Raw genomic sequence first — 49,668 nt, forward strand, 5'->3', positions numbered from 1 at the left:
AGTCCCTCTGTTGCAGCCGTAGGGAATCACGGCAAAAACCCAAAAGCCAGAGGGCTTTTTCAGCAGCCTGCTAGAGCATTTATTCTCCAGGTGGAGGCGCGAAAGGGACGAGCGTGCTGAAGGCACAGGTTGTCCTGCGGGGGGCCAGCCTGAATTTTGGGTGAACGACTCGAGCGCCCCTTGAGTTCAAGCAGGGTGAGTTTTCGAGTTTTCGATGAGATTAGGCGCAAGCAGATAGTTCGTGGTGGTCGGAAGTTGTCGCTTGGTGCTCCAAAATCGCATCATGAAGCACCGGCAACCATACGACCTTGTCAGGTCGTGCCGATGGTCCAAGCACCCTCTCGTTCTGTGTTATTTGCGATGAGAACGGCATCGAACATCGTCGTACCATGGTGAAGCATCCCTGGACGAACGGCCAGGTCGAGCTCATGAGGCGGACCATCAAGGACGCCACCGTCAAGCGCTTTCACTATGACGATTACGAACAGTTGCGCCGGCACCTCGACGACTTCATCGCCGCCTACAATTTCGGCCGCAGATACCCTCAAAGGCCTCACGTCCTATGAGTTCACCTGTGCGGCCTGGACAAAGGACCCGGGACGATTCAGGCCGAGCAAGATCCAGAAAATGTCGGGACTGATCACCTGCCCTCTGCATATTATTGAGGAGCGTCCGCTACAACACGATCACCTTCGCGCCAATCTTCACCCGTTCGTAAAGATCGATGACGTCGTCATTGGTCATCCGAAAACATCCCGAGGAGGAGGATCGGCCGACGCTTTCCGGTTCGTTCGAGCCGTGGATACGGTAGAGCGTGCTGCCGAGATAAATGGCGCGCGCGCCAAGCGGATTGTCAGGACCGCCGGCCATATGGGCCGGAAGCTCCGGGCGCCTGGCGCGCATGTCGGCCGGCGGCCGCCAGTCGGGCCAGGGGCGCTTGCCGCTCACCACTTCCGTCCCATGCCAGCCGTAGCCTTCGCGACCGACACCAACGCTGTAGCGCAACGCCTTGCCGTCCGGGACGATGTAGTAAAGCGCGTAATGGCCCGTATCGATGATGATCGTCCCGGGCACTTCCCGGGTCGGGTAGTCCACCAGGTGCCTCGGCACGAACGCGCCCGCATCCGGGTAGCCACGCACTCCCGGCGCATGACGCGGCGGGTAGGCTGGCGGCGACATCAGGAATTCGATATAGCCGCTGTCGATCCAGACCTTGCCGGACTTGCGGTCGAGGGCAGGCGGCGACGGCTGCTCCGCAGTCGCGTGGCCGGCCGTCAGCGTCAAGAGAAGGATGGGAAGCAGCAGCCACAGGCTCAGCCTCCCCAGCGGCAAATCCGGCATGTTCAGTCTCCTCGGACGTTCTGGGCGTTCAAATCAGACCATTGGCCACCAGGGCATTGGCGACCTCCTGGAACAGCCGGTCGGGAACCGGCGCTCCGATCGGCGTCTTGCCGAGCTCGGCGGCGAGCCTCGCGTCGGCCATGAAGGGGATCCCCCGGCCTCTCGCCTCGGCCCTCATCGACGCGGCCGCCGCAGCGAAGCCGCGACAGACGACGATCGGCACCGGCGTTTCGCCGCGGACATAGCGGATGCCGACCGAGACCGCGCCGTCCTCGCCGATCAGGAGCACGGCGCTCGAAAGCCCCGTCCTCGTGGTGCCAAGGAGACGGGCCAGCTTGCGGCGCTCCTGCCTGATCATGGGGTCGCCTTCGGCGTCCTTGTGTTCGCGCTTGCTTTCCGAGCGGGTCATCCGCATTTCGCGCATGAACAGCCAGCGCTGCAGGAAGATATCGACCACGCCCATGACGACGAAAGCCGCGATCGCGATGGCGGCGGTGGTTTTCAGCATCGAGAGCGAGGTCGCGTGCAGGCAGGCAAAGCCGCATGTCGGCGCCTGGAACAGCGCTCCGAGCCCCGCATAGAAGACGATGGAGAAGGCGACGGAGAGCGCTGCGATCTTGAACAGCGCCTTGCCGAAGTCGACGACGCTTTTCAGCGACACGATCCGCTTCAGCCCGGATGCCGGATTGATGCGGTTGAAATCCGGCTCGAGCGGCTTGGCCGAGAAGACGAAGCCCTTGGTGATCGCGACATTGGTGGCGAGAATGGCGATGACCGTGATCCCGAGGATCGGCAGCACCGTCGTCCAAAGCGCATCGGCGGCAATGGTGCTCAGCCGGTACCAGACATCGGCGAAGGGGCGCGCGTGGATCTGCGACGCCTCATCGAGGAGCAGGCCGATCTTCACCTGCAGATGCGGCGCCACATAGAAGAGAAAGAGAGTGGAGAACAGGACGACGATGCCCGAGACCATGTCCGGGCTGTGCAGCACCTGGCCCTTCCGCCGCGCATCCCGGATCTTCTTGTCCGAGGCGGGAAGCGTCTTCTCCTCGCTGGTTTCGCTCATGTGACGCCGTCATCCCTGGAGGACGCCAGAAGACCGATCTGCTGGGCACGCCTGGCGACGTCCGGGATCGAGCGCAGCTTCGCGGCCTTCGCCAGGATCTGGTTCTTTTGCTTCGAGGACATGTCGGGGACCGGGACGGAGCGCGCCTTCTCCGTCTCGCCGGCCATGGTCAGGACGATCAGGTAGTTGACGAAATGCCGCCTCTCGGCGAGCGGCGAGCCGACGACGCCGGTCATATGCGTCACCGCTCCGCTCAGATTGTTCGAAAGCGCCTCGGCGAGCGCGAGATTGGTCGTGGTGTCGAGGTTCGCGGGCTGCAGCGACAGGGCCTTCGAAAAGGCGCCCTCCGCCGCGCCGCCGTTGCCGCTGAAGACGAGCGCCGTGCCGAGCCGGTTATAGGCCGCGACCGAATTCAGCGCCTCGGCGGCCGGGGCCAGGCTTCGCGCCGCCGCCTCCGCCTCGCCCTTCTGCAACTGGGCGGTCCCGAGCCCAAGCAATGCATTCGGGTCCTTGGGGTCTATCGCCAATGCGGCGCGAAAGGCTTCCTCGGCCCCCTCGGCGTCGCCGGCCTTCAGCCGCGCATTGCCGAGCCGCACGCGCATCGACGCGTCGTTCGGCGCGTTGACCGCGGCTCGCTCGTAAAGCGCCAGTGCCGTCGCGCTCTCACCCTTCGCTTCGATGCTTTCGGCGATGCTCAACAGCTTCGTCTGGGCGTTCGCCGACTTGTCCTTCTCCTTGTCGGCGGAAACGGTGGTGCAGGCAGAAAGCGCGATGAGCGCCACAAGAGCGCCGATCCCCCGCCCGAGGACATGCCGGCGACGGCCGCACTTCAGGAACGACACCCTCTTCATTCTACCCCCGTCTCGTTGGCCGCGTTGCGGCGCCGGCGCCCTTCGTCGCCATAGCCGTCGACATAGTCCTTCGCGGCCCGGGCAACCGGAGCCGCCATCGCCGGGCCCATGTCGCGGCCTCTGATCAGATGCCGCTGATCCGCCGCCATGAGCTGCAGGTTGAGATTGTTGGCGCAACCGGGCGGTAGATAGAGCGGCTGCTCGGCGGTATCGGGCGTGATGCATGCATCCGGCACCAGCACCTGGGCGGCGCCGGTGTCGTAGCCCTTGCGAACGAGCCCGCCTTGCGCCGGCGGAGCGCCGTGCATCGAGAGATAGCTGTAATTGGCGGAATAGGGCTGCGGATGGGAGCCGCTGCAACCCGCCGAGGCGATGACCAGCGCGACGATCGACGCGGCCCGGATCCTTGCCGATCCCGAAGAAAGATCATTCCACATAGAAGCCGTATCCCTTGTTGACCGCCGGCTTCGCCTTCCTGCGCGGCGAGGTGATGGCGCCGGCGGGGCTGTCCAGCGGCGTTTTCATGCTTCGCTCGGAGGTGGGCGAGACGAGGTACGGGGTGATCAGGATGACGAGTTCCGTCTCGTTGCGCTGGAACCGCTTCGACTTGAACAATTCGCCGAGGATCGGCACGTCGCCGACCACGGGCGTCTTGTTCAGCGTCTGCGATTCCTGCCGCTGGAACAGGCCGGCGATCGCAAAGGTCTGGCCGCTGCCGACCTCGACGGTCGTATCCGCCCGGCGGATGCGCAGCGACGGCACCACCAGCCCGCCGATCGAGACGACGCTGTCCTGCGAGACGCTGCTGACCTCGGGCCGCACCTGCAGCGCGATGCGGTTGTTCGGCAGCAGCGTCGGCGTGAACTGGAGCGAGACACCGAACTGCTTGTATTCGATGCCGATCTGGTCGTCGCCGACCGGCACAGGCACGGGGATCTCGCCGCCCGCGAGGAAGCTCGCGGTCTGGCCGGTGACGGCGGTGATATTGGGCTCGGCGAGGATCGTCAGGATGCCGTTCGCCTGCAGCGCGTCGAGCAGCACATTGACGTTCACATGGTCGCCGCGCGCGCCGATGGTGATGCCGGTATCGTCCTCATTGCTGGCGCCGCCGGTGCGGACGATGCCGAAGGAGAAGGAGCCGCTGTTGACGAAGACGCTCCAGTCGATGCCGAAGCGCGTCAGCTCGTTGCGGGCGACTTCGGCGAAGCGGACGCGGATATTGACCTGGTTCGGCCCGGCGATCGTCGTGTTGTTGAGCGGCGGCTTGTCCGGGGTCGAATAGCTCTGGAGCACATTCTCCATGTCCATCGCCTCGCCGACGTTGCGCGCCTGGCCGGTGCCGACATATTGCCCGCCGAAAAGGCTGATATCGACCCGGGTGGTCGGCTGCAGCGCCAGCGCCGACTGTTCCGCCGCCCTGGGGTTGCCGCTGACGCGGACCTGCACCGTGCCGCGCGTCATCTGGTCGGCGCTGAGCGCGATCAGGTTGGTGTCGCCGGTCTTCGTCGCGTAGATATAGACGACGCCGGGCGAGACGACGCGCACGTCGGCGATCGCGGTGTCGGCGAGAAACACCGATTCGACCGGTTCGTCGAAACGCAGGATCGTGCCTTCCCCGACGGTGAGTTCCAGGACCTGGCCGTTAATGGCGTCGACCTTCACCTGCGCATCAGCCGACCGCAGCGAAGCGTGGACCGCCAGCGCAGCCGTCAAGATAAACAGAAAGACTTTCCCCGCCTGGACAAAGCGAAGGCTTCGAAAAACTAGCATCCCACTCCCTATTCGTTCCCCTCACCCCGCGCCCCCGCGCAGGCGAAAAATGGCTGTTCCCGTTGTCGATTTCCGCAGCGCTCATCCGCGCCCGGCTCCTGCAATTTCCGGCGCTCCGCCGACCGGAAGCGCGATGTAGCCGAGGCATTGGACGCTGAACTCCGCAGAGATTTCCTGATAGGAGAGAACCGCGACATTGACGTCGTGGCGCATCAGGAGATTCCGGACCGGCCGGCGGATGTCCCCGGACGTCAGGATCGCAATGCGCGACCCGGCCTCCGCCTTTTCCCGGCGCTTCCTGAGTTCCTCGACAATGGGCGCCGCGAGACGCTCCGGAACGCCGAGACCGGTATTGTTCTCGACCGCCGACCTCAGCTCGTCTTCAAAAGGCCTCGTCAGGAGATAGGCCGAAACGATCCGGTTGCCGTCGGCAAGGCGGAAGCAGATCTGTCGTCCGAGGCCCGCCCGCACGCCGTCGGCGAGCGCCTGCAGGCTCTGGGCGTGCGGCGCGCGCTCGGCAATGGTCTGGAGGATGATGCGCATATTGGTGATCGGGACATCTTCCTCGATCAGCCGGCGAAGCACGTCGGCGAGCTTCTGCACCGACACCACGTCCAGGACATCCTTGATGAGATCGCCGAAGCTCTCTTCCAGCCGCCCGAGGAGCGCGCGCACTTCGTGGGCGTCGATGAAGTCCGGCGCATAGCGGCGCAGGACGCGCTCGAGGAGCGTCGCCACCACATCGGCCGGCTCGCAATAGCCGACGCCGGCGGCGTCGAGGGCGGCCGCATGGGACCGTTCGATCCAGACGAGCTTCAGGCCCATGAGGTCCGGCTGCCTCACATAGGGTATCGCCATGATGTCGAGATCGACGGTTTCGTCCCAGACCATGAGGTGATCGACGAGCAGCGCGCCCTCGACGACGGGGACACCCTCGAAGTCGATGCGGAACTCGGCCGGCGCCAGCCGCGCATCGGCGCGCCAGCCGATCGCGGGAACGCGAAGGCCGAGATCGGCGAGGATCGCTTCGGCCAGCCCCTCCGCCCGCTCGGCGAACAGCGGCTGCGGCAGGCGTTCGGCGAGCGCCTCGCCCATCGTCAGCACGATCCTCTCCGCCGCTCCGGCATGCGTCGAGGAAGCACCGGGGAGATTGCCCGCTATATGGTCGACCACGCGTCCGCCGGCGGAGACCGGACGGGGCACATCGCGCCGGGGCGAAGCCGTCCCGGCGACGTCCTCGGCGGCCTTGCGATTGCGGGCTCTATAGGCGAGCAGGCCGGCGAGAGCGGCGAGCGCCCAGAAGACGACGAGCGGAAAGCCGGGAACCAGCCCGAAAGCGAAAAGGATCGCCGCCGCCAGCGCCAGCGCGCGGTCGCTCGCGCCGAGCTGGCCGATGATCTCCGAGCTCAGATCCTGCGGGCGGGCGCCGGAGGGAACGCGCGTCACCACGGCGCCGGCCGCGACCGCCATCATCAGCGCCGGAATCTGGGAAATCAGCCCGTCGCCGACGGTCAGCAGCGAATAGGTATGCGCCGCCTCGCCGACCGTGAGCCCGCGCTTGAGCGACCCGATGGTGAGGCCGCCGATGAGGTTGATCGCGATGATGATCAATCCGGCCACCGCGTCGCCCTTGACGAATTTCATCGCGCCGTCCATGGCGCCGTAGAAATGGCTCTCGCGTTCGAGGTCGTCGCGTCTGCGGCGCGCCTCCTGCTGGTCGATGTCGCCGCTGCGGGCTTCGTTGTCGATGCTCATCTGCTTGCCCGGCATCGCATCGAGCGCGAAGCGTGCCCCGACCTCGGCGACCCGCTCGGCCCCCTTGGTGATGACGACGAACTGGGCGACCGTGATGATCAGGAAGACGATGAGCCCGACGAGCACGTCGCCGCCGACGACGAAGGAGCCGAAGGCCGCGACGATCTGCCCGGCATCCGCCTCGGTCAGGATCAGCCGCGTCGTGGTGATCGCCAGCGCCAGCCGGAAGAGCGTTCCGAGCAGGATGATCGACGGCAGCGAGGAGAGCTGCACCGGGCTCGACACATAGAGCGCGCCGACGAGGATGAGCAGGCTGTAGAAGAAGTTGAAGCCGATCAGCACGTCGACGAGCAGGGTCGGCATCGGGATGATCATCATGGTGATCGCGAGCATCACCACGGCGGCGACGACGATGTCCGAGCGCCGCGATGCCGCCCGCGCGAACTGGTTGACGGTGGCGATCGCGCTCATTCGGCCGCCCTCGCCTGGAGATAGGCCTTGAATGCATCGCGCGCGCGGTCCTCCTGGCCGCGCAGCCAATGCGCCTTGCTCCTCAGCCGCGCAACGGCGGGATCGCCCGCTTCGGAAATGTCCTCAATGCGATCGATTGCGGCGATCGCACGCGTTGCGGCGTCGGTCTCGACGAATGCCTCGGCCAGCGAATGCAGCACCGCGACGTTCTCCGGCGCCATCCTGGCCGCAAGGAGAAGGAATACCAGGCCGCGCTCGTGATGGCCGGCGCGACAGTAGAGCGAACCGAGCGCATGAAGGAATTCGAGGCTGTCCGCGTGCCGCTCGGTCAACTGCTTTGCGCCTGCATGAGACGGTGCTGGAGATCGCGCCGGCTTTCGATCTCGTCGTTGAGCATCGATGCGGTGAGCTTGGCGATGTCCTCGTCGAGATCCAGTCCGGGCAACACCTCCTGGACGATGTAGGTCAGGATCTCCTGCGATCGCGACAGGTCGAACAGGGTGGCGTTCGAAAGCCTTGCCCGTTCGGCGCCGCCGGCGCGCACGTTGCCGGTCGGCGTCTTGCGGCGGGTCTGGCGAAGCGATTGCAGCAGCCGGGCGTCGAACTCCTCGGATTGCGCGCGCTGAGCCGCATCCGGTCGCAACGACAGCGCGCTCGACTGGCCGCGGTTGCGAATGTCGTTCCGGCGGATCTCGGTGCTCATCCTGGCTCACCCCTTCTCGCCGCGCGTCAGAAGCGGAGGACGAATTCTTCACCCTGCCGGGCCGCCGTCAGGCTGCCGTCGCGGATGTCCTTGATGTACCAGCCGTCCTCGAGGGCGGCGCCCCTGTAGAGACGCGCGCCGTCGGCGCTGATCGCGTAGGGCGTCTCGCCGAACCAGACGGCCTGGAGATTGAATTTCGGCGCCGCCTTCGAAACCGCCTCGGCCACCTCGCTCGTCAGCACGTAACTGGTGCCGTAGGACCGGTCGAACCAGGCCTGGACCTCGCCCCAGGCCTTGCGCGCCCGGTCGTCGACGGCGCCGGAAACGGAAAGCCGCGTTCCGTCGGCTGCGATCTTGAGATCGGCCAATCCGGCCTCGTGAAGCCGCGCCGCGAGTGCCTCCGAGACGGCCTGCGGCGAGGGCGCTGCGGAGGGAATGGTTGCGGTCGTCATCGCCGTTACGTCGAGGGAGGCCGTCGAAAACTGGTGGTCGAGGTCCGCCACGCCGGCCTGGACGGCCGCGATGGTGAGAAGCGAGAAGGCCACCACGCCGCCGAGCATCCAGCTGGTGCGCGAGGATTTCTCCGCCTTGCGGGCGGCCGCCGGCCGCGCCAGCCGGGAAAGGCTGAGGGTCGCGCCGCCGAGCGTTACGGTCACGGGCGTCGGCACCTGCAGCCCGTGACCGACCGGAACGGTCGTCTCATCCACCATGAGATCGGCGCCGACCGCCTCGATCATCACCTCGGATCCCGCGAACTGCAGACGCATGTGATGCACGGACACGTCGCGATCGCTCAGCATCAGGTCGCAATCGGCACCGGACCCGATGAGATAGGCGCCTTTCTCCAGGGGGAGCGAGACGCCGCTGTGAACGCCCCTCAAGACGTCGAGCGTCAGGGGCGCGGGAGGATTTCTCAAGACCAGATTGGATGCCATGGAACCATCACCCCGCTCGCCGGATAGCAAAGACGCCGATGCCGCGCTGAAGGCACGGCCCGGTTCAAGTCAGGAACTTTTGAAAGAAGGCGAAGGGCGGCGCCGGCCGCCCTTCGCTTGGGGCTTAGCCGTTCGGACGCTGCTTGGCGGCGTCGAGGGCGACCTTCTTCTCGGTCGTGATCTTGGTGATTTCGGCAGACTTCTCGATAGCCTTGTCGAAGGCCTCGGTCATCGTCTTGATCGAATTGTCCGAAGTCTGCGTACCGCCTACACCGGAAACAGCCATTGTCTTCTCCTTGAGAAATTCGGGCCGGTCAGGGCAAGCCCCGGCGCCGGCATACAGTTCTTTTCGAGTCGACCACCCCAGTTCTGGGGCGGTGCAATGGTTAAGGTTGAAGCCGGAAAATGACAATTTGCAAGGGCATCACATAATATTTCACTATGTAATATTGCGTGAATATAAACGATTAAATTGCGCCGGCGATCGTCACGAAACCGTCATTCTTCGTAACGAACCACCACGTTTCCAATGGTTTTAAGACTATGCTTGTTTAGCATCCGGCGTTGCTTGGATTTTTGCCGAACCTCGAGTTGCGCCGGCCGATTTACTGTTATAGCTTTCGGCCCTCGATGCGAACAGCCGGAACGTTTGACATGAAGAACGTCATGCCTGCGGGGAGATTCTGTATGTTTGCTATCGCTATATTAGCGTCCACATGTCCCGCCGCGGCGGGGACCGCGCGCTGGTACGACAGCCGATACAGCTATGTGTTGATCAACCAGGATGTGCGCGACGCGCTCATGGAGTTCGGCCGCAATCTCTCGATTCCGGTGATCCTGTCCGACAAGATCCGCGGCCAGGTCCGCGGCGAGATCCGCTCTGAAACGGCGGGCGGCTTCCTCGACAGGCTGACGCAGGGAAACGGCCTCATCTGGTACTTCGACGGCTCGGTCCTGCACGTCAATACGAGCGACGAGTTCTCGACCCAGATCATCAATATCGGCAGGGCGAATGGCGGCGCGGTGATCGACGAGATCGAGAGGCTCGGCCTCATGGACGAGCGCTTCTCGGTACGAGCCACCGCCAACGCCCCGGCGCTGCGCGTCTCGGGCCCGCCGCCCTTCATCGCCATGGTTAAGCAGGTCGTCGCATCGGTTCAGCCGCCGCCGGCGACGCAGATGGACGATCCGCGGGTCAGGATCTTCCGCGGCGGCCAACACGACGAGGTCGCGGACGATCTAACCGGCAAGGACCGCAGGACGGCCGCCAATTCCAACACGAACGCCACTTCAGCAGGAGAGTGAAAAGATGACCGGATCGGTAACCGCGACCGCGCAGACCGGCCAGCCACCGGCTGCGGACCCCTCCCAGGCCAAGTTCGAGGAAGCGCTGCAGCAGGCCGTCGCCAGCGGCGGCAGCCAGCTGATCGGCCAGGAAATGATGAAGATCGCCCAGGAAGTGCTGAACGAAGCCTTGTCCGATGAAGAGTAAGCCCCTTCATTGCCAACAGGAGACGCAACCATGACGGTTGTCCCACCAGTCGAGACCGCGACGCTGCCGATGTCCCCTGCCGCGCAGGAGCCGGTCTCGGTCGCGACACAGAACCTGTTCGAGCATTCAGCGCTGAACGCCAACACGCTGCCGCACGGCGCGAGCCCGGCGGATCTCGGGCGAACGATCGTCGACAATCTCCAGGGCTTTGTCGAACGCGCCGGCAAATTCGCCAATGGCAGCACGCTCCTTCCCCAACCCGGCGACGCGCCGACATCGCAGTCCTTTGCGCCGAACGCGGTTGGCGCCGAAACGAGTGTCACGCGGACGCCGGACAGCGCGGCCGGACGCTTGGTCGAGGCATTGGGCCGCATCTTCGATCATGCGATCGAGACGCAGATGGTCGTTCGCGCCCCGACGCAATTCACCAGCGCGACGATGACGCTCACCAAAGGTCAATGACGGTCTTGCGGCGTCCCTCATCACTGGCCTCCTCACCGGCCTCGTCACTGGCGCGCGGGTTGCTGCTCGCATCCATGGTCCTGACGCTCGCCTCCTGCAGCGTCGACCTCTACACCAATCTCGACGAGCGCGAGGCGAATGAAATGGTCGCGACGCTGCTGTCGAGGGGCATTGCGGCGGGCCGCGTCGTGCAGAAGGACGGTAAGCTGACGGTTACGGTCGACGAGGATCAGTTCTCGCAGGCCGTGACCGTGCTCAACATGGCCGGCCTGCCCAAGGAGAAATTCGCGACGCTCGGCACCGTGTTCCAGCAGGAGGGCCTCGTCGCCTCGCCGGTGCAGGAACGCGCGCAGATGATCTATGCGCTGAGCGAGGAGCTTTCCCGCACCGTTTCCGAAATCGACGGCGTCCTGTCGGCCCGCGTCCATGTCGTCCTTCCCGACAACGACCCGCTGCAGCGCAACGCCATTCCCGCTTCCGCCTCGGTCTTCATCCGCCACGAGGCCGATCTCGACGTCAATCCGCTGATCCCGCGGATCAAGACACTGGTCGCCAACAGCATATCGGGGCTGACCTACGAGAAGGTCTCGGTGGTGCCCGTCGCGAGCCAGCGCACCAGCGAGCCGGTCGCCGCGGCCGAGCTCACCTCCTTTCTGGGGATATGGATGTTGCCCGCGAGCGTCGCCAAGGCGCGATTGATCTTCGGCTGCCTTGCGGGCGCCCTCGCCGCCGCGATCGGCTGCCTCGGCTATCTGGCATGGCGGAGGAAGAGCCGGCGGCGAAAGGTCTTTCCGCTGCAACCCTATGGTCCGGCAAAATGACGGAACCCTCGCCGACAGCAAGGGCTGCGGGCGCGGGTCCGCAAGGCGCCGATCCAGAGGGCTTCTGGGCGCTTTTCCGGACGGCTCCTGCGCGGCTCGTCCACCCGCGCCATATCGTTCATGCCTATGACGAGGCGATCTCCATCGAGGCGGCGGCGCGGCTGCAGCAATCGGACCGGGTGCAGCGGCCGCTCGCAAGGCTGCTCCGCGACAAGTACCGGCTTCCGGACGCCGGCGCCTGTGCGCCTCCGCACGCGGCCGACCTCGCACTCCTCGACCTCCCCCGCGAGCGGGTCGATGAAGTTTGCCGCCTCGCCGGCGCCGTGTTCTGGAGCCATGTGCTCGCCGGCGAAATTCGCAGCCGCGCGGTCGCCGAGATGAAGGCGCGGATCGGCGATCTCGTCTTCCAGCGCGCCGTCCACAATCGCGACCTCGCCTCCGGCCGTCAGCCGCCGGGCGACCTCGACGCCCTGATGCGGGCGATCGACGCGGATGGGCGGAAATGCTGGGCGAGCTGGCAGGCCTCCCTGCGGCAGCCGCTCGCGGCTTGGCTGCGGCTGAGGGACGAGGCCGACCAAGACGGCGCGTTTTCACAGGCCGACGATGCGGAGCGCGGCGCCGCGATCGTCAGGCGCGTCGCGGCAGCGAGCGAGGTCGGATGAACGAGATTCCCGCGAGCCCGACCAGGAAAATTCTGCGGCAGGCGGAAGCCGAGCATTGGCTCGAAGGCTTCGCTTTCCTCGAGGCGGCAAAAGCCCAGGCGGAGCGTGAGCTCGCAAAGGTCCGCGACGTCATCGAGGAGAGCAGGCGCGAGGGCTACGAGGCCGGCCGGATCGACGGAGAGCGCCAGGCCGCGGCGCTCCTCGTGAAGACCACGGCCGACGTCAATCGCTATATGGCCGGGCTCGACCGGCAGATTGCCGAACTCAGCCTGGCGGTCGTCGAAAAGCTGCTCGGCCGCTTCGATGAGGCCGAACTCGTCGCCCGCCTGGCGCAGCAGGCACTGCAGTCGTTCCAGCATGAGCGCGACGTGACGATCACCGTCGCTCCCGCGCTTGCCGAGCGCGTCGCCGAACTGGTGAGCCGGCACAACACCAACGACATGCTGAAGATTGCGGTCCTCCCCGATCCGCGGCTCGACGGCAGCAAATGCGTCCTCGCCAACGCCGTGGCGGTCGTCGACGCTGGCCTCGACACCCAGCTCTCGGTGATACGCGACGCGCTTCTCGGCCTTCAGTCCACCCGCTCGGGTTCAGCGGCATGAACGAGCATCTGTTGACCGACCCCGGCGATCTCATCCGCCGCCTGCGCGAGCGGGCGCTCGCAAGCGAAACGCGGCGGGTCCATGGCCGCGTCCGCAGGATAACCGGCATCATCGTCCACGCGACCGCACCGATGGTCAGGATCGGCGAACTCTGCCACCTCAGGGATCCGGTTTCCGGCGCGACCGTGCCGGCGGAGGTCGTCGGCTTCGAGGACGAGGAAGCGGTGCTGACGCCGATCGGCGATCTCGACGGCATGTCGACGCGCGCCGAGGTCATCGCCACCGGCAGGACCCTGCAGATCCCGGTCTCGGACGACCTGCTCGGCCGCGTTCTCAATCCCCTGGGCGAGGCGCTGAACTTCTTTGAAGAGAGTGCCGTCCCGGTCGCCAGCGACACTTACTACCCGACGCACCGGTCGCCGCCGAATGCGCTGCGACGCGACCTGATCAGCGAGCCGCTGCAACTCGGGATCCGGGCGATCGACGGGTTGCTGACGGTGGCGCGCGGCCAGCGCATCGGCATTTTCGGCGAGCCGGGCGTCGGCAAATCCTCGCTGCTTTCCGCCATCGTCCGCGGCACGAAGGCGGACGTCATCGTCATCGGCCTCATCGGAGAGCGCGGCCGCGAGGTGCGGGAGTTCATCGAAGGCCAGCTCGGCGAGGAAGGCCGCCGGCGTTCGGTCGTCGTCGTCGCGACCTCCGACCGGCCGGCGATCGAACGGGTGAAGGCGGCCTATGCCGCGACCGCGATCGCAGAATATTTCCGCGATCAGCGCCGCGATGTTCTCCTGTTGATGGACAGCGTCACGCGGTTTGCCCGTGCGCAGCGGGAAATCGGCCTTGCCGCCGGCGAGCCACCGACCCGCCGCGGCTATCCGCCGTCGCTCTTCGCCGCCCTGCCGCGGCTGCTCGAGCGCGCCGGCCCCGGGCAAGGCGGCTCGATCACCGCCCTCTATACGGTGCTGACCGAAGGCGACGGCACGCTCGATCCGGTCGCCGAAGAGACGAAGGCGATCCTCGACGGCCACATCATGCTGAGTTCCGCCCTCGCCGAGCGCAACTTCTTCCCGGCGATCGACGTCCTGAAAAGTCGCAGCCGGCTGATGGAGACGGTCGCCGGCACGGCGCACCGGGAGCACGCCGCCCACATCCGCACCCTACTCGCCCGCTACGAGGAGATCGAACTCCTGCTCCGGGTCGGCGAATACGAACGCGGCGCCGACGCCCTTGCCGATGAAGCGATCGACAAGCGCGGCGCCATCGAGGCTTTCCTCCGCCAGTCGGGCGCGGAATATTCCTCGCTCGAAGAGACCCTTGGCCGATTGGCGAGGCTGGCCGCATGACCCGGAAAAGCGATTTGCGGCAGCTCGTCGAATTGAGAGCGATGCGGATGCGGCGGGCGCAGGAACAGGCCCAGCGCCAGCACAACCGCCACGACCGTAGCGCCGAGGCGCTGCGCGCCGCAAAGGCCGAGAGCCTCGTCCGCGAGGAACAGCGAAGGCGGGAGGAGGAGGCGCTCTATTCGAGCCTCGCCGAAGGGCCGGCGGATCCTCGCGCGCTCGAACGCTATCGCGGTGCCCTATCCAATCTCGATCATCGCGCCCGCGCGCTGGAGGAGCATGTCCGCGAGGCGGAGCGCCGCGAAAGGCAGGAGGCCCGCAAAAGGGAAGAGCTCGCAGCCGAGTATCGGCGCAAAGAGAAACTGCACGACCGGATCCAGGTCCTCGCCGCGGAGAGGCGACGCGAGGCGGCGAAGCGCGCCGACCTCGTCAACGAGGCCGAGGACGAGGAGGCGATCCGTCCGAAGGGCAGGAAGCGGTAGAAGATGGGTATCTCGACGCAAACGGAGCCCGGCGCCGCAATGCGCTCTCTTGCCGAGGACGCCTCCTGGCTCCCGGAGGTGAAGGCGGACCATGTCGAGCTCACCAATCTGCTCGCCGCGATCCGGGTCGCATTCCGGCTCTCGCTGCCCTCCGCCGATATTCGAGTGGCGCCGGCAAAGAGCGCGGGGGGCGTGCCCGAGCCGGTCGAGCTCGCCTTCTTCATCGGCACCGCGCCCGGACGTTGGCTCCTGCCCGCGGCCGCCCTCGACGGGCTGTCCGCGGCACTCGGCGTGCGGGGGCGCCTTGGCAGCCTCAGCACTCTCCAGCGCAACATCCTCCTCGAGGAAGCTCTCGCCGCTTCGCTGGAAGAGCTCGAGGCGCGTATCGGCGAGCCGCTCCGGATGGGGCCGCCGGATGAGGCGGACTGTCCGATCAGGCTCGCCTGGACGATCGATGGCGGCGATCTTCCGCTCGCTGCCGAGCTTCATCTGAGCGCCCCGGCGGCCTTGAAGGTCGGCAAGGCCTTCAACACGAGGAAACGCATTTCGAACGCCTTCACGGACAATCTCGTCCAGCCGATCGAGCTCCGCGCCGGCACGCAGCACCTGACCCTTGGCGAGCTCAAGAGTCTTCGCCCCGGCGACGTCGTCATGTGCCAGCAATCCTCCGCCGACGCGCCCTTCGCCGTGGTCGGCGGTCACCTCATCGCCGCGCTCGGCCGGAGCGAAGCCGGCCTCGTCTTCGCCTCCGGCTGGCAGCCGCTGAAAGAAAGTTGGGGATATTCCATGTCAAAGCAGGAAACGCCTTCGTCCGAAGAGCTGGAGCCGCTCGCCGAGCTGCCGATCGAGCTCGTCTTCGAGGTCGGCCGTGCCGAATTTCCGCTGAAGGAGATCGCCAGGATGGGCGAAGGGACGGTCCTTCACGCAAGTCCGAGCCTTTTCAGTCCCGTCAACATCCTCGCCAATGGGCGGCTCGTCGGCAAGGGCGAGTTGATCCGGATCGGCGAAGGCCTCGGCGTGCGCGTGGTGCGGCTTTCGACCGATGGGTGAGACGAGCAATCTCATCCCGATCATCATCATCGTCTCGACGATCGGGCTCATCCCGCTCGCGGTGGTGACGATGACCGGGTTCCTGAAGATCTCGATCGTCCTGTTCCTGATCCGCAACGCGCTCGGCATCCAGCAATCGCCGCCCAATCTGGTGCTCTACGGCGTGGCGCTGATCCTGACCGTCTACGTGACGACGCCGCTCGTCGGCGAGATGTACAGGACGCTCTCGAGCGAGCAGGTCGACGTGCAGTCGATGGACAGCATGGTGCGGGCGGCCGACCAGCTCCGGGCGCCCTTGCAGGCGCACCTCACCCGCTACACGGACGACAACGAGCGCCAGTTCTTCCTGCAGGCGACGGAGCGCATCTGGTCCGAGGAAGCGCGCGCCTCGGTCAAGACCGACAGCCTCCTGATCCTCGTTCCGGCCTTCGTCAGCTCGGAGCTGACCCGCGCCTTCGAGATCGGCTTCCTGCTCTACCTGCCGTTCCTGGTCATCGACCTCATCGTCTCGACCGTGCTGATGGCAATGGGGATGATGATGGTCTCGCCGACGCTGATCTCCATCCCGCTGAAGATATTCCTCTTCGTCGCGGTCAACGGCTGGTCGCGGCTGATGCACGGCCTGATCCTGAGCTACGGGTAGTAGGCATGGATCAGACCGCCTTCCTCGCCCAGATGCAGACGGCGATGCTCACCGTGCTGATCGCCTCGGCCCCTGCCCTTGCCATTGCGATCGTCATCGGCATCACTGTCGGCCTCATCCAGGCGCTGACCCAGATCCAGGACCAGACGCTGCCGCAGGCGGTCAAGCTGGTGGCGGTGATGTTGGCGCTCGTCGTGCTCGGGCCGGTGCTTGCCGTGCAGGTCGCCAATTTCGCCAGCAACACGCTCGACATCTTCCCGGCCTTGACGCGCTAGGGTGGCTCAGTGGACGTCCTCGCCGCCAGTCAATCGCTGTTCGATGCCATCTATCCGGTGCTCGCCGGCACCGCGGTCGCCATGGCCCGGGCGCTCGGCATGATCGTCATCACGCCGGCCTTCGTCCGGCTCGGCCTCACCGGACTGATCCGCTCGGGCGTGGCAATCGCCATCGCCCTGCCGCTGATACCGAGCTTCACGGCAACGCTCGCAGAGGGCCAGAGCTTTTCGACCGTGGTGATGACCGGCCTCATCCTGAAGGAAGTCATTCTCGGCGTCATCATCGGCGCGGTCCTCGGCATTCCCTTCTGGGCCGCCGAAGTCGCCGGCGATCTCGTCGACCTGCAGCGGGGCTCGACGTCGGCACAGCTCGTCGATCCGCTGCAGGCGACGGAAACCAGCATCGCCGGGACCTTCTTCGTCCTGGCGCTCGTCGCCCTGTTCTTCAAATCCGGCGGATTTTCCCTTCTCGCCGACACCTATTATCGAAGCTACGAGATCTGGCCCGTCACCAGCTTTGCGCCGGCGCTCGGTTCCGGCGCCGGCGAGGCCGCCCTCGCCATCCTGGATCGGGTCATGCAGATCGGCGTTCTGCTGATCGCGCCGATCGTGCTGGCGCTGCTCATCGCCGACCTGATGCTTGCCTATCTCTCGCGCATGTCGCCGCAGCTCCACGTCTTCGATCTATCGCTGGCGGTCAAGAACCTACTCTTCGCGATCCTGATCGTTCTCTATCTCAACTATCTGCTGCAATACATGGTTGCGGATTTCGCCCTACTGAGAGAGGCGCCCGCGATGCTGCGCGGTCTCCTTGCGCCGGCCGCGCGATAAAGCCGTCGCTGCGACTCCGAAACTGCTCCCCTGTCATCAAACCATCAAGCAGGCCGGCCATAGTGGCTCGCGCGCAATCGCGCAATGTCTTGATTTGAGAGATCATTCTTCGCTTTCCGCGCCTTTCCGCCGGACGTTCAGCGATCGCGTGCCGAATAGAGCCAAGGAGACCCCATGTCCTATCGCATCGATATCGACGGCAGGAACCGCTACGACGCAACCGGGGAGCGCGCCACCGCCGTCTCCGAAGTGCAACGGCGGTTCTTCGTCGAGCAGATCAACCGGGCCGTGCGCGAACGGGCAGAGGCCGGCGGCCCGAAGACGATCGATCCGCTCACGGAAAAGGCGATCGTCGTCGAGAAGGGCGACAGTCTTTGGGCTATCGCCCAGGAGAACCACGTCAGCCTCGACGATCTCAGGGCCGCCAACCGGATCAAGATGACGGCGAACTCGGCGGCGATCGACCCCAATGACGTGGTGATCGTGCCGCTCACCTCGCCCGAAGTCGTCGCGCAAGGCCCCGTCGACGGCAAGGACGTGCCCCAGGGCGAGGCAGCGTTCATCGATGATCTTTATGGCCGCGGCAACAAGCTCGCCCATGCCGACGACCCTTCGAAAGTCGACTATGCCACCGAAGGCCGGGACATGCAGCGCGACGTCGGGGCCTATCTCGACAACCTGCCGAAGGCGGAGCGACAGGCCGCAGCCCTCAGGCTGATGAACAGCGACCGGCTGGACGCCGGCCCCGCCGGCAATGCGGTCAAGGCGGCGATCGAGGAGCGCGGCCTGAAGACCGACGAGGAAGCCGTGATAGCGGACGATATCTACGACCGCGGCAACCGCATCCAATATTCCGACGATCCGAAGATCGATTATCAGGCAAGGACCGGCGAGATCGCCAGTGACGTCAGGCGATATGTCGTGAGACTTCCCGAGAAAAAGCGAGCCGAGACGCTGCAGCGCCTTTACGACCGCGACTGGACGGATGCGGCGCCCGCCCGGACGGCGATCGAGGACACGGCGAAGGCGCTGAATATCGGCTTGCGCCCCTCGACGCATGCCGGCGCCGACACCGAAGCAAAGGCACGCGACATCATCGACACGGCGAACGCCGCCGGCGGACCCGACGAGGCATTCCGCAAGCTCTCTGCGGGCTTTGGCTCGGCGACGCCGGAGGTGCAGCGCGTGCTGCTGCGCTCCGAGGACGCGAAGGCCCTGATCGACCGGGCTGCGAACTTTGCATCGAAGCCGCTCGCCGACTATCAACCGGAACGGGCTTCGAGCGACCAGGGCGACGCCGCGACGACGATGGGCAATCTCGAACGGCTGACCGCCGGCGCCGATCCGCGGTTGGCGGTTGACCTCCTCTCTTCCGCCATGCCGACGATCGAAACGGCAAACAGGAGGAGGCAGGAAAAGGTCGGCGGCAACCTGATCGGCATGAACGGCCAGGCGGACATGATGACGATCATCGACCGCATCGGCGGCAGCCCGGGTGCTGAGCGGATCGTCGCGCGCTTCGCCGCGCTCGGCGGCTATCACCCGAACGCCATCCCCGTGGCGATCAGCAACGGCTCCCGCCTCGACTATCCGATCGCCGTCGCGACCAGGAGTGCGGTCGGCTCCCCCGATTTCGTTGTCGAGAACATCGTTCCAAACGTGAAGCAATATGCCGCCGGCACGGTCAACCAGGAGGTCATCGCCTATTCGGCGCATATGCAGGAGCTGCAGTGGCTGGTCTCCAACCACGGCGGGACGATGACGCCCGAGCAGCTCACCAAAGCGATCGAAGACTACAAGAAGGACAAGGGCCCTCAGTGGGCGGAGACCGAAAGGCGGCTCGAAGACAACATCGCCGCGAGCGGCGAGAACTTGCTGCAGCAACTGACGGCGCTCGGCAACCTGCCGCCGGAACTGGCGGCGCAGCGGCCGGCCGTCGACAATGAGATCGGCAAGGTCCTGTCGGACGAAAAGCCCGCGATGGCCGTCGAGATCGCGATGAAGAAGAACCCCGCGCTGCTCGACAGCCCGGCGGTGCTGAACCTGATGGGCCACCAGGCGCGGCTGACCGACCGCGGCCGCAAGCTCGCCGAGGAGGCGACGACCCAGGTCATCCGCCGCAAGGTCCTGCCCTCCTTCGCCGAGCTGCAGTCCGGCGGCCCGGCGGCGCTCGAGAGGGCCAAGGCCAGCCTGGAGGAGCTCAAAGACGGCAAGCTCTCGCGGATGCTCGGCATTCCCGGGTCAGACATGGATCGGGCGATCGGCGCGGTCGGCAGGTCCCTGCCCGAGCCGGGCGAGACGGTCGAGCAATCCCGGGCAAAGATGGCCACCCTCGACGCCGACCTGAACGAGCTCAAGGGCTCGAGCGGCGTCCGGTCCTTTGCTAACACCACCGGTCCCGGCCAGATGCTGCGCCTGATCGGCGTTGCTGCCACAGGGGCGAGCATCGCCAACTCCGCGACCCTTGCACAGAGCAACCCGACGCTCAGAAACAATCTCAAAGTGGTGATCGACGCGGTCGGGCTCGGACAGCGCACGGTCGAGATCCTCGGCGGCATGGATCGCCTCAGCGCCGACTCCGCGGCCGTCAAGCATTTCGGCAGCAGCAGCCGGCCGGCCGTCAAGTTTCTCGGGGCGCTGAGTGGCGGCTTCGATGCCTGGATGGCCGTCGATTATTTCAGGGCTGGCGACCCGCTGATGGGCAGCCTTTCGGCCGCGGCCGCCGGCGGCACCGTCATGGCCGCACTCGGGACCGGCACGATGTTCGGGCCGGCCGGGCTCGTCATCGTCGGGGCTGCCGTGATCGGCCAGATGATCGTTGCCGACACGCGGGACTCCAACACATACATGACCGAGACCTCGAAGCGCTTCCTCGCCCATTCCGGCCTCGACGAAGCCGCCGCCGGGGCGCTCGTCGACCAGAGCGGCGATGGCCACAGCCCGGTGCCCATCCTCGCCAGATATGCGGAACTGAAGGGCTATCGCCTCGAGCGGCCGGCCGACCGGCAGAAATTCATCGACTGGTTGAACGGCCTTCCGAACGGAGGGCTGGAGAAACTGCGCGACAACCTGCACCGTACACTCGACACGTTCGGCGGCGACCCGGCTAAATTGTCGGCGACCGCCGGCTCGGACGAAAGCTACACGGATTCGCAGCGTTTGAACGAGCGCTACGTCAGCGGCCAGGTCTACATACCGAGTTTGGCCGACAGGATCAGAAACGGCGATGCCGCTCCTGCCTCGGCAAGACAGATCGACGTGGTCCTAGCGGAATTGGGAATTCCGATGGCTTGATGCACCGTTCCTTCGGGATCAAGGGCGCCGCCAGCCGGACGGCACCCTTGAGGCAATATGACGGTCACTGGTGCATTTGCTGCGCCAGCACGACGTCGGGCAGCGTCGCCGGCGCATCGGTCTGGCGACGCCTGCTCACCCAGTTCCAGCCGGCCCAGAGCGCCAGCGCGACAAGGGGAATTGAGGCGACGGTGTAGGTGCCGTTCGGGTAGTCGAGCGCCATCAGCACCAGGACGCCGAACAGGAAGGCGAGCGTCAGCCACGAGGTGACCGGCGCACCCGGCATCTTGAACGACACGTCCTCCACCTCGCCGCGGGCAACGGCGCGGCGAAAGGCCATCTGGCAGACGACGATGAAGCCCCAGGTGCTGAGGATGCCGAGCGAGGCGACGTTGAGGACGATCTCGAAGACATGCGCGGGGACGAGATAGTTGAGGAGGACGCCGACGACGTAGATCGCGAGCGTCACGAGGATGCCGACATGCGGCACGGCCTGGGCATTCATCCTTGCGAGCGACGCCGGAGCGGAGCCGCCCTGCGCCAGCGAGCGCAATACGCGGCCCGTGGAGTAGAGCCCGGAATTGAGGCTCGACAGCGCTGCGGTCAGCACGACGATGTTCATCACCGTACCGATGCCGGGAATGCCGAGCGCGCCGAAGAAGGTCACGAACGGGCTCTCGCCGGCCTTGTAGGCCGTCCAGGGCAGCAGGCAGACGAGCAGCACGACCGAGCCGACATAGAAGAGCGCGATGCGCCAGATCACGCTGTTGATGGCGCGCGGCAGGATGGCCTTGGCGTCCGAGCACTCCCCGGCCGCCGTGCCGACCAGCTCGACGCCGGCGAAGGCGAAGACGACGCCCTGCACGAGCACCAGCGCCGGCAGCAGGCCGTTCGGGAAGAGACCGCCATTCTCGCTGATCAGATGCAGGCCCGTGGCGCTGCCGGCGACATCCATTCCGCTTCCGAGGAAGAACGTGCCGACGGCGAGGAAGAGCAAGATCGCCGCGACCTTGATGAGCGCGAACCAGAACTCCATCTCGGCGAACCACTTGACGCCGACGAGGTTCATCGACCCGACGATCAACAGCGCGCCCAGTGCCGAGACCCATTGCGGCAGGTCGGCAAAGACGTCCCAGTAATGCATGTAGAGGGCGACGGCGGTGATATCGACGATGCCGGTCATCGCCCAGTTGAGGAAATACATCCAGCCGGCGACAAAGGAAGCCTTCTCGCCGAGGAACTCACGGGCATAGGAGACGAAACTGCCGCTGCTCGGCCGGTGCAGCACCAGTTCGCCGAGCGCGCGCAGGATCAGGAAGGAAAAGGCGCCGCAGACGAGATAGACGATCGCCAGCGACGGGCCGGCCGCCTGCAGCCGGGCGCCGGCGCCGAGAAACAGGCCCGTACCGATCGCCCCGCCGATCGCGATCATCTGTACCTGGCGATTGCCGAGCGCCTTGTGATAGTCGGCCTCATGGGACTCCAGCCAGCTTCGCTTGTCGGCGACGGCGGTCCGATCGTCCGGTCGCGGCTTTTCCATGACAGTCATCAGAGCTCTTTCCTCCTGCTGAATTGCCGAGCCGCCCTTCCAGCGCCGCTTCCAGCGCGACAGACATGGCGACCCAGGGGCGCGCCGCTGGAACCAGCGGCGCGCGGGTTGTCCTCGTTTTGTGGATCTGACAGCGCGGCAGCGGCGTTCGATCGCAGGCCGGCGCCGCCCATCAGCGTGGAGCCGATGGGCGATCAGGGGCATCCTTATTCGAGATAGCCCTTCCTTCTGAGCCACGCCTTCAACCCCTCGGTGCTGCGCGGCTCGACGTATGAGGCATAGGCATTTTCATGCATCAGCGTCCCGTCCGAGGGGCGGTACCACAAGGGATCGTCGCCCGGCAGCCGCGCATCCTCTGCCGAAACCTTCTTCTGCGGCATCCACCATTGATTGCCGTCCCAATACATCGTCGTGGCGGAATCCTCGTAGCGCTTGCGCTCGGCGTTGTAGGTCACCGTCGGATAGTCCTTCAGGTCCACCTTCGCCGGATCGGCCGGCAGCTTGAGATATTTCAGGTCGTCCTGCGTCTCCGGCAGCTTGCCGTTCTTGTCCGCCGTCATGTCGCGAATGGTCTCGGACAATTCGGTGGCCTGCTCCGGCGTCATGCGATTGAAGATCTGCCCGAGACGCGCCCGCGTATAGCCCTCGGCTCCATAGGTCCCGCTCAGGACCGAGCCGGCGCTGCGGGTTCCCTCGTCGCCGCCCATCAGATGTTCGTCACCCGGGAAGACCGTCTGCAGGATGCCCATGACCCCCTCGTCGAGAAGATCGTTGTGCTCCGCCAGGGCCTCGGCGACCTTGCGGTCCTTGACGCCGAACATCACCTGGATCGCATCCGCATCCGCCTTGTCATAGGTATGGGCGGCATTATAGGCGCTGCGGCCCTGGACAATGCCGGCGCCGGCGAGCTGCAGCACCGCGGCGACACCCGATATCTTCAACGGCCCGAGCCGGTTCATGAGGCGAACCAGCCCGTTGTTCGCCGCTTTCGCTTCGAGCGCACCGGTCCCGCCGGCGACCGCGAACATCGCATCGCTGACGGTCGCGATGCCGTAGCCGGTTGCCTTGACGCCGTCAGCCTTGTCCCCGACGATCCAGCCCGTGCCCTGCATGATGGCGTTGCTCAAGTCCGCTCCCACATAGAGGGCGTCGATGCCACCGCCGCGGAGGAAGTGCCCCGAGTTCAACACTCCGCTCCACGCCTTCTTCTGGCTTGCCGAGAGGCTGCTGTTGTTGACGCGCTCCTTGAGCGCATCGATCTTCGCTTCCGCAGTCGTCGGCTTTTTGGCATCGTCGCCGAGGAGTATGCTGTCCGGGAGCGGCTTCAGTGCGCCCTTGGCGGCCGAGACCAGCATCATCGTGTGCGGCAGGTAATAGACCATGTCGTCCCCGGTCGTGCCGAGCGAGTCGAGGTTGCGACCGAACAGAACCGCACTGCCGGCACCGGAGAGCCGCTCGACGGCAGTCGTGCCGACCTTGAGCCCCTTCATCTGCTGCATCTGGGTTCTTTCGGCATCGGTCGGCTGCACCCTTCCGGCGACGATGTCCCTGAGGCGGCCCTCGCCGATCTTTTCCTTGACGTTGTCGACGAACTTCTGGAGGTCGGGATTTTTGTCAGGGGCCTTGCCGTCGATGTATTTCATGACGGCATCGACTTCGGCCTTGCTGAACTTGCCGCCGCCATTCTGAATGACCGCTGCCATCCGGTTCTCCGCCAGCGCCGTGTGGATATCGCCGACGCGGCCCTTCAGCGTCTCGGTGACGGCGAAGGTTGCGAGCGCCCGCGCCGAGCGCTCGACCCAGATCGTGCCGGTGGCATTCGGATCGGCGCCCTTCTCCACATTGGCATAGGGATCCGGACCCTCGTTCTTCGGCATGTCCGGCAGGCCCTTCAGCGCCTCGCTGATCGACTTCGATTTCGTCATCATGATGCCGGTACCGAACAGCGAGGGTATCGGCGCATCGGTCTTGAGGCCGTCGACCTTGCTAAGCGGCGTCTCATAGATCTTGAGGGCGAGGTCGATGCTCTCCTGCTGCTCCCAGAGCCGCTGGCGGACCTCGCCTTCCTTCACCAGCTCCTTGGATTTCTGCTTGTTCTCGGGGCTTAAGTTGTCGATCGCCTCCATGTCGCGGGCGAGCTGCGCCGCGCCCGACAGCGGGTCGTCGGACTTGGCACCGTTCCAGCCGGAGAGGCCGTGATAGAGCTCGTTGTAGAGCGTGGTGATCTTCTCGTCTTGGGCCTTCGAGACGTTGCCGAAATTCTCGATGCTGCGGCGGATCGCCCATTGGGCATCGGAGTTCTGCGCGAGATAGTCGTTGTAGCCGAGCTCGCCCTTTGCCTTCAGCTCGTCGCGCTTCTCAGTTCCGAGCTCTGCCGTGCGGGCCGCGATCGCGGTCAACAGCGCCGTGCCGCCGCCCTTGACGTCCTCGCTGCTCAAAATGCTGAAAATCCGCTGATGCGAAAGCACGTTGTTGCCGGGCAGCTCGGTGTTCATCTTGTCGACGAGACGATCGGCGATGTGGTCGACGACCTCCTTGCCAGCACCGGCTTTCTTGCCGTCGCCATAGAGAATGTTCTGCGAGGCGACCGCGAGGTCCTGCAGCGCCTTGATCTTCGACTTGGTGTCGCCCTTGCTTCCCGAGGCGGCGATGCTGTCGATCGACTGGTCGATCATCTTGCGCACGCGGGGATCCGATGCGACCAGCGCGCCGCTCGACTGGTCGAGCAGCTTCTTGATGTCTCCCGCCGCCTTGCCGGAGGTATCGAAACTCGGAAGCGCATGGGCCGGGTCGGTCGTCTCGCTCAGCTTGGCGAGAAACTTCTCTGCCCCCTCGACGCCGCCCTTTCCATAGGCGCTCTCGAGGTCGCGGACGTGACGGTCGACGCGTATCTCCTGCAGCGCTTCCTTGATCCCCGCCTTCAAGGCGGCGCCGTATTTCTCCGGGTCGCCGGCCGTGTAACCCGCATAGATCGAGGCGCGGTTCGTCAGCGCCGTGACCTGCGCCCCCTCTTCGCCGCCGGCGGCAAGGGCAACATCGACGAGCTGCTTCCTGGTCTCCCTGGTGACCGCGTCATAGTCCTTCTTGTCGCCGAGGCTGGCGATGCGTCCGAGCTGATCGTCGGTCTTGCCGTCGGCCTTCCATTCCTTCTCCTTCATGTCGCGCACCTGATTGAGCGCGTCCATGAAGATCGGATCGTCCGGCGCCCGCTCGGCGATCGGCCGGATGAGGTCGCTCACCTCGCCGGCATCGAGCTTCTTGTCATTGTTCTTGTCGGTGCCGAATTTTGGCGTGCCCAGGCTCTCCGAGGCGAGGTCGACTTCCTGGGCGATGGCGACGACGAGATCGTCCTTTGCCCTGTCGCGTTCGCTTTCGCTCTTCGACTTGTCGCTTGCCGTGCGGAGCGCCGTGCGCTGCTTTTCCAGAAGATCCAGCCGTTCCGGGCTCAAGACGATGACGTCGTCCCCCTCTTCGAGCGCCTTGTCCGCCTCCTTCACCGCCGACGGCCGGTTGCCGAAGGCCTTTTTGTCGAGTTCCGGCGTTGCCGCCAACTGGTCGTTGAGCGCCTTGTTGTCCTTCGGGTCGACGCCCGCCTCCTCGTAGATGCGGAACGGCCAGAGCCCCGGTTCCACCTGGCGCTCGACAATGCCCGACGGACCGCCGTTCCACGGCAGCGCCGGCGGCGGATCGTTCTTCTTGCCCTTCTTGGCGGCCTGATCGGCGATCTGCTCGAACGGCTTCGTCGAGTCTGCACGGTCGGTGCGGTTGCGTGCGAAGAAATTGATCACAGACATCAGCTATTCCCTGCTCCGTTCTTTGAACTCGGATCGGCAAGATTGCCGAAGGATGCGGATCGCGAGGGGCGGCAGCGGCCGCCCTTCACGCGTGTGACGATCTGGGGATATTCGGCCTTCCTAGCGCAGGCCGTACGCGGTGCGGGCATGCTCGGCGATGAGCTTGTCCATGCCCTTGTCGTCAAGGTTCTTCTCGTTCGGGCCCTTGTCGTCAGGGGCATTGCCGTCAGCCGGCTCCGATGACCACGAATGCTGCGTCAGGGCGTCGACGATGCTCCTTCTTTCGTCCTCCCCTTCATAGGGTTCGACGAGGACGTCCATGATCTCCTTGAGCCGCGGCGCCTGCAATTCGGGCGAACCGAAGTCGGCGCGCGACTCCATCAGCGCGACGGCCGCGTTGGTGCGTTCTTCGACACTGCCGGAATGCTTGCCGAGATAGGTCTCGACCGCCTGCTTGCGCCCCTCCGGCGTCGAAGCCGGCGCCTTGATCGCGTCGATCGCGGCCGGCGCGCCCTCCGGCTGCATGGTGGGCACGAGCACGAAGTCCGGATTGAGGCTTCCCTCGTGATAGGCGTGGATGAGATCGGGATTGGAGAACTGAACATTGCCGCCGATCATCAGCATCGTGTCGGCGTCGCTCAACGCGTATTGCTTGCCGATCTTGAATTGCGAATCGCCCTTCTCGGGGACGGCGATCTTCACATTCGCCAGCAGTTCCTCCGAATTCTTGAGCCCCTGCTCGCGCGCACGCCGGTCGAGGACCTCCTGCCAGGCCTTTGCCTGCGCCGGCGATACGTCGATTTCCCGCTTGTTGTCAGCGCTTTTCAGCCGAAACCCTTTGCCGACGACCTCCAAAGTGAACGCCATGCTCTACCTCCCCTGCGTGCATCGTCCGTGGCGGAGTTACGCCTTTTTTGAAGGCGATCAATTCATTCAGCGCACTGTTCGCGGAGCTTCCATACGACACGTTGTGCGAGATGAAAAGTCTTTAGGGCAACTATTAGTAGTTGCGAACATTTGAATAGATGCGGCCAGGCTGCGCCGCCCGCTTGAAAAATCGACGTTTTCGTTTCGCAGCGACGCGTGTCGATGGCAGCGCTGTTCTCACCCTTCTATGGCTGTCGATACAGCATCGTGCGGAGCCAGATCGTGAGCACGCCGGCGGTGGCGGGGGCTACGGCGCCGCCAGCGCCACCCTCCGCATCGCGCCACTATTCCAGCATGACGACGGCTTCGACCTCGAAGAGCATGGGGTCGACCGCAAGCTTGGGCACGGGGATCAAGGTCTGCGCCGGCAGGGCCCGGCCGAACATTTCTTTGACGTTCCTGGTCAGCACCTCAAGCTTGGACATATCGTGATCGACCACGAAGATCGTGAGCTTGACGACCTGATCCGGCTTCGCACCGAGCGCATCGAGAGCGGTGCGCAAATTCGCGTAGGCCTGCTTCACCTGGACGGCGAAGTCGGGCGACAAGGCGCCCGTGCCGTCCTGGCCGCCCTGTCCGGAGATATAGGCGAGCCGCGCCTCGCGCGGCACGACCACCGCCGTGCTGTAGCCATTCGGCGTCGGGTCGTAGAGGTTCTTCGGATTGACGATCGTCAGCTTCCGATCGCTCTCATTCGCTGCCGTCGCAGCAGAAACTCCCATAGTCATGATTAGCCCTCCGATAAGCAGATGCCTGATTGCGCGTGACATGATCTTCTTTTGGCTCCGGGGACTGCGCTACCGTCCGTCGCGGCCCCAAGTTGAACTTTACGCATTGCCGCAATTGAATCTTACGGCGTACGATCAAATCGCATCGTACAGCGTACGAGTCAATCGGGCAGGATCGACATTCGTCGCTTTGCCGGCCAAAATCGACGCCTGATCAGTGAGGAAAACGAATGACAACCAAAGGCGGCGGCGCCCGGAGCAAACGGTCCAAACGTAACGGTGCGTCGCCCCAGTCCGTGCGGGAGCCGCGTGGTGAACCCCCGCTGTCTCTCGAACGGATCGTGGCGGGCGCGGTGGAACTGCTCGACGCCGAAGGGCTCGAAGGATTGTCGATGCGTCGGCTGGCCGACCGCCTCGGCGCGGGCGCGATGAGCCTCTATTGGCACGTCGCCAACAAGGAGCAGGTCTTCGACCTGGCGCTCGACTCAGTGCTCGAATATCGCGCATCGCCGCACGTTGAGCCTCGAGACTGGCGGGGAGACGTCGTGCATATGCTCGAGGACTGGCGCGCCAGCATGCTGCGCCATCCCTGGTCGGCCTCCCTCTTGCCGCGCCGGGCGCTCGGCCCGAACATCCTCGCCCGCCTGGAACTGCTGGGCAAGACCTTGTCCAGCGCCGGTGTGGCGCAAGCGGATCTGAACGTCGCGATCTGGTCGCTCTGGAACCATGTGATGGGCGCGACCGTCACCCGGGCGAGCTTCGACCTTTCCAAGGACGACCAGGCGGCCGCACAGCAGCGCCTTGCAGGTCTCAGCGGGCGCTACCCGACGATCGAGAGCTCGCGTCTGCTGCTCGATGACGACTGGGACGGTGCGTTCCGGAAAGGTCTCGACTTCCTGCTCGATGGCCTTTGTCCTTAAAATCGAGGTCGATCAAAGGAGACATGCAGCAGGAAGGAAGATCGCTGGGATCCGTCGAATTGCGCTATAGTTCATTTCTGTGAAATCGGCTCCGGTCAGGGAGACTTGCAGTCGACAGATTGCGAAGAGAGAAAGACGATGGATCTCGTCGAAGCCGTCAATGCCGTGAGGGCATGGCTGCAGACCTTCCTTCTCAACGAGTGGACCCTCTACCAGTCCGCCCTGATCGCCATCGGTTATCTCGCTTCCGGTTTCCTCGCCAGGCGCATCGAGCCGGCTCTGGAGGCGCGCGCCCGGGCGATCAAGGGGAACCCCGATCTGCTGCGCGTGATCATCGCCTTCATGCGCCGGCTCAAGTGGCTCTTCCTGATCGTGTGGCTGTGGATCGCCGACGTCATGCTGTTGCGATTCGGATGGCCGTCCTACCGCTGGCTGGTGGCGACGGCGCTGACGCTCGTTGCCGCCTGGTTCGTCATCTCGGTCCTCACGCGCCTTATCAGGAGCCTCATGCTGGCGCGCCTCGTCGCCGTCGTCGGCTGGGTCTACTTCGCGCTTTACGCGCTCGGACTCGATCGCACGGTTCTCGCGGCGCTCGACAGCATTGCCGTCAATCTCGGCGCCGTCCGTCTTTCGATGCTGCTCGTGCTCAAGGCCATCGTCCTTTCCGCGGCGCTGATCTGGTTCGCCGTTCTCGTCGGCAACATGTCGTCGAACTGGATACAGAAGTCGGCGGAGCTCACCCCTTCGCTGAAAGTCCTCATCAGCAAACTGGTCAAGATCGGGCTCATCGTCGTTGCCGGCGCCATTGCGCTCTCCGCAACCGGGATCGACCTCACGGCACTGACGGTCTTTTCGGGTGCCGTCGGCGTCGGCATCGGCTTCGGCCTGCAGAAGGTGGTGTCCAACTTCATATCCGGGATCATCATCCTGCTCGACAAATCCATCAAGCCGGGCGACACGATCACCCTCGGAGAGACCTTCGGCTCGATCCGCGACCTGCGCTCGCGCTTCGTCTCGGTGATCACGAGGGACGGCAAGGAATCCCTGATCCCGAACGAAGATTTCATTTCCCAGCAGGTCGTGAACTGGTCGTTTTCGAGTGACTTCGTCCGCATCGAGGTGAGCTTCGGGACCTCCTATGACAGCGATCCGCACGAGGTTGCCCGGATCGCGATCGAGGCCGCCAAGTCCATTCCGCGGGTCGCCAGCGCCTATGCCGAACCGGTCTGCTGGATGACCGGTTTCGGTGCATCGTCGATCGATTTCAAGTTGAGATTCTGGATTTCCGATCCGAGCAACGGCCTTACCAACGTTCGCGGCCAGGTGCTCATGGCCCTGTGGGATGCGTTCAAGGCGGCCGGCATCGAGATTCCCTACCCGCGTCGCGAGATCATCATGAAGACACCGGTCGAGGTCGCAGATGCGACGACGCCGCAACCGCACCCTCGTCGAGCGGGTGGGGCGTCCGGCCCGTCATGAGCGCCGCGATTTCCTCGAAAAGGCGCTGGTCCTCACACTGGGCCACGTTGAAGCGCAGAAAGCTGCCGGCAGTCCGGGCGTGGCTGAAGACATTGCCCGGCGCGAGCACGATCGCTTTCTCGAGCGCCTTCCTTGCGAGCTCCGCCGCGTCGATGCCGTCCGGCAGCCGGCACCAGACGAACATGCCCGCCTGAGGCTCGATCCAGGGGCGGATGCCGATCGCCCTCAGCCGCCCGGAAACGTCCGCCATCGCGCGCGCCAGACGCTGTCGCACCGTTTCCATATGCCTGCGATAGCTGCCGTCCGTCAGAAGCGCCAGCACCAGCTCCGCGGAAAAACCGGGGCCGCCGAAGCTGGTGGCGATCTTGAGGTCCGTCAGCCCGTCGATCCAGTCGCGCGGTGCGGTGATGAAACCGCAGCGCGCGGCCGCAGACAGCGATTTTGAAAAGCTGCCGATATGCACGACCCGCTCGAGACCGTCGAAGGCGGCAAGGCGCGGCGCCGGCGTCTCTTCGAAATCGGCGAAGATGTCGTCCTCGATGATCGTCAGGCCGGACTGGTCCGCAAGCTTGAGCAGGCGATGGGCGACGAGCGGCGACAGCGTCGCGCCGGTCGGGTTATGAAGGGCGGAATTGGTGATGTAGAGGCGCGGCCGGTGCTCCGCGAGCGCTGCGGCGAAGCGGTCCGTGTCGGGACCGGACGGCGTGTAGGGTATCCCGACCACCCTTGCCTGGTGCGCCCTGAGCAGCGCGTGGAAATTGAAGTAGCACGGGTCGTCGACGAGAACCACGTCGCCCGGCTTCAGCAGGAAGCGGCAGACGAGGTCGATCGCCTGCGTACCGGATTCGGTGAGCATGACCTGGTCCGGCGAGGCCTCGATGCCGTGCTGCGCCATGCGGCGCGCGAGCAGTTCCCGCAGCGGCAGCAGGCCGAGCGGCGAGCCGTAGTCGACGAGCGTCGCGCTATTGCCGCGCGCAAGCGACCGCAGGGCGCGCCGCAGCGCCTCCTCCGGCATCCATGAGGGCGGCAGCCAGCCGCAGCCCGGCATCTTGACCCCCTTCCCCGGTTCGAGCGCCTGGCGCGAAATCCATAAAGGGTCGACCGCCCGGTCGAGACGCGGGCCGATCTCTGCAAGCGACAGGGGTGCCAGCGGCGCGGCGACGAAGAAGCCCGATCCCGGCCGCGAGCGGATCACGCCTTCGGCGGCGAGCCGCTCATAGGCCTCGACCACCGTGGACTTGGAAACCTTCATCGTCGCCGCGAAGGCGCGGATCGACGGCAGCTTCGCGCCCGGCGTCAGGCTGCGCGCGGCGATCCGGCGCCTGACCGTCTCCATGACCCTGGCGATCCGGGTCTCGCCCCCGTCACCCGCCGTGTGATCCATCGCCTGCGGCTTCATCCGTATCGGCCCCTTTACCATGACAGTTCTTCCGAACTGTACCTGACTGTCTCTGGAAGAGCCAGCCGCATCGCCGCAATACCGGAGAACAATCCGACACCGGAAAGAAGGGAAATCGGCATGGACAGGACGGCAAGCGGCTGGGTGAACGGCCTCCTCGGGGTGATGATCTTCAGCGGTTCGCTGCCGGCGACACGGCTCGCGGTGATGGGCTTCGACCCGGTCTTCCTCACTCTCGCCCGCGCGACGATCGCCGGCCTCATCGCGCTTTGCCTGCTCGTCGCCTTCCGTGAACGCCGGCCGGGGCGCGGCGACCTCCTGGCGCTCGGCGTCGTCTCGCTCGGCGTCGTCGTCGGCTTCCCGCTCCTGACGGCGCTCGCGCTCGAGCACGTGACCGCCGCCCACTCGATCGTCTTCGTCGGCCTGCTGCCGCTTGCGACCGCGATCTTCGGCGTCCTTCGGGGCGGCGAGCGGCCGCGCCCGGCCTTCTGGCTGTTCTCTGGCCTCGGCAGCGCCATCGTCGTCGGTTTCGCGCTCGGCCAGGATTTTTCGGCCTCGCCCAAGGGCGACCTCCTGATGCTCGCCGCCATCCTTGCCTGCGGGCTCGGCTATGCCGAGGGTGCGGCCCTGTCGCGCAAGCTCGGCGGCTGGCAGGTCATCTCCTGGGCGCTCGTGCTGTCATTGCCGGTGATGGCGGTACTGGTGTTCGTGACCATGCCGGCGAGCTTCGCGCACCTGAACGCCGCCGCCTGGGCCGGCCTTGCCTATGTCTCCGTCTTCAGCATGCTCGTCGGCTTCATCTTCTGGTATCGCGGCCTCGCGCAGGGCGGCATTGTCGCGGTCGGCCAATTGCAATTGCTGCAGCCCTTCTTCGGCCTGGCGCTGGCGGCCGCATTGCTCGACGAAACGGTAAGCTGGACCATGCTCGCGGCAACGCTCGCGATCGTCGCCTGCGTCGCCGGCGCAAAGAAATTCGCATGATCGCCGCGGTCGGACTGACGCTCCGGAACGACGGGCGGTGCGGGAACCTTCCGAGCGATCCAACGTTTCATTCTGTCCGGTAACACCAGGCGCGTTCGTCGAGGAGGGGAGGTCGAGGATGTTGCGGCGGAAGATGCTTCGGCTCCTGCTCGTCGCAGGAATGCTTCCCCTGGAAACCAATGCTGCCCCTGCCGACGAGACGGCCTTTCTCGATTCGCTCGAAGGACGATGGGCCGGCGGCGGCACGGTCATGATCCGCATCAACAGGTCGCCGATCAACGTGTCCTGCAATTTCTCCTCGCAGGCGAACGGCGCGGCTCTGTCGATGCGAGGAACCTGCCGCGGCATGCTCGTCGTGTCGCGTGCAATCAGCGCCGACCTGAGGTTCGACGGTTCGAACTACACCGGCATCTATGTCGGCCCGAAAGGTGGCAGGTCGGCCTTGTCGGGAAGACGGCGGGGCGACGCGATCAGCTTGACGATCCGCTGGGCAAGGGAAGTCAACGGCGACCGCGTGGCGAACCTCATCGTCCAAAGGCTCGGGCCTGACGGCATGCGGCTGAGCACCGTCGACGTGGACCCGGCCTCAGGCAAGCGCGTGGTGACGAGCGAGATCAATCTGCGGCGGAGCTGACATTTCACCCCTGATCCGTCGACGGCAGGCAGTCAAAGCACGCCCCAGCCGCGATAGCGCCCCCTGCCCGTCATCTCGCGCAGCCCGAGTTCCCGCACCAGATTGAGCGCGCCGCGCGGCGTCACGCCGAGATGGCGGGAGATCAGCCCGGTCGAGACGATTGGCCGCGACAGCACGAGATCGATCAGCCCCGGCAGGTTGCTGTTGGAGCGACGGTCGCGAATCCGCATCTCCATCTGCGTCCTGGCAAGCGACAGCCGGTCGAGTTCCTTGAGGCCGAGATCCGCCGTTGCCGTCATCGCCTCGAGAAAGCCGCCGAGACGCGTCAGCCGGTCCTTCGAGCGCCGGCGCTCGTGGCGGATCGTTTTCAGCCCGGTATTGAAGGCGAGCCCATGCGAAACGACCTTGCCGCGGCAGCGCAGGTAGGCACCGACCAGGAGCGACCCGAGCCAATGCTGGCGGCGCAGCGGCTCGATGCGCTCCCAGGCGTCGAAAAGCACCGCCGCCCCGAGGCAAGCCGGCAGCTGATCGGCGACAGCCAGCACCCCGCGCCAGGCATCGAGCCGCGCGGCCTCGTCCCATTCTTCATCGAAGAGCAGGCCGAGCTGACCCTCCGGCTCGGACTTCGCCGTCGGCGTCTGCGCGAGCGGCAAGCCGGCCGCGGCGATGCTCCCCGCATGCATGTCGAGAAGCCGCTCGGAGCGCGCGAGCGCCGCGTCGAGCGCGGCGAATTCGTCGGCGAGCGGATTGTCCGCCGGACTTTCGGCCGCCTCGCACACCTCCTCCGCGTGATCCCCGTCGGGCCGAGGCGCGCGGGCGCCGTCGTCCTCGATCTGCGGCGCCCCGCTCCCCTCTTCGCCCCGCAACACGTTCAACCCGGCCGCCGTCAAGGCCCAGCCTGGTTCGGCCAGTTCCAATCGGCGCCGCGTCCTCAAGACGGCATGCGCGATGGTCAACTCATGCGACGGCGCGCGCGCATCCATGTGCGAATCGTGCAGAACGAGATCCTCGACATGGACGAGTTCGCCGGCCACCCAAAGGGCCGCGGCTGCATCGAAGAACTGTCCGCGCTCGCGAAAGCCTTCCGCCACCGGATGGCGAGCAGCGCGCTCATCGAGACGCGCAAGCGCGTCCTCGGCGGCGATCAGGGCCGGCAGCAGGCTCGGGTGAAACGGATCGGGGCTGTCGTATCTCATTTTAAAAGCCTGGCATTGCTGGCGAAACGGAAGGTAACACGCGATTTCCTTCCGTCACAGCTTTCGCAGGGTTTTCCACCGCTAATGCGCGGCGATCGTGGCGTGTCGTTTAACCCGGCGGGCCGGGAACGGTCGGGGATGGTTGACAGCTGTCAACACCAAAGCGGAATACGCTCACATACGCTCGCGCAATGCGCTATCTGTTTGCTTTTGCCGCTTTTGTGCGACGTCAGGTGATTCCACCTGACTGCAAAATGCTCTAAGCGCCGCAGGTCCTTGTCAGCATTCGATGGCCGCCCGAGGATACGGGCAGCAGGCATTCCCTCACCTCGATCGGCGGAACAGAAATGCGCTCGCCGCAGCAAACGCCGTTGACAGCTGTCAACTCTGCGGTCGTGCGGCCTACCGCGCGCATTGCCACGACCGGTTTTCGGACCGTCGTTATCGGTCGCTTGCAACGGCGTAGGAATTCCTATCTTTAATGCGTCGAAACCCGACCGAACGGTCGCAATCCCTTTCAAGCCTCGCGGCGTTCCGGCTTTCAGGACCGGAACTGCCGAACCCTCAATGAATGAGAAGGCATGCGTGAATGACTTCAAGCGTTCTGGCCGCAAGCGGCGGCGTCAAGCAGGTGATCTGCATCAATTGGGGCACGAAATATGGCGCGCCCTTCGTCAACCGCCTTTATGCCATGGTGGCGCGCAACATCACCCCTCCCTTCACCTTCACCTGCTTCACCGACAACCGCGATGGGCTGCGGCCGGAAATCCTCTGTGAGGACCTGCCTCCGCTCGATGTCGAGATGCCGGTTAATACCAAGGGCATCTGGCCGAAGGCGCGGCTCTGGGGCGCGACGCTCGGCACGCTCAAGGGCCCGGTGCTGTTTCTCGACCTTGACCTGGTGATCGTCGGCTCGCTCGACACCTTTTTCGAAATGGGCGATGCCGACGACGTCGTCATGGCGCGCAACCAGACGACGCCCCTGGAGCGACTGGGCCAGACCTCGCTCTTCCGCTTTCCGGTCGGCAAGCTCATCCCCTTGCAGAAGAAGTTTCGCGCCGACCCGCAGAAGGTGGCCGACGAATATGAATTCGAGCAGCGCTTCGTGACGCGCAACGCGCCAGGCGGTGCGAAATTCTTTCCCCGGCGCTTCGTGCTGCATTTCCGCCAGGATTGCCGCCGGCCCTTCCCGCTCAACTATTTCCTGGCCCCCCGCCTGCCAGCCGACGCCCGGGTGGTGATCTTCCCGCGCGGTCTGCTGCCGCAACACGCAATCGACGGCCAGTTCGGTTACAGGGGGCGGCCGGCGACACCGCTCGGCCATGTGCGCGGTCTCTTTTCTCCCGAGCGGCGTGAGAAGAACGCCTTCCGCTACCTCCGCCATTACATTCTCCCGAGCCCATGGGTGGCGGAGCACTGGCGCGAGTGATCGGTTTTCGGCCGAGGGGTCGTTAACAGCTGTCAACACTTGATGGCTCTGAGTTCGCGGGAGCCATCCTCGAGTTCGCGCCTCGGGCCTTTTCATCGAAATCATCGAGCGTAAGATGACGCCTGACGGGGCCACCTCAAGTTCGCCTTGGCAGATAGCGCCAGGTGGCCGGCAGGCGGTTGCCGTTGCAATCCGAAGAACCCTGTGGCGACCGGCGGCTCGCCGGGGCGAGCGCAGAAACCGCGGCGGCAAGTGTCTCTTTTTAGGGCATCCGAGTGACGGAAATTATCGGCGAGATAGCTTCCGCTGAGGGGAAGAAAGCTCTTTTCAGCCAATATGTTATGATTGCCGCAAATTCGTTAAGAAAGAGCCACCGGGACGACTCGGGTGCGCCAATCAAAGCTGGCGCGAGTTTCCGATATTTGCCGGCGCAAGGCAATGGCACGGCGGATATCTTCCACGCATTTGATCGGAGCCACCGTCGTCGGAGAAAGCTTCGCGCCGACGCGCCTCCCCGGTGTCCTCGAGCATAGTATAGGTGCCCGCTACGTCTACAGCGCCACACGCCCTATCAGATGCGCAAAGGTCGCTGCGGCACTTTGAATTGCCGCATGTTCGTGTCCTATGGATATGCCTCAGTTTGCCGGCGGGGCGCCTCCCCTTCTGGCGCGCGTGAGGGCGCTGACCATCGGTGCGATCGAGAAGGCCTGTCGTTTCGCCTTCCTCGTCAGATCCCTGAGATAGCCGCCCGGAGAGGTGATCCGATCGGCGCGCTCCAGAATGCAGGCCATGGCCGTCGCGGCATTCTCATAGCCGAGCACCGCGCAGGCGTCGTCATAGGCGTCGGAACTGACGTTCAACATGGTCCTGACGACGATCGCGGCGGTCATCAGGTCCTTCCAGCTCGCGATGCGGCCGGCGGGGGCATAGTCGGCGATTTGCGGGCAGGCGGCCAGAACGACGGGGAGGGGTATCTGGCGGTCGAACCGTGCGACAGGCGTGGCGGGCGGCACAAGGCTGGCGGTCCGTCGGCTGTCCGCTTCGGCAGGATCGTCGTGCGGTTTCGGTCCGTCGGCTACCGTAGCCGTCGTCGGTTCTTCTCTCTTCGGCAGAAAGACCTCCCGCCCTTTTCCCAAGCCGTGTTCAGATTCAGATCGAGAGTCTGGATGTGAATTCTGTATGTGCCATCCATTCTGGCGATCATTGGTGTCCGTTTTTTGCCGATTAAGCAATTCTTCCAATTGATTGGCGAGATCGTCACGCAATTGTGCCATCGCATGGCCGACGGCCTGGACGTCGCGCGCAGATGCCTTTCGCGGCAGAGGGGCGGCAAGCTCGTCGAACCGCGATTGCTGCGGTTGCCAGTCTCCTTGCGGTCCTGCCTCCCGAAGGAGGTCGAGCAGTTTGGCGGCGTCGCGTCTGGAGAGGCTCAGCCTTTCGCGCAGCAGGCGGAGTTGTTGTCGGTCGGCGGCAATCTCCGCGGCGGCGGTCTTGAATTCCTCCGCGCGGGCGACGAGCGGTGCAAGATCGAATCCGAAGGCTTCGCCGACGGCACCGTTGCGGGCCTTGCGGGCATAGCGCTTGCCGTTCGGGCTGTCGCGCCGCAGGATCAGGCCCGCTTCGACGAGGCAGGCGAGATGTCGGCGCAGCGTCGTGCCGGCCATGCCGTGGGCGCGGAGCGACAGTTGCGCGTTGGACGGAAAAACGACGAGGCCGTTCTCCGCTGAGAGCTCGGGCGCGGGATAGAAGCTCAAGAGGGCGTTCAGAACCGCGAGCGATCGATCGGAGACGCCGATCACGCTCTTCGCTTCACAGACGGATCGGAATAATTTCCATTTGTCGACGGATCGCTCCGGCGGGATGCCGCCGGCCGCAATCTGACTTGCGAGCATGCCAAGCGTCATCGCCCGCCGCCCGAAGGGCGTCGTGACATTTCCACGTTCCATTTTTCTTCACCTTTTCCAAGGCAAAAGAAATCCGTTCGCCGAAACGACGTCAAAAACGCTTGACACTGATTCGCGGAAATGGGAATCTCAAGTTGCTACACGAGAGAAGGGTTTCCGCAGCGCTAGTCGTTCGGAAGCCTTTTTCTTTTGCTCTGTTTAGTCTCCTGTTTCCTGTTGATACTCGAGATAGAGAGCATCGAGCCTCTGCCTCACGAAATCTGCAAAGCCGGGTGCCGCCTTCTTGCTGAAGGCCAGCGTCGTCTCCGAATCGGTCTCGCGGATGCGAACCGCCCGGCTTCGGTCTGGTGCGACCCAGGTCTCCGCCTTTGCCCGCTCCCTGGCGACGGAGAGCTGCGCGAACAGCTTTTCGAAGCGCTGGTCGCTTTCCAGCGCCGCAAAATCCGCCGCCCCGACAAGCCCGAGCGCCTTTGCCGGCTGCCCGTCGCGGTCGATGAGGTCCGCCAGTTCCATCCAGCGCCTGCGGCCGAAGCCCGGCGCGGCCCCGACGGCCTCGATGACCTCAACCGGCAGCCGCCGCACGACGGTGATCATCTTCGAAAGCGCCGCCTTGTCGACGCCAAGCGACGACATGATGGTCTCGCGCGAAAAGCCGCGGTCCTCGAGACGCGTGGCGAAAAGCGCGCGCTCGATGAAGGAGAGGTCGGTGCGGGCGTTGTTCTCCTGGCCCTGTGAAATGACGAGTTCTTCGTCGCTCAAGAGCCGGATGACGGCCTTGACCTTGGCCCCGATCTCGCGCAACGCCGCAAGCCGCCTGTGGCCGTAGGCCACCTGGTAGCGCCCCTTTTCCGTCGGGTGCGGCCGCACGAGGATCGGAACCTGTTGTCCGTGGTCCCGGATCTGCTGCGCGAGCATCGCCTGAGCCTCGGCGGTGACGCCGAGGCGATCGGTGATGAAGGAGGCGTCGATCAGCGACGGGTCGAGCTCGACGACCGCCTGGCCCTCCGCCAGCCGGCGCTCCAGTTCCTCGGCGCGCTCAACCTTCTGGGTAATATTCGAGAGCGATCGGGTGATGCCGCCGACCAGGCCGCTCGGCTTGTGCGTCGGCGCAAGGCCGGCGATCGGTCGTTCGACGGCCGGGCGCTCGCCGTCAAGCGGAGCGTGGCTGTCGGAAATGCCGATCAGGTTCTTGCGCGCCATCGGTTACTTCCTTCCCCAGACCTTGCGGATCATCTCTTCGATCTCCGCATTGACGAGCGAAAGCGAGTCCATGGCCCGGTCATAGGTGCCGCGGATGAACTGCGAGCGTTCGACCTCGTAGAGCGTCTGCTTGGTGACGCCGGCGTCCGAGATCGCGGTCGACTTCACCATGGCATTCTGCAGCATGCGGTTGCCGAAGATTGCCCGCATGAAGCCGGTCATCTGGCTCTGCGGGCCGTCGTTCGGCTCGAAGCGGGTGACCAGATAGCGCATCCAGTCGTAGCTGGTGCGCCCGCCCGCCTTCTCGACGACGGCCATGAGCTCGCTCGTCATCGACAGGAACTGCGACATCGACATCACGTCGAGCATCTGCGGATGCACGGTGATCAGCACGGACGTCGCGGCGCAGAGCGCCGACATGGTGAGAAAACCGAGTTGCGGCGGGCAGTCGACGACGACGACGTCGTAGAAGCTCTCGATTTCCGAGAGCGCTTCGCCGATGCGCGCGAAGAACAGGGTCTCGGCCGAGCCGCCGACCATCGCCTTCGGCGTCTCGTGCTCGAACTCCATCAGTTCGAGATTGCCGGGAATGAGGTGAAGATTGGCGGTGTAGGTCGAGCGGACGACCTCGGCGATCGGCCGCGGATCCTCGTAGCGGATGGCGCCGTAGAGCGTTTCGGCCTCGCCGACATCGAGTTCCGGCTGGTGGCCGAAGAGGGCGGAAAGCGAGGCCTGCGGATCGAGGTCGATCGCCAGCACCCGATAGCCGCGCAGCGCGAGATATTGCGAAAGATGGGCCGAGGTCGTCGTCTTGCCCGACCCGCCCTTGAAATTCATGACCGAAACGACCTGCAGCTTTTCGCCCGGCCGGCGATGGGGAATATACTTGCCGCTCTTGGAACCTTCGTCGAGGACGCGGCGGATACGGTCGATATCCTCCACCGCATACATGCGCCGGCCGTTTGACAGCGGCTGCGGCCCGTGGCCTTCTGATGCGATCTGGCGCAGGTAGCCTTCGCCGATTCCGATGAAGGCGGCGGCCTCGGCCGGGGTGAAGAGCCGCATGGTTTTCTGGGCCGTCGGGGAGAAGATCTTCTTCTGATGTTCCTGCAGTTGATGCGCAAGTTCCCGAGCGTCGGCAGCGAGCAGCGATGGCAAATGCTCCTGCTCCTCGAGACCCTGGATTCTCTGCTGCAACATCCCCATCTCCAAAAAACTGCGCAAAATTCGGCAATAGGAGCCAATCTGCGCAGATATACTATGCGCCGATTCGTTGCCAATTTACAAACGCTTAACAAAACCCGCCTTTATGCCGCCGCGGCATCGCAGTTTCATGACTTTCGTTGCTTAGGTTGTCCGCGGACAACTGGGTGAGCGAGCAGTTGTCCGCGGACAACCGGCGCGTCTCCGAACGACCGGCCTCACACGGTCGGGATCGCGTCGCGATATAGATCATAAATTTAGTAGACTATTGACAGGACCGCGGCGCACCGGCAGCATCGCTCGATAAAAGGTCGAAAAGAAAGGGTGCTCAATGTTCTATCTCGGCGGAATGACCCTTGGCTACTTCGCCCCGCCTCAGCGCAAGACGGCAGCCCGCAAGGAAACGGTCGCCGCATGCCCCTCTGGGGACGACGACGCCGAGGAGCGCGATCGCCAAAGTCAGCAGGAGTGGGCGCGTGCTTTTCTGACCCCCTGGCATCTTTTTTACTGGTTGGAATCAGTTGAACGGCGCATCCCTGCTTAGAGCGGGATGCGCCCACAGGCGTTCGCGCCACCGCTCTATTGTTTTTGCTGCATTTGTGCGACGTCAGGTGATTCCACCTGGCAGCAAACTTCTTTTGACGTCGGCGCATCTCAGTTCCACGTGTGCAGGCACAGTTTCCAGGAGCCATCGCCCTGTTTTCGGAAGATGGTGACGATCGTGCCCTCGAAGCGCACTGCGTTTCCGTCTTCGCCCGATCCGGTCGCCCACCACCTGCCGCTCGCATAAGCGAGGTTCCCCTCGCTTTCCACGTCGAAGAGTTCAATGCCGTGATCCTTGACACCGGCCGAAATCAGTCCCGCCCAGAAATCGGCGATCGCGGCCGTTCCCCTGACGACGGCATGGGTGTGCGGCAGCACCGCGCCGTCCGCCGTGTAAAGCGCCGCGACGGCACCGGCATCTCCGCCGTTGAAGGCGGCATTCCAGCGGTCGTTCGCCTGCCTGACCATTTCGCGGATATCCGATTCCGGCATGATCTCCTCCCTCGGCGCTTAAGCCGATCCTGCAGTCGCTGCGAGCATTTGCGCTGCTTTAAGGTCCGGCAATGCCGATCCTTCAGTAAAACTCGAGACGATCTCAGCCACCTGTTCCCTCGCGCCTGTTTCGGCGCCGTCCAGGCGAGCAAGGGCTACCGCCGCGCGAAGCTCCCAGAAACGTGCCCGCTGGGCACGCGCCTTAGCCAGGGCTTTGCGGAAACAATCCGCAGCCTCGCTTGCATGCTCGGCTTTTGACTGGAGCAGGGCCTCACCCTGGAGACGGAGCACTTCCGCCGCGAACCAGCGTTCGTCCGTCCGGTCGATGTCGGCCTGAGCCTTCTCCAGCAGCCGGATCGCTTCCGCCGTGTTACCGGCTTTCATCTCGATTTGCGCCTGAACGGCGGCAAAGTAAGGCAGCATGTATCGCGCACCCGTACTTTGCCATTCCCTGAGGCCCCGTTGCAGGTCGGCCAGACCGCGGCCGGGGTCGCCCTCTTCGGCGACCACCCATGCCTGCAGGATGGTGGCGCCGGCGTGCCAAAGCCTGAATCCCGCTTCTCCCGATATTTGCAGAAGTTCCGCTGCGCGAAGCCTTACGCCGTCGCGGTCGGCCAGAACTTGGCGGAGGACGCCGCCAAAGAACAGGGGCAGCGCGAGACTGTTGCGGTGTCCTATGCTGCGCGCCTCGGCCGTCGCCTCGTTATTGGCGGCGAGTGCCTGCTCGGGCAAGCCGAGGGCGAAAAGGGTTCGCGCCAGGTAGTCGAGGCATACCACGCGCGGGTCGAAGGCATAGACGAAGGCGGGGGACCGATGCGCCTGCGGGTCATAAAGCGCCAGGGCCGCCTCAAGGTGCGTCCGGGCGCGCGAAAACTCGCCCGCAGGCAGCGCGCAGACACCGGCCGCCCGATGGGCGAAGAACGAGAGCCCGCGGTCGTCACTGCTGTCGGCGAGTTCCAGGAGCCGGTCTGCCGCGCGACGCGCCTCGGCGAGTTCGGCGGAATAGAGGTGATAGAGGCAAAGGCCGTAGAGGACAGGGAATACCTGCCGCATTTCGCCCAGTTCTTCGCAAATTTCCCTTGCGCGCAAATAGGCGGCGCCGGTCTCAGGCGCAGCGAAACCATGCGCGGTCATCTGAGCGCTTCCCAACGCGAGCTGCAGGGAGAGTTCGCGACGCGCCCGCTCCGGCGAAGGCGCAAGAAGCGTCAATCCGTCGAGTGCGTTGCGGAAACGCAGGAGCGCTTCCGACAGCGACGAGCGCGACAATGCCCGCCGTCCCGCACGTTCATGGTACTCGACGGCCTTTTCGACGAGGGACGCCTGTTCGAAATGGTGGGCCAGCAATTCAGGCTCGGTTGCGACCGTCTCCGGAAAACTCGCCTCGAGGATTTGCGCAATTCGAGCGTGGAGCTGCTGGCGCCGGCTCAAGAGCAGGCTCCCGTAAGCGGCATCCTGAACCAATGCGTGCTTGAAGGCGTAGCTCACCTGGCCGCTGCCGCCGCGGCGGAATACGAGACCTGCGGCGACGAGCTGTTCCGTTGCCATCTCCAGTTCGTCCTCCGACATGCCGGCGGCCGCCGCGAGAAGATCATGGCTGAATTCCCGACCGATCACGGCGCCAATCTGGGCAACTTCCCTGGCTGAGGCGAGGCGGTCGATGCGCGCCATCAGCGAGTCATGGAGCGTCGCGGGAATCGCAAGCGGCGGCAAGGGACCCGAGAGTTCGTAGGCCTCGCCGGACTCGACGAGCAGACCCGATTCGAGGATCACCTTCGTCAGCTCCTCGACAAAGAGCGGCACGCCCTCGGTCTTGGAGAGAATCTGGTCGAGGACCGGGGAGGGGAGATGCTTTCCGCCTGTCATCGTGTCGATGATGAAGGCTGCCTGGGCGCGGCTCAATCGGTTCAAGGTCAGCAAGGTCGCATGGGGGAGGCCGTTCCACCGCACCGTTCCCTCCGGTCTATAGGTGGCGATGAGCATGACCGGCAATCGCTGAATGCGGTCGACAACCTTGTCGAAAAGCTCGGCCGAAACCGCGTCGAGATGATGGGCGTCCTCGAGCAGCATGAGGACCGGCTTGTTGCCGGCAAGGGCCTCCAGTTGCTCGATCAAGACCTCGAAGGTGCGCGCCTTCTGCATTTGTGGCATCAGGTCGAGGCTGGGGTAACGGTCGCCGGTCGGGATCGACAGCAGCGCTGCAATCAGCGGAACGGCTTGCTGAGGGTCCCGCGTCGTCGCAAGCAGCTCCTCGAGAAAGGCGAGCTGCCGTTCCGGCGGGTCGGTCCGGTTGATGTCGGCGGCGCGGATCAGCTGGTCGGCGACGGGATAGAGCGCACTCTGCGCATGGTACGGCGAGCAGAAGTAGCGCAGATACGTGACCGGTTCGCCTTTCAGCCGCTCGCGAAGCTCCTGGAGAATTCGCGACTTGCCGATCCCCGCCTCGCCAAACAGCTCCACCACTTGTCCTTCCCCGGACGAAGCGAGATTCCATCGCTCGATCAGCAGGCGAATGTCGAGGTCCCGGCCGACCAAGGGCGCGGCAACTCCGGCGTGGAGGGCGTCGAAACGGCCCTCGGCCCGGCCCTCTCCGATCACCAGGTAGGAACTGGTGGGGGTGTCGAAGCCATGCAGCTTTTGCGGGCGGATCCGCCTGACCTCGAACAGCCTGCCGACCAGCCGATAGGTCAACTCCGAGATTACCACCGTGTTCGGCTCGGCGAGCTTCTCCAGTCGGGCAGCGAGATTGGGCGTTTCTCCAGCCACGGCGTTTTCCTGGGCGGCACCCGTACCAATCAGGTCGCCAACGACGACGAGGCCGGTTGCTATGCCGACGCGGACGGAGAGCTGCCCGCCGTGCCTGGTGGGGAGCGCCTTCACGGCTTCCACGACGGCAAGCCCTGCCCGGACGGCCCGCTCTGCCTCGTCCTCGTGCGCCTGCGGCCAGCCGAAATAGACGAGGACGCCATCCCCCATCAACTTGGCGACATAGCCGTCGTAACGGACGATTTCGCCCGCAACCGCATTCTGGAACTGGCGCAGCAGCGTGCTCATTTCCTCCGGGTCGAGACGGGTGGCGAGGCCCGTCGAGCCAACGAGGTCGACAAACACGACGGTGAGCTGGCGCCTTTCGGCTTCGCGCGGGCGGGGCGCCGCGGGTTGGCTGCCGGCGGAGGCTGCCGCCGAAGCGGCTTGCTCTCTCGCAATCGGGCTGTTTCGGCAGCTTTCGAGGGCAGCGATGGCCTCGAGAATCTTCTTCCGATGGGCAAGCGCGGCGACCCCGATCTCCTTCAGGTCCTCGGCGGTGAGCTTCGGCAGCATCTCAGCGTCGATCGCGTTGCTATCGAAGGCAGAGGCATATTGCCCAAGTCCCAAGCTTTCCAGCCATGACGCGACGATCATCAGGGTCCACTCCGAACGACCCTAAAACGACAGTATACAGCATCCATTCCCGAAGCGCATCGCAGCGCCGGGCCGGCCGCCCCGGGATGCGACCGGCCCCCAGCCCCGGGGTGGGAACGTCACAAGCGATCGCTGAGCGTCGTCTGCAGGGCGCGCCGCACGAGGCTCACCAACTCGGCATGGACGTCGCCACGCGAGCGGCCATCGGTTTCCTCGCAGATCGGATCGACTTCGCCCGCCGATTTCAGCAATTCGGCACCGCCTTCCTTGCACTCGGGCAGGAAGCTGAAATGGTCGGCGCCAGCGATGGCGGCATAGGATCCGTTTGGCGTCACGGCCGCCAGCCGGTCGGCGATGACCGCCGCGGGGATCGTGCCGCTGCTGCCGAGGTTGATGAAACTCATCGGGATCGCGATTTTCCTGAGGCTTTGTTCGTCATAGGCTTGCGCGAGACCCGGGTCGATCAGAACAGTGGATTTGATGCGGCTGTCGCGGTTCGATTGCTCGAAGCGCGCCCTGTCGATCTTGCGCAGATTGACCTCTTCGACGTCGATCGCCTTGTCGCCGGCATAGGCTTTTCCGCCGGCATACCAGGCGCAATCCCATTTCGCATAGGTGTCGCAATAGCGGGCATAGGCATCGAGATTTGCCCGCGCCCCGGCAATTTCCATGGCGGCGGCACCTCCGAGCGAAAAGCCCAGGACGCCGATGCGGTCCGCCGCAATGAGATCGCGCCATTGCGGATCGCTGGTCAGCCTGTCGATCACGACCGACAGGTCTTGGGTGCGTTCCCATAGTTTCGGCGTGTCTGCCGGTGTCGAGTTGCCGCTGGTCGAGCCGGGGTGATTGGGACCGGCAACGACAAAGCCCGCCTTGGCCAATTCCGCGGCAAGCCAGCTCATGCCCTGGATACGGCCGCCCGAGCCATGAGACATCACGACCAACGGAAAGCGTCCCTGTAGGGGAGGCGCGTCGAGCATCGCCGGCGCCCCCTTGAAGACCCTGTTGTCGCCGACGAGAACGGGCTCGCCGCCGGCGGCGGCGGGATACCATACGGTCACGGCAAGGTCCTGCCCACGCTTGGGCGCTGTGACGCTTATCTCGCGCACACCGACCTCGGCTGCATGGCAGGGAACGACGAAGGCGGCGGCGAGTGCAATGGCGGGGAGAGTTTGGAATCGGTTCATGGCTGTCTCACGAAGTTGGTAGGGACCGGCAGATTGGTTGCCGATAACTTCGCTCTCCGCTTCCTCGATCACGATCGAGGTCGTCCCGAATCGCGATATAGGTCAACACCTGCGTTGATCGCCACTCAAGTGCACTCAAGGGACATGGACTTGATCTTCCTGCCGCTGCCCTTCGTCGTCGCATTGCTGCTCCTTATCCTCCTCGCTGCGATGCTGCGCGGTGATGCGGGCCACAAAGGCAATCGCCCGTTCCTTGCGCTGGTCGCCCTGTGCGCCTTGCAGTCGATCATCGTCGGTCTGCGGTGGGGCTACGACGTCGCGGGACTTGGATACGTGCTTCCGGTGGTGGCGAGTTGTCTGCCGGCGTTTGTGCTTGAAAGCTTCCGCAACCTGAGCCATCGCGAGCAGGCGGAGACCGGCGCCGTCTGGATTTACGCGAGCCCGCCGCTTAGCATCGTGGCACTCATCCTGGTTTCGCCAGGGTTGGTCGACATTGCCTTGATATTGCTGTTCGTCGGCTATGCGCTCGTCCTCTTGAACCTCAGCCGCACGGGTCCCGACGCGCTGGACGAGGCGCGTTTGGAGGGTGCCGGCGCGGCACACCGCGCGCTCCTCATTGCTGCCGCATCGCTGTGCCTGTCGGCGCTGGTCGATCTCTCCGTTCTTCTGGACTTCCAGTGGAGCAAAGGGGCGAATGCCGCCCTCATCGTCAGCAGCGCGAATCTTGCGGGGCTGCTGTTTCTGGGCCTTACCGCCATGGTCGCAGCCCGCGAGCGGGCGGTGCCGGTATCGGCCGCGGCCGCGGATCGAGCGTCGTCGACGGCTGAGGATCGCGACATTCTGGACCGGATCGACCATTTGCTCGCCGATCAGAAACTGGCTCGCGACGAAAACCTGACATTGTCGCGACTGGCGCGGCGTGCGGGCCTGCCGGCCCGCCAGATATCCGCTGCGGTCAATCGGCTCGCGCGCAAGAACGTCTCGCAATATATCAACGACTTCCGCATTGCCGAAGCCTGCCGGTTGCTGCGGGAGTCCGACATGTCCGTAACCGCGGCCATGCTCGAGTCCGGATTTCAGACCAAATCGAACTTCAATCGCGAGTTCCGACGCGTCACCTCCCTGAGCCCCGCCTCCTGGCGCGAGAAAAACCGAGCAGCGGGTCGATCAGAAGCCTGATGTTTCGCAAGAGCCCTACCGCCACACCGGAGTGCCAACGGCGTTGAAATCGATTACATTTTCCGGCTTCATATCACCCCCCGCGCGCATGAAGGAAGGTTCAACGCTCGGAGCGCCTGCTCATGCAGCGCCGCATTTGCAGACGCCAGAATGTGGCCGCCGGCTTCGGGGCGCTCGCCCGCCAATCCGGTCACAACGCCCCCCGCTTGCTCGATGATCGGTATCAAGGGCACGATGTCGTAGGGCTGCAACGCCAGTTCCAGGCAGATATCGATCTGTCCCGCTGCGAGCATGGCGAAGGCATAGCACTCCCCGCCATAGCGGGTCATCTGGACGCTGTCGCGCAAGCGTGCGAAGTTTACCTCCGGAAAATCCCCATACCGCTCAGGCGAGTTCGTGTGCAGGATTGCTCGCGACAGATCCGTCGTGGATCGGGTCCGCATGCGGCGGGTACCCGACGAGTCCTGGGCCCACGCTCCTTCCTCATCGCCCCAGAAGCGTTCCTTGGTGAAGGGCTGGCTCATCATGCCCATGACGCTGCGATCCTCGAGCGTCAGGCCGATCAGGGTTCCCCAGACCGGGATGCCGCAGATGAAGGGCCTCGTTCCATCGACCGGATCAATGACCCATTTCCATGGGCCAGTGCCAGTCTCTCCATATTCTTCGCCGAGGATCGCATGATCGGGGTACTCGGACGAAATCAAGTCGCGCAGGACCCTTTCGGCCTCCTTGTCGGCCAAGGTCACCGGATCAAAGCGATAGCCGGGCTTGAACTTTTCTTCCACGTCGAGCTCCGTGCGGAATCGGGGCAAGGTTTCGCCTGAAGCCGCGTCGGCAAGACGATGAAGGAACGAAACGGGGGGTAGCTTGGTCATCGAGATTATCCTGCGTAACAGACCGTATTCAGCCTCTTTAAAGTTGGCGGCGGTGGGGAGGACCCACCGCCGCCTGCCACCTTTTGCGATTGGTAACGTACAGCAGGTGGCAAGCCGGATGTCCTATTTTCCTGCGAAAACAGACACGACCGCATCTCTCTTGAGCGTGGCCTGAAGCTCGTAAAGGGAAGCAACCTGGCCGGAAAGGTCTTCCGCGAGCGTGCCGAGCAGCCAAAGGCCAAGAGAGGCGAGAAGACAGAGCGCCACCGGCAGGGCGCGCGCATCGATTCTTTGTGGTTTCAAGGTTTCCTCCCCTGCTGTAATCGAACTCAGGATAGGGCATCAGGAGGCGCGGATCGCTTTCTCACCGCAAAGATAGATGACGCAATGAGACGCGATGCCAACGGCCCGTTGCGAATGATGACCCGAGTGATCTCGTCGCTCTGACTTGAAGCCCTTCACTTCGATCGGATTTCCACTCGGATCGAAGAAGAACATCGTGCGCTGTTCGCCCGGCTCACCCTCGAAGCGAACGACCGGAGGAATGTCGAAGGCGATGCCCGCCTTTTCCAACCGGCCGGCCAGTTCGAGCCATACGTTGAGTAGAAGAACGACCCCGAGGTGAGGCATCATCACCATGTGCCGGCCCACCAGGAGAAGAGTGCTCCGACCGCCTGCTGCGGCTCTAACAGGGCAAAAGCGTGCTGCTCGAAACGTCGGTTTTTCCACCCTTCCACGAAGGATGGAACCGGTAAGATCGATCCATCTGGGACGTTCGACCGAGTGAGGTTTGACAACCGAAATTGGGCCGACTCCAGAGAAGCCCAAGATGGCGCAGCAGCGGGATGACGAGGCGGCCGTCATTGCACAGATCTGCTCAAAGCTCATCAGGGCCATGGAAATCGAGGACGAGCACACCCGGCGACCGCGGCCTCCTCGCTATGGGCGATATCCCACTCCTGGCTCCAACCTGTGGCGCTACGAACGCGCACTGGAAGCGCGCGGGCCTGCCGTTGCGTCGCAGGCCGGCAAGACGCTCTTTCTGCAGCAGGAGACGCAGGACGTCCTTGCGCTGTCGCGCGCGCGGATTCGCGCGACCGGCTTGCATTTGGAGCCTTCATGCGCGGAGCGATGGTCCACGGACGAAGAGCTGCTCGACATTGCCGAAGAGGTCCATCAGGCCGGCCCCAAGGCCTCCCCACAGGCCTGTTCGACATCACGACGCGCCCCTGGTATCCCATGGCGTCGCCCGCTCCGTCCTTGAAACCCTGCAAAAACTGCGCGCGCGTAAACGTCACAACGCCGCGCATACTCTTGGCCGAGGCAATCGAGCAGCTCCAGTTGCGTGTCGCGCTGTCAGTGCGGAGCGGCAACAATCGCGCTGCGCGTCGGATTGTGGAGCTCGCGCGGCCCTTTGACGTTCGGGGCCTCAGGGCGTTCGTCCGCCATCTCCAACTCGACTGGGATCGACGCGCCTCGCGCCAGGAAGGAAGGATCGAAGCGTCAAGAGACGGTCGAGATCGTGACCATTCACAGCGCGAAAGGTCTCGAATGGGACCGTGGCCGGAGCCCGCATGTCCGGTTTGGGTTCGACAAACGAACCCGCTGCGCGGGAGGCCGCCTGCGGTTGAGGTAGAGGGCACGGGCCGGGCGTCGCGTTCGGTTGTGCGTCGTTCTGCGGTCCCAAATCTGTCATTCATCCAAGCCGAGCCAATAACCGCAACTAGCCTGAATCTCTCAAAGTAGGGAGGTGCATCGGGCCCACGAATCTGAGAAACTGCTTTTACGACAAAGGCTTACCAGA

Annotated in this window: 45 protein-coding genes and 2 pseudogenes; 22 read left to right on the top strand and 25 right to left on the bottom strand. The window is 64.6% G+C overall.

Features of this window, described 5'->3' with window-relative positions; translation table 11 throughout:
- Window positions 1-353: 353 nt before the first annotated feature.
- A pseudogene (locus ATB98_RS03005) lies at window positions 354-609 on the top strand (integrase core domain-containing protein); the annotation flags it as partial.
- A gap of 66 nt (window positions 610-675) precedes the next feature.
- Here the strand turns inward: ATB98_RS03005 and ATB98_RS03010 are convergent.
- The 10 genes from ATB98_RS03010 to ATB98_RS29415 all read right to left on the bottom strand — a co-directional run bounded on the left by ATB98_RS03010 (window position 676) and on the right by ATB98_RS29415 (window position 9,178).
- The gene (locus tag ATB98_RS03010; protein WP_066868803.1) at window positions 676-1,341 is read right to left on the bottom strand and encodes a L,D-transpeptidase; all 666 of its coding nucleotides are present in this window, start codon (window positions 1,339-1,341) and stop codon (window positions 676-678) included.
- Between the two features lie 28 nt (window positions 1,342-1,369).
- Window positions 1,370-2,407 (bottom strand): EscU/YscU/HrcU family type III secretion system export apparatus switch protein, encoded by a 1,038-nt coding sequence (locus ATB98_RS03015; RefSeq protein WP_066868806.1) that lies wholly within the window; start codon window positions 2,405-2,407, stop codon window positions 1,370-1,372.
- Window positions 2,404-3,258: a tetratricopeptide repeat protein gene (locus tag ATB98_RS03020; protein ID WP_066868809.1), complete on the bottom strand. Its 855-nt coding sequence runs from the start codon at window positions 3,256-3,258 to the stop codon at window positions 2,404-2,406. Before ATB98_RS03020 ends, ATB98_RS03015 begins: the two co-directional genes overlap by 4 nt.
- On the bottom strand, window positions 3,255-3,695 hold the full coding sequence (locus tag ATB98_RS03025) for a hypothetical protein (protein ID WP_066868812.1): 441 nt from the start codon (window positions 3,693-3,695) through the stop codon (window positions 3,255-3,257). Before ATB98_RS03025 ends, ATB98_RS03020 begins: the two co-directional genes overlap by 4 nt.
- Window positions 3,685-4,971, bottom strand: coding sequence for a type II and III secretion system protein family protein (locus ATB98_RS03030; protein WP_234781856.1), 1,287 nt, complete (start codon window positions 4,969-4,971; stop codon window positions 3,685-3,687). Before ATB98_RS03030 ends, ATB98_RS03025 begins: the two co-directional genes overlap by 11 nt.
- A gap of 138 nt (window positions 4,972-5,109) precedes the next feature.
- The gene (gene sctV / locus ATB98_RS03035) at window positions 5,110-7,254 is read right to left on the bottom strand and encodes a type III secretion system export apparatus subunit SctV (protein ID WP_066868818.1); all 2,145 of its coding nucleotides are present in this window, start codon (window positions 7,252-7,254) and stop codon (window positions 5,110-5,112) included.
- Complete coding sequence (locus ATB98_RS03040; RefSeq protein WP_066868821.1) at window positions 7,251-7,586, bottom strand: type III secretion protein; 336 nt, start codon at window positions 7,584-7,586, stop codon at window positions 7,251-7,253. The genes sctV and ATB98_RS03040 overlap by 4 nt, the downstream gene beginning before the upstream one ends.
- On the bottom strand, window positions 7,583-7,957 hold the full coding sequence (locus ATB98_RS03045; protein ID WP_066868825.1) for a hypothetical protein: 375 nt from the start codon (window positions 7,955-7,957) through the stop codon (window positions 7,583-7,585). Before ATB98_RS03045 ends, ATB98_RS03040 begins: the two co-directional genes overlap by 4 nt.
- A gap of 26 nt (window positions 7,958-7,983) precedes the next feature.
- Window positions 7,984-8,892, bottom strand: a complete 909-nt coding sequence (locus tag ATB98_RS03050; RefSeq protein WP_066868828.1) for a SctD/MshK family protein — start codon at window positions 8,890-8,892, stop codon at window positions 7,984-7,986.
- Window positions 8,893-9,016: 124 nt separating this feature from the next.
- Window positions 9,017-9,178: a hypothetical protein gene (locus ATB98_RS29415; RefSeq protein WP_015242601.1), complete on the bottom strand. Its 162-nt coding sequence runs from the start codon at window positions 9,176-9,178 to the stop codon at window positions 9,017-9,019.
- Between the two features lie 401 nt (window positions 9,179-9,579).
- Here ATB98_RS29415 and ATB98_RS03055 point away from each other — a divergent pair, with 401 nt between their 5' ends.
- From ATB98_RS03055 to ATB98_RS03115, 13 genes are all read left to right on the top strand, one after another.
- Window positions 9,580-10,197 (top strand): type III secretion protein, encoded by a 618-nt coding sequence (locus ATB98_RS03055; RefSeq protein WP_084435258.1) that lies wholly within the window; start codon window positions 9,580-9,582, stop codon window positions 10,195-10,197.
- A gap of 4 nt (window positions 10,198-10,201) precedes the next feature.
- Window positions 10,202-10,384, top strand: coding sequence for a hypothetical protein (locus tag ATB98_RS03060; RefSeq protein ID WP_066868834.1), 183 nt, complete (start codon window positions 10,202-10,204; stop codon window positions 10,382-10,384).
- A gap of 30 nt (window positions 10,385-10,414) precedes the next feature.
- Entirely contained in the window at window positions 10,415-10,846 is a 432-nt protein-coding gene (locus tag ATB98_RS03065; protein ID WP_066868837.1) for a hypothetical protein, read from the top strand.
- 59 nt (window positions 10,847-10,905) lie between these two features.
- A complete protein-coding gene (gene sctJ, locus ATB98_RS03070; RefSeq protein WP_234781857.1) occupies window positions 10,906-11,667 on the top strand; it encodes a type III secretion system inner membrane ring lipoprotein SctJ in 762 nt (253 codons plus the stop codon).
- On the top strand, window positions 11,664-12,329 hold the full coding sequence (locus ATB98_RS03075) for a type III secretion protein (RefSeq protein WP_066868842.1): 666 nt from the start codon (window positions 11,664-11,666) through the stop codon (window positions 12,327-12,329). The genes sctJ and ATB98_RS03075 overlap by 4 nt, the downstream gene beginning before the upstream one ends.
- Window positions 12,326-12,931, top strand: a complete 606-nt coding sequence (gene sctL / locus ATB98_RS03080; protein ID WP_066868845.1) for a type III secretion system stator protein SctL — start codon at window positions 12,326-12,328, stop codon at window positions 12,929-12,931. Before ATB98_RS03075 ends, sctL begins: the two co-directional genes overlap by 4 nt.
- Window positions 12,928-14,274 (top strand): FliI/YscN family ATPase, encoded by a 1,347-nt coding sequence (locus ATB98_RS03085; protein WP_066868848.1) that lies wholly within the window; start codon window positions 12,928-12,930, stop codon window positions 14,272-14,274. The genes sctL and ATB98_RS03085 overlap by 4 nt, the downstream gene beginning before the upstream one ends.
- A complete protein-coding gene (gene sctO, locus ATB98_RS03090; RefSeq protein WP_066868851.1) occupies window positions 14,271-14,753 on the top strand; it encodes a type III secretion system stalk subunit SctO in 483 nt (160 codons plus the stop codon). The genes ATB98_RS03085 and sctO overlap by 4 nt, the downstream gene beginning before the upstream one ends.
- Window positions 14,754-14,756: 3 nt before the next feature.
- The gene (sctQ, locus tag ATB98_RS03095; RefSeq protein WP_066868854.1) at window positions 14,757-15,803 is read left to right on the top strand and encodes a type III secretion system cytoplasmic ring protein SctQ; all 1,047 of its coding nucleotides are present in this window, start codon (window positions 14,757-14,759) and stop codon (window positions 15,801-15,803) included.
- Window positions 15,796-16,446, top strand: a complete 651-nt coding sequence (gene sctR / locus ATB98_RS03100; RefSeq protein WP_066868857.1) for a type III secretion system export apparatus subunit SctR — start codon at window positions 15,796-15,798, stop codon at window positions 16,444-16,446. The genes sctQ and sctR overlap by 8 nt, the downstream gene beginning before the upstream one ends.
- Before the next feature lie 5 nt (window positions 16,447-16,451).
- Window positions 16,452-16,721, top strand: a complete 270-nt coding sequence (locus tag ATB98_RS03105; RefSeq protein ID WP_066868859.1) for an EscS/YscS/HrcS family type III secretion system export apparatus protein — start codon at window positions 16,452-16,454, stop codon at window positions 16,719-16,721.
- A gap of 9 nt (window positions 16,722-16,730) precedes the next feature.
- Window positions 16,731-17,552, top strand: coding sequence for a type III secretion system export apparatus subunit SctT (gene sctT / locus ATB98_RS03110; RefSeq protein WP_066868862.1), 822 nt, complete (start codon window positions 16,731-16,733; stop codon window positions 17,550-17,552).
- 174 nt (window positions 17,553-17,726) lie between these two features.
- On the top strand, window positions 17,727-20,846 hold the full coding sequence (locus ATB98_RS03115; protein ID WP_066868865.1) for a LysM peptidoglycan-binding domain-containing protein: 3,120 nt from the start codon (window positions 17,727-17,729) through the stop codon (window positions 20,844-20,846).
- Window positions 20,847-20,910: 64 nt separating this feature from the next.
- Here ATB98_RS03115 and ansP read toward each other — a convergent pair whose 3' ends face one another.
- The 4 genes from ansP to ATB98_RS03135 form a co-directional block, all read right to left on the bottom strand.
- Complete coding sequence (ansP, locus tag ATB98_RS03120; protein WP_084435262.1) at window positions 20,911-22,395, bottom strand: L-asparagine permease; 1,485 nt, start codon at window positions 22,393-22,395, stop codon at window positions 20,911-20,913.
- A 206-nt stretch (window positions 22,396-22,601) separates the two neighbouring features.
- Window positions 22,602-26,189, bottom strand: coding sequence for a hypothetical protein (locus ATB98_RS03125; protein WP_066868871.1), 3,588 nt, complete (start codon window positions 26,187-26,189; stop codon window positions 22,602-22,604).
- 120 nt (window positions 26,190-26,309) lie between these two features.
- The gene (locus ATB98_RS03130; RefSeq protein WP_066868874.1) at window positions 26,310-27,056 is read right to left on the bottom strand and encodes a hypothetical protein; all 747 of its coding nucleotides are present in this window, start codon (window positions 27,054-27,056) and stop codon (window positions 26,310-26,312) included.
- Window positions 27,057-27,400: 344 nt separating this feature from the next.
- Window positions 27,401-27,886, bottom strand: coding sequence for a RidA family protein (locus ATB98_RS03135; protein ID WP_066868877.1), 486 nt, complete (start codon window positions 27,884-27,886; stop codon window positions 27,401-27,403).
- A gap of 188 nt (window positions 27,887-28,074) precedes the next feature.
- Between ATB98_RS03135 and ATB98_RS03140 the strand changes: the two genes are divergently transcribed.
- Together ATB98_RS03140 and ATB98_RS03145 are read left to right on the top strand one after the other, a co-directional pair.
- Entirely contained in the window at window positions 28,075-28,764 is a 690-nt protein-coding gene (locus ATB98_RS03140; RefSeq protein WP_066868880.1) for a TetR/AcrR family transcriptional regulator, read from the top strand.
- A gap of 138 nt (window positions 28,765-28,902) precedes the next feature.
- Window positions 28,903-30,243 carry a mechanosensitive ion channel family protein gene (locus ATB98_RS03145; protein ID WP_066868882.1) on the top strand — a complete coding sequence of 447 codons (1,341 nt, stop codon included), beginning with the start codon at window positions 28,903-28,905 and terminating at the stop codon, window positions 30,241-30,243.
- On the opposite strand, the gene ATB98_RS27770 is transcribed toward ATB98_RS03145, so the two are convergent.
- Window positions 30,158-31,663: an aminotransferase-like domain-containing protein gene (locus ATB98_RS27770; protein WP_084435264.1), complete on the bottom strand. Its 1,506-nt coding sequence runs from the start codon at window positions 31,661-31,663 to the stop codon at window positions 30,158-30,160. The two genes, ATB98_RS03145 and ATB98_RS27770, sit on opposite strands and share 86 nt — an antisense overlap.
- Window positions 31,664-31,762: 99 nt before the next feature.
- Here ATB98_RS27770 and ATB98_RS03160 point away from each other — a divergent pair, with 99 nt between their 5' ends.
- Both ATB98_RS03160 and ATB98_RS03165 read left to right on the top strand, forming a co-directional pair.
- Entirely contained in the window at window positions 31,763-32,623 is an 861-nt protein-coding gene (locus tag ATB98_RS03160) for a DMT family transporter (RefSeq protein WP_066868891.1), read from the top strand.
- A 118-nt stretch (window positions 32,624-32,741) separates the two neighbouring features.
- The gene (locus tag ATB98_RS03165; RefSeq protein WP_066868894.1) at window positions 32,742-33,257 is read left to right on the top strand and encodes a hypothetical protein; all 516 of its coding nucleotides are present in this window, start codon (window positions 32,742-32,744) and stop codon (window positions 33,255-33,257) included.
- A 32-nt stretch (window positions 33,258-33,289) separates the two neighbouring features.
- Here ATB98_RS03165 and ATB98_RS03170 read toward each other — a convergent pair whose 3' ends face one another.
- Window positions 33,290-34,453 carry an RHE_PE00001 family protein gene (locus ATB98_RS03170; protein WP_066868897.1) on the bottom strand — a complete coding sequence of 388 codons (1,164 nt, stop codon included), beginning with the start codon at window positions 34,451-34,453 and terminating at the stop codon, window positions 33,290-33,292.
- Window positions 34,454-35,042: 589 nt separating this feature from the next.
- On the opposite strand from ATB98_RS03170, the gene ATB98_RS03175 reads away from it, so the two are divergent.
- Window positions 35,043-35,882 carry a glycosyl transferase gene (locus ATB98_RS03175; protein WP_066868899.1) on the top strand — a complete coding sequence of 280 codons (840 nt, stop codon included), beginning with the start codon at window positions 35,043-35,045 and terminating at the stop codon, window positions 35,880-35,882.
- A 635-nt stretch (window positions 35,883-36,517) separates the two neighbouring features.
- On the opposite strand, the gene repC is transcribed toward ATB98_RS03175, so the two are convergent.
- From repC to repA, 3 genes are all read right to left on the bottom strand, one after another.
- Entirely contained in the window at window positions 36,518-37,828 is a 1,311-nt protein-coding gene (repC, locus tag ATB98_RS03180; RefSeq protein ID WP_066868902.1) for a plasmid replication protein RepC, read from the bottom strand.
- A 156-nt stretch (window positions 37,829-37,984) separates the two neighbouring features.
- The gene (gene repB / locus ATB98_RS03185) at window positions 37,985-38,986 is read right to left on the bottom strand and encodes a plasmid partitioning protein RepB (RefSeq protein ID WP_066868905.1); all 1,002 of its coding nucleotides are present in this window, start codon (window positions 38,984-38,986) and stop codon (window positions 37,985-37,987) included.
- A 3-nt stretch (window positions 38,987-38,989) separates the two neighbouring features.
- A complete protein-coding gene (repA, locus tag ATB98_RS03190) occupies window positions 38,990-40,183 on the bottom strand; it encodes a plasmid partitioning protein RepA (RefSeq protein WP_407695282.1) in 1,194 nt (397 codons plus the stop codon).
- A gap of 337 nt (window positions 40,184-40,520) precedes the next feature.
- Between repA and ATB98_RS03195 the strand changes: the two genes are divergently transcribed.
- Window positions 40,521-40,733 (top strand): hypothetical protein, encoded by a 213-nt coding sequence (locus ATB98_RS03195; RefSeq protein ID WP_066868914.1) that lies wholly within the window; start codon window positions 40,521-40,523, stop codon window positions 40,731-40,733.
- A 110-nt stretch (window positions 40,734-40,843) separates the two neighbouring features.
- On the opposite strand, the gene ATB98_RS03200 is transcribed toward ATB98_RS03195, so the two are convergent.
- The 3 genes from ATB98_RS03200 to ATB98_RS03210 form a co-directional block, all read right to left on the bottom strand.
- The gene (locus ATB98_RS03200; RefSeq protein WP_066868917.1) at window positions 40,844-41,224 is read right to left on the bottom strand and encodes a YybH family protein; all 381 of its coding nucleotides are present in this window, start codon (window positions 41,222-41,224) and stop codon (window positions 40,844-40,846) included.
- A gap of 18 nt (window positions 41,225-41,242) precedes the next feature.
- Window positions 41,243-44,626, bottom strand: coding sequence for an adenylate/guanylate cyclase domain-containing protein (locus tag ATB98_RS03205; RefSeq protein WP_268801771.1), 3,384 nt, complete (start codon window positions 44,624-44,626; stop codon window positions 41,243-41,245).
- A 116-nt stretch (window positions 44,627-44,742) separates the two neighbouring features.
- Complete coding sequence (locus ATB98_RS03210) at window positions 44,743-45,810, bottom strand: alpha/beta hydrolase family protein (protein WP_066868923.1); 1,068 nt, start codon at window positions 45,808-45,810, stop codon at window positions 44,743-44,745.
- Window positions 45,811-45,954: 144 nt separating this feature from the next.
- Between ATB98_RS03210 and ATB98_RS03215 the strand changes: the two genes are divergently transcribed.
- On the top strand, window positions 45,955-46,989 hold the full coding sequence (locus ATB98_RS03215) for a helix-turn-helix domain-containing protein (RefSeq protein WP_407695281.1): 1,035 nt from the start codon (window positions 45,955-45,957) through the stop codon (window positions 46,987-46,989).
- 68 nt (window positions 46,990-47,057) lie between these two features.
- On the opposite strand, the gene hisN is transcribed toward ATB98_RS03215, so the two are convergent.
- The 3 genes and pseudogenes from hisN to ATB98_RS03230 all read right to left on the bottom strand — a co-directional run.
- Window positions 47,058-47,864, bottom strand: a complete 807-nt coding sequence (hisN, locus tag ATB98_RS03220; protein ID WP_066868926.1) for a histidinol-phosphatase — start codon at window positions 47,862-47,864, stop codon at window positions 47,058-47,060.
- Between the two features lie 123 nt (window positions 47,865-47,987).
- The gene (locus ATB98_RS03225) at window positions 47,988-48,167 is read right to left on the bottom strand and encodes a hypothetical protein (protein WP_153436038.1); all 180 of its coding nucleotides are present in this window, start codon (window positions 48,165-48,167) and stop codon (window positions 47,988-47,990) included.
- Between the two features lie 144 nt (window positions 48,168-48,311).
- Window positions 48,312-48,515, bottom strand: a pseudogene (locus ATB98_RS03230) (VOC family protein); the annotation flags it as partial.
- A gap of 178 nt (window positions 48,516-48,693) precedes the next feature.
- On the opposite strand from ATB98_RS03230, the gene ATB98_RS03235 reads away from it, so the two are divergent.
- On the top strand, window positions 48,694-49,128 hold the full coding sequence (locus ATB98_RS03235) for a hypothetical protein (protein ID WP_066868932.1): 435 nt from the start codon (window positions 48,694-48,696) through the stop codon (window positions 49,126-49,128).
- Window positions 49,129-49,668: the final 540 nt, after the last annotated feature.

The sequence above is a fragment of the Sinorhizobium saheli genome (genome assembly GCF_001651875.1).
In the GTDB taxonomy this organism is placed as follows: Bacteria; Pseudomonadota; Alphaproteobacteria; order Rhizobiales; family Rhizobiaceae; genus Sinorhizobium; species Sinorhizobium saheli.

Bases quoted from the DNA above. Each gene is read 5' to 3' on its own strand.
- ATB98_RS03010 (WP_066868803.1), bottom strand. From the start codon at position 1,341: ATGCCGGATTTGCCGCTGGGGAGGCTGAGCCTGTGGCTGCTGCTTCCC.
- ATB98_RS03015 (WP_066868806.1), bottom strand. From the start codon at position 2,407: ATGAGCGAAACCAGCGAGGAGAAGACGCTTCCCGCCTCGGACAAGAAG.
- ATB98_RS03020 (WP_066868809.1), bottom strand. From the start codon at position 3,258: ATGAAGAGGGTGTCGTTCCTGAAGTGCGGCCGTCGCCGGCATGTCCTC.
- ATB98_RS03025 (WP_066868812.1), bottom strand. From the start codon at position 3,695: ATGTGGAATGATCTTTCTTCGGGATCGGCAAGGATCCGGGCCGCGTCG.
- sctV (WP_066868818.1), bottom strand. From the start codon at position 7,254: ATGAGCGCGATCGCCACCGTCAACCAGTTCGCGCGGGCGGCATCGCGG.
- ATB98_RS03045 (WP_066868825.1), bottom strand. From the start codon at position 7,957: ATGAGCACCGAGATCCGCCGGAACGACATTCGCAACCGCGGCCAGTCG.
- ATB98_RS03050 (WP_066868828.1), bottom strand. From the start codon at position 8,892: ATGGCATCCAATCTGGTCTTGAGAAATCCTCCCGCGCCCCTGACGCTC.
- ATB98_RS29415 (WP_015242601.1), bottom strand. From the start codon at position 9,178: ATGGCTGTTTCCGGTGTAGGCGGTACGCAGACTTCGGACAATTCGATC.
- ATB98_RS03055 (WP_084435258.1), top strand. From the start codon at position 9,580: ATGTTTGCTATCGCTATATTAGCGTCCACATGTCCCGCCGCGGCGGGG.
- ATB98_RS03060 (WP_066868834.1), top strand. From the start codon at position 10,202: ATGACCGGATCGGTAACCGCGACCGCGCAGACCGGCCAGCCACCGGCT.
- ATB98_RS03065 (WP_066868837.1), top strand. From the start codon at position 10,415: ATGACGGTTGTCCCACCAGTCGAGACCGCGACGCTGCCGATGTCCCCT.
- ATB98_RS03075 (WP_066868842.1), top strand. From the start codon at position 11,664: ATGACGGAACCCTCGCCGACAGCAAGGGCTGCGGGCGCGGGTCCGCAA.
- sctL (WP_066868845.1), top strand. From the start codon at position 12,326: ATGAACGAGATTCCCGCGAGCCCGACCAGGAAAATTCTGCGGCAGGCG.
- ATB98_RS03085 (WP_066868848.1), top strand. From the start codon at position 12,928: ATGAACGAGCATCTGTTGACCGACCCCGGCGATCTCATCCGCCGCCTG.
- sctO (WP_066868851.1), top strand. From the start codon at position 14,271: ATGACCCGGAAAAGCGATTTGCGGCAGCTCGTCGAATTGAGAGCGATG.
- sctQ (WP_066868854.1), top strand. From the start codon at position 14,757: ATGGGTATCTCGACGCAAACGGAGCCCGGCGCCGCAATGCGCTCTCTT.
- sctR (WP_066868857.1), top strand. From the start codon at position 15,796: ATGGGTGAGACGAGCAATCTCATCCCGATCATCATCATCGTCTCGACG.
- ATB98_RS03105 (WP_066868859.1), top strand. From the start codon at position 16,452: ATGGATCAGACCGCCTTCCTCGCCCAGATGCAGACGGCGATGCTCACC.
- ATB98_RS03115 (WP_066868865.1), top strand. From the start codon at position 17,727: ATGTCCTATCGCATCGATATCGACGGCAGGAACCGCTACGACGCAACC.
- ansP (WP_084435262.1), bottom strand. From the start codon at position 22,395: ATGACTGTCATGGAAAAGCCGCGACCGGACGATCGGACCGCCGTCGCC.
- ATB98_RS03125 (WP_066868871.1), bottom strand. From the start codon at position 26,189: ATGTCTGTGATCAATTTCTTCGCACGCAACCGCACCGACCGTGCAGAC.
- ATB98_RS03130 (WP_066868874.1), bottom strand. From the start codon at position 27,056: ATGGCGTTCACTTTGGAGGTCGTCGGCAAAGGGTTTCGGCTGAAAAGC.
- ATB98_RS03135 (WP_066868877.1), bottom strand. From the start codon at position 27,886: ATGTCACGCGCAATCAGGCATCTGCTTATCGGAGGGCTAATCATGACT.
- ATB98_RS03140 (WP_066868880.1), top strand. From the start codon at position 28,075: ATGACAACCAAAGGCGGCGGCGCCCGGAGCAAACGGTCCAAACGTAAC.
- ATB98_RS03145 (WP_066868882.1), top strand. From the start codon at position 28,903: ATGGATCTCGTCGAAGCCGTCAATGCCGTGAGGGCATGGCTGCAGACC.
- ATB98_RS27770 (WP_084435264.1), bottom strand. From the start codon at position 31,663: ATGGTAAAGGGGCCGATACGGATGAAGCCGCAGGCGATGGATCACACG.
- ATB98_RS03160 (WP_066868891.1), top strand. From the start codon at position 31,763: ATGGACAGGACGGCAAGCGGCTGGGTGAACGGCCTCCTCGGGGTGATG.
- ATB98_RS03165 (WP_066868894.1), top strand. From the start codon at position 32,742: ATGTTGCGGCGGAAGATGCTTCGGCTCCTGCTCGTCGCAGGAATGCTT.
- ATB98_RS03170 (WP_066868897.1), bottom strand. From the start codon at position 34,453: ATGAGATACGACAGCCCCGATCCGTTTCACCCGAGCCTGCTGCCGGCC.
- ATB98_RS03175 (WP_066868899.1), top strand. From the start codon at position 35,043: ATGACTTCAAGCGTTCTGGCCGCAAGCGGCGGCGTCAAGCAGGTGATC.
- repC (WP_066868902.1), bottom strand. From the start codon at position 37,828: ATGGAACGTGGAAATGTCACGACGCCCTTCGGGCGGCGGGCGATGACG.
- repB (WP_066868905.1), bottom strand. From the start codon at position 38,986: ATGGCGCGCAAGAACCTGATCGGCATTTCCGACAGCCACGCTCCGCTT.
- ATB98_RS03195 (WP_066868914.1), top strand. From the start codon at position 40,521: ATGTTCTATCTCGGCGGAATGACCCTTGGCTACTTCGCCCCGCCTCAG.
- ATB98_RS03200 (WP_066868917.1), bottom strand. From the start codon at position 41,224: ATGCCGGAATCGGATATCCGCGAAATGGTCAGGCAGGCGAACGACCGC.
- ATB98_RS03210 (WP_066868923.1), bottom strand. From the start codon at position 45,810: ATGAACCGATTCCAAACTCTCCCCGCCATTGCACTCGCCGCCGCCTTC.
- ATB98_RS03215 (WP_407695281.1), top strand. From the start codon at position 45,955: ATGGACTTGATCTTCCTGCCGCTGCCCTTCGTCGTCGCATTGCTGCTC.
- hisN (WP_066868926.1), bottom strand. From the start codon at position 47,864: ATGACCAAGCTACCCCCCGTTTCGTTCCTTCATCGTCTTGCCGACGCG.
- ATB98_RS03235 (WP_066868932.1), top strand. From the start codon at position 48,694: ATGGCGCAGCAGCGGGATGACGAGGCGGCCGTCATTGCACAGATCTGC.